This is a genomic window from Ochrobactrum sp. PL_is501 (genome assembly GCF_055816895.1).
In genome coordinates this window covers 170,958-228,397 of record NZ_JBVPGR010000034.1, presented here as the reverse complement: position 1 = coordinate 228,397, position 57,440 = coordinate 170,958, and the positions used below count along the sequence as shown (strand labels likewise).

The window sequence follows — 57,440 nt, the reverse complement described above, 5'->3', positions numbered from 1 at the left end:
ACCGTGAAGGTGCAGGACATTCTTTCGCCCACCGCGCCGGACGGCGCGTGGGACGGCACGATGATCGACTACAATATCCGGGCTGAGCGGATGGGCTGGCTGCCTTCCGCGCCGCAGCTCCAGACCAACCCGCTGGAGCTTGCCAAGCAAGCAGCCGCATCGGGCAAGGAGCCGAAGGACTTCATCGCGAATGCCTTGAAGAACGGCACCGTCACCATGTCCTGCGAGGACCCGGACCACGAGGCCAACTGGCCGCGCAACATGTTCGTCTGGCGCTCGAACCTGCTCGGCTCGTCGGGCAAGGGGCATGAATATTTCCTGAAGCATCTGCTTGGCACGTCCAACGGCCTGCTTGGCAAGGATCTGGGACAGGAAGGCGCGCAGGAAAGCCGCGAGGCCGTGTGGCACGACGAGGCCCCGGAAGGAAAGCTCGACCTTCTGGTCACGCTCGACTTCCGCATGTCCACGACCTGCGTCTATTCCGATATCGTTCTGCCGACTGCCACCTGGTACGAGAAGAACGACCTCAATACTTCCGACATGCATCCTTTCATCCATCCGCTGTCGAGCGCAGCCGACCCGGCTTGGGAAGCGCGCAGCGACTGGGAAATCTTCAAAGGCATCGCCAAGAAGTTCTCGGAAGTGGCGCCGGAAGTGCTGGGCGTCGAGAAGGATATCGTTCTTGTGCCGACCCTGCACGACACGGCGGGCGAACTGGCGCAGCCGAAGGACGTGCTGGACTGGAAGAAGGGCGAGGTCGAACCGATTCCCGGCAAGACCATGCCATCGGTCGTGGTTGTGGAGCGCGACTATCCGAACCTCTACAAGCGCTACACCTCCGTCGGGCCGCTTCTCGACAAGCTTGGCAATGGCGGCAAGGGCATCTCGTGGAACACCGAGCACGAGGTCGAGCTTCTCGGCAAGCTGAACGGCAAGGTTCATGAGCCGGGTGCAACCGAAGGGCGTCCGCGCATCTATACCGATGTCGACGCAACCGAGGTCATCCTGTCGCTTGCGCCGGAAACCAACGGCGAAGTGGCGGTGAAGGCATGGGAAGCGCTGTCGAAATTCACCGGACGCGACCACACCCATCTGGCTCTTCCCAAGGAAGACGAGAAGATCCGCTATCGCGATATCGTCGCGCAGCCGCGCAAGATCATCTCCTCGCCAACCTGGTCGGGGCTGGAATCCGAGCATGTCTGCTACAATGCAGGCTATACCAATGTGCATGAGCTGATCCCCTGGCGCACGCTGACCGGCCGTCAGCAGCTCTATCAGGATCATCTGTGGATGCGCGCCTTCGGCGAGGGCTTCTGCGTCTATCGCCCGCCGATCGACACCAAGACGGTCAACCCGGCAATCCGCGAAAAGGCGGACGGCCAGCCGCATCTGGTGCTGAACTTCATCACGCCGCACCAGAAATGGGGCATCCACTCCACCTATTCGGACAATCTGCTCATGCTGACGCTCAATCGCGGCGGGCCGGTTGTCTGGATTTCGGAGCCGGACGCGGCGAAGGCTGGCATTGTCGATAATGACTGGGTGGAAGTCTACAACGCCAACGGCGCCATCGTGGCCCGCGCGGTCGTCTCCCAGCGCATGAAGGATGGAACCATCTTCATGTATCACGCGCAGGAGAAGATCGTGAACACGCCCGGCTCGCCGCTCACCGGCCAGCGCGGCGGCATTCACAACTCCGTCACCCGCATCATCACCAAGCCGACGCATATGATCGGCGGCTACGCCCACCAGTCCTATGGTTTCAACTATTACGGAACGGTTGGCGCCAACCGCGACGAGTTCGTGGTCGTGCGCAAGCTCGACCATGTGGACTGGATGGAAGGGCCGCTTGAAGAAGGCAACCGCAACTCCGCCGTGAAGGAGGCAGCAGAATGAAAATCCGTGCGCAAATTGGAATGGTGCTTAATCTCGACAAGTGCATCGGCTGCCACACCTGCTCGGTGACGTGCAAGAACGTCTGGACCAACCGCGAAGGCGTGGAATATGCCTGGTTCAACAATGTCGAGACCAAGCCCGGCATCGGTTTCCCCAAGGATTGGGAAAACCAGAAGAAGTGGAACGGCGGCTGGGTCCGCAAGAAGAACGGCAAGATCGAGCCGAAGATGGGCGCGAAATGGCGCATCCTCGCCAAGATTTTCGCCAATCCCGACCTGCCGGAAATCGACGATTATTACGAGCCGTTCGACTTCGATTACGGCCATCTCCAGACGGCAGGCGAAAGCAAGACCATGCCGACCGCCCGCCCGCGCTCGCTGATTTCCGGCGAGCGGATGGAAAAGATCGAGTGGGGCCCGAACTGGGAAGAGATTCTCGGCGGCGAGTTCGCCAAGCGCTCGAAGGACTACAATTTCGAGGGCGTGGAGAAGGAAATCTACGGCCAGTTCGAAAACACCTTCATGATGTATCTGCCGCGCCTGTGCGAGCATTGCCTCAACCCGACCTGCGTTGCGGCCTGCCCGTCAGGGGCGATCTACAAGCGCGAGGATGACGGCATCGTCCTGATCGATCAGGAAAAGTGCCGTGGCTGGCGCATGTGCGTTTCCGGTTGCCCCTACAAGAAGATTTATTACAACTGGAGTTCGGGCAAGTCCGAGAAGTGCATCTTCTGCTATCCGCGCATCGAAGCCGGTCAGCCGACCGTCTGTTCGGAAACCTGCGTGGGCCGCATCCGTTATCTCGGCGTGATGCTCTATGATGCCGACCGCATTTCGGAAGCCGCGTCCACGGCCAATGAGCAGGATCTTTACGAAGAACAGCTCAATATCTTCCTTGATCCGAACGATCCTGCCGTGATCGAGCAGGCGCGCAAGGACGGCGTGCCGGAAGCATGGCTGGAAGCGGCAAAGCACTCGCCGGTCTACAAGATGGCGATGGACTGGAAGATCGCCTTCCCGCTGCATCCAGAATATCGCACCCTGCCGATGGTCTGGTATGTGCCGCCGCTCTCGCCGCTGCAATCGGCTGCCGCTGCTGGCAAGCTTGGCATGGACGGGCCGCTGCCGGATGTGCGCTCCATGCGCATCCCGGTCCGCTACCTCGCCAATCTGCTGACCGCAGGCAAGGAAGAGCCGGTCATCTCGGCGCTGGAACGCATGCTCGCCATGCGCGCCTATATGCGCGCCAAGACCGTCGATGGCGTCATCGACGAGGCGATTGCCGACCGTGTCGGCATGAGCGGCGCGATGATCGAGGAAATGTATCACATCATGGCGATCGCCAATTACGAAGACCGGTTCGTCATCCCGACGACGCATCGTGAAATCACCGAGGACGCCTATGACGTGCGCGGCTCCTGCGGCTTCACCTTCGGCAATGGCTGCTCGGGCGGCTCGTCGACGGAAGACCTGTTCGGCGCCAAGCGCCAGAAGGTGGTCCAGACGCCGACCGATATTTTCAGGGAGCAGGTGTAATGAACAAGACCCTGAAAATCATTTCGCTGCTTCTCTCCTATCCGAGCGCTGAGCTGCAATTGGGCGGAGAAGAACTGAAAGAAGCGCTGGCCGGGGAAAATCTTTCCCCCGGCATCCGCAGGCTTCTCGACAGCCTTGTCGACTATGTCTGCGACTGCGATCTCTATGAGGCGCAGGAGCGTTACGTGCATCTGTTCGACCGCACGCGGTCGCTGTCGCTGCATCTTTTCGAGCATGTGCATGGCGAAAGCCGCGACCGCGGACAGGCCATGGTCGATCTCATGAAGATGTACGACGACAACGGCTTTGTGGTGGATGCCAAGGAACTGCCGGACTATCTGCCGCTGTTCCTTGAATTCCTGTCGACGCGCTCAGCCGAAGAAATCCACGATCTTCTCACCCAGACCGGCCATATCACGGCGGCCATCGGCGAGCGCCTGCGCAAGCGGCAGTCGCCCTATGCCAATGCCTTCGCGACCTTGCTGCATGTCGCCAATGCCAAGCCGGACAAGAACCTCGTCGGAGAATTGCTTCGGCAGGAAGAAGACGACCCGAACGATCTCGCCGCGCTCGACCGCATCTGGGAAGAAGAAGCGGTGACGTTCGGCGGCAATGCGGGCGAAAACTCCTGCGGCCCGGACCGGTTGCGCATGCAGATGCGTGCGGCACAGCGCAAGCCCGACGCCCCGTCCAACCCTTCACATCTATAGGAGACGGAAAATGGCTTATCTCCATACGTTTCTTTTCGGCATCTATCCCTACATCGCATTGAGCGTGCTCGCGCTCGGCTCGATCTTCCGCTACGACCGCGAGCCTTACACATGGCGTTCGGGCTCAAGCCAGCTTTTGCGGCGCAGGCAGCTCATGTGGGGTTCGGTCCTGTTTCATCTTGGCGTGCTGTTCATCTTCGCCGGTCATTTCGTCGGCCTGCTGACGCCGATCTGGGTCTTCGACACGCTGGGCGTCAGCCACGAGGCAAAGCAGATTCTTGCCGTCGTCGCGGGCGGCATCGCCGGTGTGATGGCAATCATCGGCGCTTCCATGCTGGTGCATCGCCGCCTGTTCGATCCGCGCGTGCGCGCATCGTCAAGGCCGACCGACACGCTGATCATCATGCTGTTGTGGGTGCAGCTTCTGCTGGGCCTCGGCACCATTCCGGTCTCGCTGCAACATATCGATGGCGGTGAAATGGTGACATTCATGAACTGGGCGCAGGGCATCTTCACTTTCAACCCGGCTGCATCGAGCTACATCACCGATGCGTCGTTTGTCTTCAAGATGCACATCTTCCTTGGCCTGACGATCTTCCTGCTGTTCCCGTTCACGCGCCTTGTGCATATGCTGAGCGCGCCGGTGCGCTATATCTGGCGTCCGGGCTACCAGGTCGTGCGCGAACGCAACCATAGAGCGCCTGTGCGCGTCCCTGCGGAGTAAGGCTGATGGTGACGCTTTTCGACCGGAAACAACCCGCTGCCGGGCAGCACAATCACCCGACCGGCTACACCACCTATCAGGAGCCGGATACGCGGGTGCCGCCAAAGCCGCGTCCGGTTTTCGATGCGGTGTCCGTCAATGGCGTGGCGATCAACGAAACCGACATTCTGACGGAGGCGCAAAACCATCCGTCGGACAATCCGGGCGCGGCATTACTAGCCGCCGCCCGCGCGCTCGCGGTCCGCGAATTGCTTTTGCAGCGCGCAAGGGAAACGGGCATCGTCCCCGAGCGCGAGAAGGACGCCGAAGGACGCAGCGAAACCGACGAGGACGCGCTTGTCCGCATGGTGATCGAACGGGAAGTGGAGGTGCCTTCGGCAAGCCGCGAGGAAGCCTTGCGCTTCTACGAAAACAACCGCCACCGTTTCACCAGTGCGCCCATTCTGGAGGCGAGCCATATCTTGATCGCCGCCGACCCTGCCGACAGCCAGGCTCGCGAAAAGGCTCGCACGACCGCATCGCGCCTGGCTTCCGCGGTGATTGCCGATCCGGCCACTTTCGCCTCGGTCGCGCATGAATATTCGTCCTGTCCTTCAGGCGCGCAGGGCGGCAATCTGGGCCAACTCACGCGCGGCAGCACGGTGCCCGAATTTGAAAAGGCGCTGGAACGGATGACCCCCGGTGAAATCACCGCTGTCCCCATTGAAAGCCGCTTCGGTTTTCATATCGTGCGGCTTGACCGCCGCATCGAGGGCGAGGAACTGCCGTTCGACTATGTGGCCGATCGCATTGCCGGATGGCTGGAAGCCTCCACCTGGTCCAAGGCCGTGTCGCAATATATCGCGATCCTCGCAGCCGATGCCGACATTACCGGCATTGATCTCCTGTCGAACGAAGGAGCCGGGGCATGAGCCACGAACCGACCCTTGCGGCCATCCTCGCCGCAAAGGATGTGCCGGTGGACCAGCTTCTGGCGAGCGTGGCGCAGCAGGCAAGGCGGGCCGGCCTGCGCGTGGCGGGCTTTCTCCAGCATCGTGAAACCGGCGGCGAGGAATGCTGCCGCGATATCGAGATCGAGCATATCGGAACCGGCGTCACGCAGATTATTTCGCAGTCGCTCGGTTCGGGGTCTAGGGGATGCCGCCTCGATCCGGCGGCGCTTGCCGATGTGGCAGGCTCGCTTTTGGCCGAACTCGACGATGGCGCCGAGATGCTGATCCTCAACCGTTTCGGCAAGGGCGAGACGGAAGGGCACGGTTTCCGCTCCGTCATCGAAACGGCCTATGCGCGCCGGGTTCCCGTGCTGACCGTGGTGCGCGAGACCTATGTGGAGGGCTGGAACGACTTTGCCGGGGATTGCGGCGTTCTGCTGGCTCCGGACAGCAAGGCCGTGCTCGGATGGTGCGAGCGGGTGATGGAAGCGCGACGATTGCCGGAAGCCGTCTGACGGCGGCCCTCCTGCCGGGAATGTAGTTCTATAAATCGAGCTGGTCGCGGCGGTCTTCGGCAATCAGCTTGCGGATTTGATGAACGATCTGGTCGCCATGCGCCTTGCCAAGCAGGTCGGCGGTGTCGACGTCGCGCTCTTCGATGGCGCGGATCATGTCTTCATGCTCGGTGACGTAGCGCTCCGGCAGGCGGTCGGCAAAAGACTGGTAATAGAGGCGCAGCAGCCTGCGCCCTTCATCCAGAAGTCGCGAAAAGAAGGTGGTATAGAACGGGTTGCGGCCTGCTTCGGCAATGGCTGCATGAAAATCGCGGTTCGTCGCGATCATTTCCAGCGCGTTCTGTGAGCGAACGGCGCAGGCAAAAGCCTCCTGATGCGCCCGGATGGTCTCAAGGTCCTTGTCGGTCCGGTTGCGCGCGGCAAGCCGCGTCGTCACGCGATACATCAGCGTCACCGCGTCGAAGAAGGCGGGCAGGCTCAGGAAGTCGATATTGGAAACAACCGTCGAGCGGTTGGGAAGCGTGGTCACGAAGCCATCGCTTGCAAGCCGCACCAGCGCCTCGCGGATCGGCGTGCGCGACATGGAAAAGCGCTCTGCCAACTGATTTTCATCGATGGGACTGCCCGGCGCGAGCGAAAGATCGATGATCTCGTCGCGCAGCACGTCGTAAACCAGCTTGACGCCCGAACCCTTCTTCCGGTCGGCTGTCTGGCTTGCGTCGTCTTTGTCCATGATCTTTCTGTCCTCTTGCGGTGGGTGCGGCGCGGCATAACGGCATTCTAACAGCAGTTTAAGTCCCACCGGTCAAGCAATCCTAACACTACAGTTGCATTCCTCGTGATGACGGGCTGCAAAGAGCAATTTGTCTGCGTTCCGGTGCTCACGTACCTTTAAGTACGCTGCGCTCCGGTACTCGAAAATCACTCTTTTCGCCACGGCCGGACGAATTTGCAACTGCAGTGTTAACCCGAAACAAAATTTTGGTCGACAAGAAAAATACAAAGTGTATATTTGATTTCAATACAAGGTTTGGCAGACCGATTGTAGATCCAGCCCGCGTGAGAAACGCTCAAGGAAAAACGTCCAAGGAACGACGCTATGACCTCTAACATTTTCGCCGGTTGCATTCCGGCCCTCATGACCCCCTGCAAGCCCGACCGCACGCCGGATTTCGATGCGCTGGTCCGCAAGGGCAAGGAACTGATCGCGAAGGGCATGTCTGCGGTTGTCTATTGCGGTTCCATGGGCGACTGGCCGCTCCTCTCGGACGAGGACCGCATGGCAGGCGTCGAGGCGCTGGCCAAGGCTGGCGTGCCTGTCGTCGTCGGCACCGGCGCGGTCAACACGAAGATCGCCGCCGCCCATGCCGCTCACGCCCAGAAAGTCGGCGCCAAGGGCCTGATGGTCATCCCGCGCGTGCTTTCGCGCGGCTCGTCGATCACGGCGCAGAAGGCGCATTTCAAGGCGGTCCTGTCGGCTGCTCCAGATGTTCCGGCTGTCATCTACAACAGCCCCTATTACGGTTTCGCGACCCGCGCCGACCTGTTTTTCGCGCTGCGAGCCGAGCATCCGAACCTCATCGGCTTCAAGGAATTCGGCGGTGCGGAACCGATGCGCTATGCCGCTGAAAACATCACCAGCGCCGACGATGACGTGATCCTGATGGTTGGCGTCGATACCGGCGTTTTCCACGGCTTCGTCAATTGCGGCGCAGTCGGCGCGATCACCGGCATCGGCAATGTGCTGCCGAAGGAAGTGCAGCATCTGGTGGCGCTGTCCAAGGCGGCAGCGGCAGGCGATGTCGAGGCGCGCAAGCTGGCGCTGGAACTGGAAGCCGCGCTCAACGTCCTCTCGTCCTTCGATGAAGGCCCGGACCTCGTTCTCTTCTACAAGCACATGATGGTTCTGACCGGAAACCCGGAATATAAGCTGCATTTCAACGAGACGGACAAGCTTTCCGACAGCCAGCGCGGCTATTGCGAAGCGCAGCTCAAGCTGTTCCAGGACTGGTATGCCGGCTGGAACAGGCAGGGCGGTGCGGCTGCGAAATACGCCGCCTGAAACCTACACGGATACAGATAAAGAAAAGGCGCCGGGTTTCGGCGCCTTTTTGTTTGGTCAGGAAACTGCGTCCAGCCCTTTTTCCTTGAGCTTCTCCAGAAGCGCCATTTCGGCGGCGGTAAGCGTAATGCCTTTGGCGAGTGAATCGCGGCGGGCGGCAAAGCGGCGCTGCGAGGGCAGGCGCGCGCCCTGTCCGGCAATCGCTTCGATCAGCATCTCGCCGCGTTCCTGCGGGTTGCCGCGCCCGCCCGCCATGCGGGCCGGATCGAAGGCGATGATGAGTTCGCCATGGCGCGGCGCGAGCGTCGTCGTGCCGAGAAATTCGAGCGCTTCGGGGCTGGTGAAATCGCCGATCATCGCACCGGCCAGAAGTTCGATCATCGTGGAAATGGCCGATCCCTTGTGCCCGCCAAAGGGCAGCATCGCGCCCGCAAGGGCAGCTTCCGGATCGGTGGTCGGATTGCCATCGGCATCGATGGCCCAGCCTTCCGGCAATTGCTTGCCAGCGCGGCGGTAAAGCTCCAGTTCGCCGCGCGCGGCAACGCTGGTGGCAAAGTCGAACACGTAAGGGTAGTCGCCGGGGCGGGGCCAGCCGAAGGCGAAGGGATTGGTGCCGAGAAGCGGCTTGGTTCCGCCTGCGGGGGCGACGGTGGCATAGCTCGGGCACATGGCGATTGCTGCAAGACCCTGTTCGGCCAGCGCCTCGACTTCCGGCCACAGGGCGGCGAAATGGGTGCAATCATTGATGGCAAGCACGGCGACGCCAAGCTTGCGCGCCTTTTCAACGAGGGCAGGGGTGCCGCGCTCGAAGGCCAGATTGGCAAAACCGCCCTTGGCATCGACACGAACCACGGCGCTGTCATCCGTCGTGACGACCGGTTCGGCATCGGCGACGACCTTGCCGCTTTTCAGCGTGCGCAGGCAGCCCTCGATGCGATAGACACCATGGGATTTGCAGCCGTCGCGCTCGCCCGCCACAATGGTTCTGGCGATGGCTGCGGCATTATCGGCGCTGAAACCCGCCTTGTTCAGGATTTGCCCCACAAGCCCGGCAAGTTCTTCCGTCGAAATCGAAATGGTATCGCTCATTCTGTCGTTCCCTGGTTGTTCAAGGGCATGGTGCCTGATTTCATTTCTGAAATGCATACAAGATGCATGCAGGCTTGTCATGCCGGACGGCCGCGCCGGAGACTGCGGCAAAAGGGCATTCTATCCGATCCGGACGGGAAAACTCGGGTTCTTTGATCCTGATCAAAGTGGAGTGATCTAGCAGGGTTTAAATCTCTCGGCATGGCGCATCGAACGAAGACGGCGGATGCGCTGATTGACCGAGATGTCGGTGGAGAGAAGGACAGAATGCGTAAACCAGCAATCATACTTGCCGCAGCGGGCCTTGCCGCCCTTCTGGCGGCGCCTGCCTATGCGGAAAATATCGAAGTCCACATGCTCAACAAGGGCGCCGAGGGCGCCATGGTTTTCGAGCCTGCCTATATCAAGGCCAATCCCGGCGACACGATTACCTTCGTGCCGGTCGACAAGGGGCACAATGTCGAATCCATCAAGGATATGATCCCCGAAGGTGCGGAGAAATTCAAAAGCAAGATCAATGAGAATTACGTGCTGACGGTTACCACGCCCGGCGCATATCTGGTAAAGTGCACTCCGCATTATGCGATGGGCATGATCGCGCTGATCGCGGTGGGCGACAGCCCGGCCAATCTCGAACAGATCGTTTCGGCCAAAAAGCCGAAGGTCGTTCAGGAGCGGCTGGAAAAGGTTATCGCCAGCGCCAAATAAGATTATGCTCGAAATAGAAGAGGTTGGAGCGCCGATCTGATGCAATCAGATCGAAACGCGCTCTAACCGGAAACTCTCGATGAGCCGAACTTGAACCGGCTTCATGACGAGGACATCATGACCAGACAGCCAGGCCTGCAGGCAGTACCTGCTGCGATGCCATCCGATCAAAAAGGTATGCCGCGCGGACTGAAAATGACCGGTCCCGTCCTCCTCAGCTATGGCTTCCGCCCATTCTTTCTGGGCGGGGCCATATGGGCCGTTCTGGCCATGCTTTTGTGGATATTGTCGCTGACGCTTGGAATGCCGCTCGGCGGCTCCTATGGCGGGCTGAACTGGCACGCCCATGAAATGGTGTTCGGTTTTTCTTCCGCCGTTCTCGCAGGCTTTCTGCTGACGGCCATTCCGAACTGGACCGGAGGCTTGCCCGTGTCGGGAACGCCGCTCGCTATACTTGCCGGCGTATGGCTTGCCGGACGGCTCATCTTTCTGGAGCCTGACCTTATCGATGTGCGGTTCGCCGTCGCGGTCGAAAGCCTGTTTCTGCCGATGCTGCTTTTCATCTGCGCGCGCGAGATCATCGCCGGGCGCCAATGGAAGAACCTCAAGGTGCTGTCCGGCGTGGCGACGGTGATGGTTGCCAATCTCGTCTTTCATTATCTGATCCTGACCGACGGCGACGTGGCATTGGCCAACCGCATCGGGGTCAGTGCCTATGTGCTGCTGGTTATGGTGATCGGCGGGCGCATCGTGCCAAGCTTCACCCGCAATTGGCTGAACAAGATGGGAAAGACGCGTTTTCCAGTGCCGTTCAACCGTTATGACGCTTTCAGCATTCTCGTCGGCGTGGCTGCCTGCATCGGCTGGATCGCAGCGCCCGACCAGACGGTAACGGCGGTGCTGGCGTGGATTGCGGCGTTGTTTCATATTGTGCGGCTTTACCGCTGGCGGGGATGGTCTGTCGCGCGGGAAAAGCTCCTGCTTGTCCTTCACGTCGCCTATGCGTTCATCCCGCTCGGTTTCATCGCCATCGGCCTTTCGGCCATCGATCGCCTCAACCCTTATTCGGCCTTGCACGTGATTACGGTCGGCGCGATGGGCTGCATGATGCTGGCCGTCATGACGCGGGCGACGCGCGGCCATACCGGGCGCGAACTGGCGGCATCGCCCGTCACGCAGGCCGCATATGTCTGCCTCGTCGCGGCGGCGCTGATCCGGCCACTGGCCGAAGTCATGCCGAATTTCTTCCACACCATCCTCGCCGCATCGGCCTTGCTCTGGATGGGGGCTTTCGGGCTTTACGTTCTGGAATATGGCCCGATGCTTTTGCGGGAACGCCGCCAGCGCATGGCCAGCGCGTAACGCAACTCATTTCCACGCTCGATTACAAAGCAGTTCGTGGCCGCCCACGAACTGCTTTCTTGCGTTTTGACGGGTGAGTCGCGGCGCGGAAGCTGCAATTTGTGCCCTCCGGCACCGCCAAAACAGGGGTGTGAAAAGAAAAATCACACTCAATATCACATTTAAATCGTTATAATGTTATGGCCGTATTGTTATGGTTTTGAAACGGTGTTACCGGAATTGGTGCCTGGGAGGCTGGTCCTGAAAGGGTCGCCAAATCTCGGGCAGTGCGAGCGCAATGCGCCCGAACTTTGTTGTTTTTACGCATACGGCACCGGAACCGGGTTCCGCTTGCCGGAAATGCTCAAGGCTTTGCTTTTGGCAGGAGGTTGCCGCCGATGAACTTCGCCCCGCCCGTAACAGATATGCTGCAACTCGCCAACTGCATTCGCGCTCTCTCGATCGATGCCGTCGATGCCGCCAATTCCGGCCATCCGGGAATGCCGCTTGGCATGGCGGACGCCGCAGCCGTTCTGTTCTCGAAGCATCTGAAATTCGATGCTTCGGCACCCAACTGGGCGGACCGTGACCGTTTCGTGCTTTCCAACGGCCATGGCTCGATGCTGCTTTACAGCGCGCTTTATCTGGCAGGCTACAAGGACGTGTCCATCGACGAGCTGAAGAACTTCCGCCAATGGGGTTCCAAGACCGCCGGTCACCCGGAATATGGCCACACCGAAGGCGTCGAGCTGACCACCGGGCCGCTCGGTCAGGGGCTTGCAAGCTCGGTCGGCATGGCAATCGCCGAACGCGCGCTTGCCGACCAGTTCGGCAAGGATATTGTCGATCATCGCACCTATGTTTTCTGCGGCGATGGCTGCCTCATGGAAGGCGTGGGACAGGAAGCGATCTCGCTTGCCGGCCATCTTCGCCTCGGCAAGCTGATCGTGCTTTACGATGACAACGGCATCACCATCGACGGCAGCACGGAAATCGCCTTCACCGACGATATTCCGGCCAAGTTCAAGGCCTGCGGCTGGAATGTCGAAAAGGTCGACGGCCACGATCACGACGCCATTGATGCCGCGCTGACGCGCGCAAAGGCACAAGCAGACCGCCCGACACTGATCGCGCTCAAGACCGTCATCGGTTATGGCTCGCCCAACCGCGCCGGTACGAGCGGCGTTCATGGCGCGCCGCTCGGTGCCGCTGAAAATGCCGCCACCAAGGCCGCGCTCGGCTGGACGGCGGAAGCCTTTGAAATTCCTGCTCCCTTGCTCAATGCCTGGCGCGAAGCCGGTGCGCGCGGCGCGTCCGAACGCGAAGCCTGGCAGAAGCGCGTCGATACGCTGCCTGCAACCGAGCGCGCCGAATTCGACCGCCGTATTGCTGGCGTCCTGCCGGAAGGCTTTGCGGCGGTTGTCGCGGACGCCAAGCAGCGCCTTCTCGACAAGCCGCAGAATGTCGCGACCCGCAAGGCAAGCCAGATCGCGCTTGAAAGCCTGACGGCGGCGCTCCCGGAAATGATCGGCGGTTCGGCTGACCTTACCCACTCGAACCTCACCCGCGTTCCGGCTGTCGACAGCGATTTCACGCCGGAAAAGAGTGGCCGCTATGTCAGCTACGGCGTGCGTGAATTCGCAATGGGTGCGGCAATGAACGGCATTGCCGTCCATGGCGGTTTCATTCCTTACGGCGGCACCTTCATGGTGTTCTCCGATTATGCCCGCAACGCCATCCGCCTCTCGGCGCTGATGGGCGTGCGCGTCATCCATGTGCTGACGCATGACTCCATCGGCCTTGGTGAAGACGGCCCGACCCATCAGCCGGTCGAACATCTGGCCAGCCTGCGCGCCATGCCGAACCTGCATGTGTTCCGCCCGGCGGATACGATCGAAACGCTGGAATGCTGGGCTGTTGCGGTTTCCGATCCGCACACGCCTTCGGTGCTGGCCCTGTCGCGCCAGAATGTGCCGCAGCTTCGCACCGACAATGGCGAGAACCTTTCCGCACGCGGCGCCTATGTGCTGCGCGAGGCGAAGGGCGAGCGCCAGATCACATTGCTTGCCACGGGCACCGAAGTCTCGCTCGCTGTAAAGGCTGCCGAAAAGCTTGCCGAGGAAGGCATCCCAACCGCGGTCGTCTCCATGCCGAGCTGGGACCTGTTCGAAAAGCAGAGCAAGGAATACCGCAAGGGCGTTCTGGGCGATGCGCCGCGCATCGCCGTGGAAGCCGCAGGCAAGTTCGGCTGGACGCGTTATGTCGACAGCGAAGACGATGTTATCGGCATGAACGGCTTCGGCGCTTCGGCCCCTGCCGAAGTGCTCTATGAGAAATTCGGCATCACGGCAGAGGCGATTGTCGCCCGCGCAAAATTCTTGCTGGAGCAGGGTAAATGACGATGGCTGGCAATTTTTCTCCGCTGGTTCTGGTGGGCGATAGCGACCGCGTGGAAGCAGAAGCGGTCGGCGCCTATCTCGACAACTGGGCTGGCAAGGACGCTTTGCGCCTTGCGACCGCCGGTGCGATCAAGGCTATTCTGGCTGGCGCGACGCGGCTTGCCGGTCGCATCGCCCGTGGCTCGCTGCCCGGCGATCCGGGCAAGCTCGTCGGCGTCAACAGCGATCAGGACCAGCAGAAATGCATCGATGTCGGTTCGCACAACCTGTTCATCGAGCTGCTGATTGCGGCGGGCGCTGCCTCCGTTCTTTCGGAAGAAGCTGATCTTCCGGTCGCAGGCAAGGCCGATGGGCTGATTGCCGTCGCCATCGATCCGCTCGACGGTTCGGGCAATGTGGGCCTTGGCGCGCCGCTTGGCACGATCTTCTCGATCTTCCCCGCCGATGTGGAAGAGCCGTTTTTGCAGCCCGGCAACCGCCAGATTGCAGCGGGTTATGTGTCCTACGGCAATTCGGTCGATCTCGGCTTTTCGGTCGGCGAAGGCGTGATCGTCGCGACCTTCGATCCGGCAAGCGGGATTTTCCATATCACGCGCCGCAATGTGACGCTGCCGGAACGCACGTCCGATCTGGCGTTCAATGCGTCCGTTTATCGTCACCTGTCCCCCGGCATGAAGGCTTATGTGGACGATGCCTATAACGGCAAGGATGGTCCGCGCGGGCGCAATTTCAACATGCGCTGGCTTGGCGCGGCGGTGGGCGACATGCACCGCATCATGCAGCGCGGGGGCCTGTTCTTCTATGTGAATGACAGCCGCCCCGGTTACGAAAAGGGCCGCCTGCGGCTCGTCTACGAAGCCAATCCGATTGCCTTTCTCGCCCGTGAGGCGGGCGGGAAGGCAACCAATGGTGCAATGCCCATCCTCGATATCGTGCCGCAAACCTATCACGAGCGCAGCGCGCTGGTGTTCGGTGTGGCCGAAGAGGTGGATATCCTCGGCGAATATTTCGCGAAATAGTCTGATAGTGGGAATTCAAGGGAGTCTGGAAAATGGCGCGCATTACGCTGCGGCAATTGCTCGATCACGCCGCTGAAAAGGGTTACGGCGTACCGGCATTCAACATCAACAACATGGAACAGGCGCTGGCCATCATGGAAGCGGCGGATGCCGTCGATGCGCCGGTGATCCTGCAGGCTTCGCGCGGCGCGCGCGCCTATGCCAATGACATCATGCTCCGCCACATGATGGACGCGGTCACGGAAATCTATCCGCATATCCCGGTCTGCGTTCACCTCGACCATGGCAACGAAGCCGCCACCTGCATGACCGCCATTCAGGCAGGCTTCACCTCCGTCATGATGGACGGCTCGCTCAAGGCCGACGGCAAGACCCCCGCCGATTGGGACTATAACGTCTCGGTCACGCGTCAGGTCAGCGAGATGTCGCATCTGGGCGGCATTTCGGTGGAAGGCGAACTCGGCGTTCTGGGCTCGCTCGAAACCGGCATGGGCGATGCCGAAGACGGCCACGGTGCGGAAGGCGTGCTGTCGCACGACCAGCTTCTGACCGATCCGGACGAAGCCGTGAAGTTCGTGCGCGAAACCAAGGTCGATGCATTGGCAATCGCCATGGGCACCTCGCATGGCGCCTACAAGTTCAGCCGCAAGCCGGACGGTTCCGTGCTCGCCATGCATGTGATCGAGGAAATTCATCGCAAGCTGCCGAACACGCATCTTGTCATGCACGGCTCGTCTTCCGTGCCGGAAGAATTGCAGGAAATCATCAACAAATATGGCGGCCAGATGAAGCCGACCTGGGGGGTTCCGGTCGAGGAAATCCAGCGCGGCATCAAGCATGGTGTGCGCAAGATCAATATCGACACGGATAACCGCATGGCGCTGACCGGCCAGATCCGCCGCGTCCTGCAGGAAGACCCGAGCGAGTTCGATCCGCGCAAGTACCTCAAGCCTGCGATGGCTGCCATGACCAAGCTCTGCAAGGAGCGTTTCGAGCAGTTCGGCACCGCCGGCCATGCGGCTTCCATCCGCCCGATCCCGCTTTCCGACATGGCAAAGCGCTATCGCGATGGCTCGCTGGACCCGAAGTTCAGCTAAATCTTGCCGTTACGACAATAGAAAAGCGGAGGGGAAGTCCTCCGCTTTTTGCTTTTGAGGGGGGTGTTGATAATAGTTGATAATGGCCTTATCCTGCGATCACGCAACCAGTGGAGGCCAACCATGATTAGCGCAGACCTTGGCAAGCAGCTTGAAAGCTACGTCCAGGACCTTGTCGATACGGGGCGATACGGCTCGAAAAGCGAGGTTTTGCGAGAAGGCGTGCGTCTGGTTCAGGAGCGGGAAACCCGGCTTGCCGCGCTCGACGCCTCGATCATGCGCGGGATTGCCGACGCTGATGCGAACCGCACGTCCGGCTCGGAGGAAGTTTTCGGTGCCTTGCGTAAACGCTATCAGGCAATGCTGCCGGACACGACCGAATGAAGGTCCATTTCACGGACGAAGCGACGGATGACCTCCTGCGAATAGGCGACTATATCGCGAGGGACAATCCGCTGAGAGCTTTATCCTTTATTGATGAAATGGAACGGGAATGCTTGGCGCTTGCTGCCTCTCAAAAGGCTTTTCCCATAGTGCCCCGATATGAAAAGCAGGGCATTCGCCGAAAGATCCATGGCAATTATCTGATCTTTTACCGCGTGGATGCCGACCAGTTGGTTGTCGTCCATGTCCTGCACGGCGCAAGGGATTATGCCGCCATAATTCCTGAAAATTGAGGCGTTCAGTTCACACCGGCCCGAAAATCATTTTCGGGCCGGTGTGACAAATCCGGGTAATCAGGCCTTGTTGTACTTCGCGTCAACTTCGTTGATCGCGTTGACATTGCCAGCCGAACGGCCGTTTTCGTCAAAGGTCTGCGCGAGGAAGGCGTCGGCAATGGTCTTGGCCACTTCCGAACCGATGACGCGGGCGCCCATGGTGATGATCTGGGCATTGTTGGAAAGCGCTGCGCGCTCTGCCGAATAGGTGTCGTGCGTGAGTGCAGCGCGGATGCCCGGAACCTTGTTGGCGGCAATGCACACGCCGATGCCGGTGCCGCAAACGAGGATGGCGCGGTCATAGGTGCCGTCGAGAACGGCGGAAGCCACGCGGTCGGAAAGATTGGCGTAGAATGCATCCGCGCCAGCGTCCGTGCGCGAGATTTCCGAAACCTCGAAACGGTCCTTGAGATAGTCGGCGAGAACCTTGGCCAGACCTTCGCCGGCGCTGTCGCCTGCTACTGCTACTTTCATGATGTTACTCCTTAATTGGATGCGATTTTTCTGGCGCACTTGTCCAGAATGTCGAGATAGCCTTCCACGTTCCACGCCGAACGGCCGATGAACAGGCCGTCGATATGCGGGCAGGCAATGAGTTCCTCGCAATTGCCGGGATTGACCGAGCCGCCATAAAGGCAGGGCACGCGGCGTCCGAGCACGCTTTCAGCAACCGCGATGATTTCCGCCTGACGCGCATCGGCGTAATCGGCGGAAGCCGGGATGCCGTTCTCGCCAATGGCCCAGACCGGCTCATAGGCGAACAGGATTTCAGCCTTCTTCTGGTCGTCGGAAAGCTTGGAAAGGGCGCCGCGCACTTCTTCTTCCAGCACTTGCGCCGCACGTCCGCTTTCGCGGTCTTCCAGCGTTTCGCCGATGCAGATAAGCGGGATCAGGCCGTGGCGCACAGCGGCTTCGACCTTGAGGCCAACCGTTTCATTGGTTTCGCCGAAATGCTCGCGGCGCTCCGAGTGACCAAGCTCAACAATGTCGAGATTGCAGTCTTTCAGCATCAGCGGCGAAATTTCGCCGGTCCATGCGCCCCGATCGGCCCAGTGCATGTTCTGCGCGCCGACCTTGACCGAAGTGCCGGACAGGATTTCCTTCACTTCGCGAACGGCGGTGAACGGTGGAATGACAAAGCGCTGGATATCGGCGGAACGCCCGCCATCGGCAGCTTTCAGCGCTTCCGCGAAGACGCGGGCCTCGGCCAGCGTCTTGTTCATTTTCCAACTCGTTCCAACCCAGAATTTGGTCATGCGTAACTGTTCCTAGTCTGCTGCTATTGTCAGTCTGATCCCGGCCTGCTCAAGATCGGCCAGAACGGTCGCGCCGGGAGAGGCGTCGGTGATGATCGCGTCGAAATCCGACAGGTTGGCCATGACGTGGAGGGCAGGGCGCCCGAACCGCTGGTGATTGACCAGAAGGCAGGTGCGGGCGGCGGATGCCGTCATGGCGCGCTTGGTGCGCACCACGTTTTCGTCCATGTGATAGACAAGCTGCCCGTTGACGGCGGGCGACGAAATAAAGGCGATGTCTGCACTCAAATGCGACAGCGCCTCTTCCGTCAGGATGCCGAAAAAGGCGTTGAACTTGGCTGAATAGGTTCCGCCGAGCGCAATCAGATTGATCCCGTTCTCGCCCTTCAGCTCGTCGACGATGACGGCATTGTTGGTGATGACCGTCAGCGGGCGCTTTTCCAGCAGCATGCCGCCAAGAACCGCCGCCATGGAGCCGTCATTGACCATCACGGTCATGCCCGGCTCCACCAGTTCCAGCGCTGCGCGGGCCATCTTCTGCTTGGCTTCGCCATCCTGCCGCTCGCGGAAGCGAAAATCGCTCTCGAACTGGGTGCCGGTATCGATGGTGGCGCCGCCGCGCACCTTGCGCAGCACGCCTGAATGTTCCAGCGAATCCAGATCGCGGTGGATCGTCATCTTGGAAACGGCAAACCGATCCGCCAGGTCGTCGAGATCGACGGCCTGATTTTCGATGAGAAGGTTTATGATCGCCTGTCTTCTGTCGTCGCGCTTCACGCTGTTTCCGATCTGTTGGCGGAACATGTATCGCATGAAGTTAGATCACAAAATCACAAAAAAATCCATGATAAAAATGTGATTTTGTTATTTTCCATTCGGCTGTTGAACAAGGGTCCTGGCTGTGCGCTCATCGGTGATGAGGCCGTAGAGACGCCCGCTTTTCAGCACGGCGCGAATGGCTTCGGCTTTGGAAATTCCGCCGGCAAGCCCGATGATTCGGCTCATATCGGCGTTTTCCACTGAGGCGGCGATGGTGCGGGCGGTAAGCGCGGTTTCGAGGCGCTGGCCGTTTGCATCGAAGAAATGCCCGAGCATTTCGCCGACGCCGCCGAGGTGGGCGATCTCCTCGACTTCGCTCAATTCTATCATGCCGGATGTGACGAGCTGCGCCTGCGCATCCACCGTGCCAATGCCGACGATCTTCAGTTCGGCGCGGCAACCCATGTCGAAAACCGTGGTGACGCCGCGCTGGGCGAGCAGCACTTCACGGTCTTCCGCCGTGTTGGCGAAAAAGGGGACCGGCATCACATAAGCGGGCATGCCGGTCTTTTCCGCGATGCGGTGCATCACATCATGCGGATTGGCGGCGAAATTGCGTGTCAGGCCACCGAGCAGCGAAACGAAACGCACATTGCTGGCCGCGACGCGCGGCATATAGCTGACGGCTGCGGACAGGGTACGGCCATGGCCAATACCGATGACTTCATGATCGCCATGCTCGATCTCGCGGCGCAGAAAATCCGCGCCCGCATGGCCGAGGACCATCAGGGGCAGGCCTTCCTCGCCAATGTCCGGTGCGACCTCGCAATAGTCGAGGCCATACATGTCGGCGAGGCGATTTTCGAGGTCGATGCATTCGGTAATGTCGCCATCGATGCTCACCTTCACCGCGCCGTCGGCGACGGCCTTGGCAATCAGGCGATGCGCCTTCACCGATGGCAGGCCGAGCCGCTTGGCAACGGCTGACTGGGTCATGCCGCCCACGAAGTGAAGCCAGGCGGCGCGCAGCGCCAGTGAATCGTCAGCATCTGCCATTGAAAGCGGTCCGGTTCCTTAAATTGTCTATATCTTCAAGTCCTTAGCGCCGGTGTCAATGTGGGGAGCCCAGAAAGCCACACTTTCCGCAATCTGCGGGATGACTTCACGGTCGTTCGGCTCGCGTTCCTTGAAGGAAAGCTCAAGGCAGATTTCATTATCCGCCGCGCCGCCTTCGGCAAAGGCTTTCAGGAGCGGTTCCGGCTGGATGCGGCCCTTGGCATTGAACGCGGCGGTGAACGGGCGATGTCCGCCCTTATCCATCAGGCTCTGCTTGATATGGATGATCGGCGAGACTTTCGGCACGGCCCGCGCCCAGGCATAAGGGTCGTAGTCGTCCGGGTTGGACGAGGTGACGTCGCCATGGTCGATGTCGGCCATCATCCACATGGGGATCGCCATGTCGGCGGCGGTGAGACGGTCCTGAAGCTTCATGCATTCGGCAATCGTCTCGCCAAATTCGCGCCCGATGCTCATCGGCTCCCAGAACACATAGTCGAGACCGGCACGGCTCGCATGGTCGGCGACCTCCGCCCAGCAGTCGATGGCGATCTTGATCAGGTCTTCGCGGCGCGCCGGGTTGTCGAAATCCTTGTAGGTGAAGATCGCAAACTGCGTGCCGACCGACTTGCCGCCGAGATCGCCGATAATGTCGGCAAAGGTCTTGAACCAGTCCACATAATAGCGGCGCACGTCCGCATCCGGATGGCCGAAATGGTTGAGGCGGCCATAGGGTCCGGTCATGCCCGAAGTGACGCGAACGCCGGTGCGCTGCAAGGCCTTGTCCATGTCGCGGGTGAGGCGGCGGATGGTCGAGGCCTGCCAGCTCGGATTGATGAATTCATGCGTAAGCTGGAGGTCGCGCAGGCGCAGGTCGCGGGCAACCGTTTCGATCAGGTCGTCCGGCTCGGCAAAGCGGTTGACCAGCGGATTGGTGTTGAGCGAAAGCGTAAGGGCCATGTCGTCCTCAAGCAACTAGATTGGCGTTGTCGAACCATTCCACGAAAGCGGCGCGTTCGGCTTCGGTCAGGTGCAGGTAATGCTTGGTGCGGCGATAGAGAATGTCTTCCGCCGTCTTCGCCCATTCCTTGGCCACCAGATAGCGCACTTCGGCCTCATGGAAGTTGCCGCCGAAATGACGGCCAAGCCCTTCAAGGTTCTGCGCGCCTGCAACAACGTCCTTTGTGCGTGCGCCATAGAGACGGCCATAATGATGGACAAGCGTGCGCGGCATCCACGGATAGGTGTCGCGTAAGGTATTGGCGAAGGTTTCATAATCGGCATTGGCGATTTCGCCGCCCGGAAGGGGCACATCGTGGGTCCAGTCGCCGCCCATCTTCGGGAAGATATGCTTGAGGCGATGCATCCCGCGCTCCGCCAGCTCGCGGAACGTGGTGATCTTGCCGCCAAAGACGTTCAGCAGCGGCGCGTCGTTGGTTTCGTCGAGGTCGAAGACATAATCGCGGGTGACGGCGGAAGGATTGCCCTTGCCGTCATCGAACAGCGGGCGCACGCCGGAGAAGGAATGCAGCACATCCTCGCGGCGCAGCTTTTCCTTGAAATAGCGGTTCACGGCGGTCAGCAGATATTCGATTTCCTTCTCATCGGCTGCCACGTCTTCCGCGCGTCCTTCATAGGCAATGTCGGTGGTGCCGATCAGCGCCTTGTCGCCCTCATAAGGGTTGATGAAGATCACGCGCTTGTCGTGGTTCTGGACGAGATAGGCATTCGCGCCCGACCAGAATTTCGGAACGATGATGTGGCTGCCTTTGACGAGGCGCACATTGCGCGACGAGTTGGAACCGGCGACATTGTGGATGACGTCCGTGACCCAGGGGCCGGCGCAATTGACGATGCAGCGGGCGCGGAACGTGCGGGTCTCGCCGGTATCGCGGTTCTTCGTTTCCACGATCCAGCCGCCTTTTTCGCGACGGGCGGAGACGACAGGCGTGCGGGTGAGGATGGTCGCGCCCTTTTCGGCGGCGCCCACCGCATTGAGCGCTACAAGACGGGCATCATCTACCCAGCAGTCGGAATATTCGAAACCCTTGGTGTACTGGTCGAGGATCGGCGTGCCTTCCGGGTCGCGGCGCAGGTCGAGCGTGCGCGTGCCGGGCAGTTTCTTGCGGCCGCCGAGATGGTCGTAGAGGAACAGGCCGAGCCGCACCAACCAGGCCGGACGGTCCTGCGGGCTGTGCGGCAGCACAAAGCGCATCGGCCAGATGATGTGCGGAGCGGCATTGAGCAGCACTTCGCGCTCGATCAGCGCCTCGCGCACAAGGCGAAACTCGTAATATTCGAGGTAGCGCAGACCGCCATGCACCAGCTTGCCGGATCGCGACGATGTGCCTTGCGCCAGATCGTCCTTTTCGGCCAGCACGACCTTGAGGCCGCGCCCGGCAGCGTCGCGTGCCACGCCCGCGCCGTTGATGCCGCCGCCGATTACAAACAGGTCGCAGGTTTCCGGTTCAGCCATTTCAATGTTTCCTTATTTGCCGGAAGCGAGCTTGTCCCAGACCGGCGTCAGAGCCAGCCGCGCTTCCCGATAGGCAACGAAAAGTTCTTCATACTGATGCGCGCGCGCCGCATCCGGCGCTTCGCTCGCGCCGAGCAGAGGCTCCACCCATTCGGCAATGCAGTCATCCATGCTCGGATAGGCGCCGATGGCCACAGCGGCCATCATGGCGGCTCCTGCCGCGCCCGCTTCCTCGCGGGAAGAAACGCGCACCGGCGCATTGACCGCCGCCGAAAGCGTGCTGCGCAGCGCCTTCGAGCGCGCCGCGCCGCCGGTGATGCGCAGTTCGGAAGGCATTTCGCCCATGGCGGCGTAGCAATCGCGGGTCGCCATGCCGAGGCCTTCCACGACCGAACGCACCAGCTCCGGGAAACGGTCGCGGCTGGAAAGGCCGATGAAACCGGCCCGCGCATCGGCATTCACGAAGGGGCCGCGCTCGCCTGCTTCCGAAATATATGGATGGTAGAGGATCGCACCGGGACGGCTGGCGTTGAACCAGTCGTCGAGGCGGGGAATGAGATCGCCAAGCGAAACCGGCTTTTCCGGCGTCGACATAAGGTCGGCTGCAACCTGCAATATCCAGTCGATATTGATGGTCGCGCCCATATTGGTCTGCACCTGCGTGACGATGCCGGGAATGGGCAGCGCGATGACGTAGCCGGTGCCTTCCTTGTTCAGATGAATATCGGCGACCGGCTTGGCGCGCATATGCACGCCGGTCGAACCGATGGTCGAGCATCCGGCGCCTGCCGTGCCGCCGCGCACGCCAGCGCCAAGGGCCGTCATCGCCATGTCCACATAGGCAAGGCTCACCGGCGTTCCGGCGCGCAAACCGGTCGCAGCAGCCGCTTCGGGGGAAAGCGGATGCTGGACCTCTGTGCCGTCGATAATCTCGGGCAGCAGATTGCGGCGTTTCTGCAAGCCCAGCGCTTCGATGACCACATCGTCATACCGACGATCGCGGAAATTGCCGAAGGTGAAACTTGCTTCTGACGGATCGGTGGCGCGAACGCCGGTCAGGTTGAGATAGAGCCAGTCCTTGCAGTGAAGGGCTGCTTCCGCATTGTTCAGAAGCTCTGGCGCGGTAGCGTCCATATGCGCCATCTGCGAGCCCTGCTGGCAGGTGTTCAGTCCCGTGCCGGTCGCTTCAAAGCGCGCGCGGTTCATCGGGCCTGCGGCAAGCCGTTTCACTGTGGATGCGGCGCGGGCATCGAGCCACAGCCAGGCGTCGCCAACCGGCTGGTTGCCGCGCCCGACCAGCCAGGTGCCGTCGCCCTGCCCGGTGACGGCAATCGCCGCGGTGCGTTCGGCAAGGTCCGGCAGCTTGGCGCCAAGGTCGCGCAATGCGCGCGCGCAGTCCTGCCAGGTCTGGGAAAGCGACTGGGTAACCGCGCCATGATCGCCGGTATCATATCTGTTGCGGACCGCCGCAGAATCGATCTGCCGCCCGCTGAGGTCGAAAGCGACCGCCTTGAGTACGGACGTGCCCGCGTCGATCCCGATGATGATGTCACCTGTCTTACGCATGGCGGATATGTGCCTTCATTGACATTTGGATTCCTCCCGCGACTGAAAATACATCGCTCGCGGCCCCGTTTATAATGAAATCGGGCAATGGCGTAAGCTGGAGATAACATAACGCTACCACCTTGTCTGTAAAATTTTCGAGAGTGCGCATTTTTTTTCACTAAACAGTGAATGCGGAGAAAGTCCCTAGGCTGCCGCTTGCGATTTTCTTCCGGATTTTCCGCCGTTCTTCCGCTTCTTTTGCGCGGTGAAGACGAGTTAATATATTGAATATAAATCATAATAATTGAAGCGAGGGTTTTGGCTTCACTCAGATTTGTCGTGAGTGGCCGGGCAGGGAATGCCGCGTCAGGCAACGGATTATGTAGTGGATTTCGCTGGATCGTGATCGCGATTCAGCGCGAAATTATGCTAATTCACCGGCGTTTGGAAAACATCGGATTGACAGCTTTCGAGCTTTATAACATCATTATTGGAGTTAATAACACGCCGCTATCATAAGTTCCGATCGCGGCGCATCTGTTTCCAGGATGCACGGAGGAGCGGCCCTGGAATTCACGCGGAGGATATCATGCTCTCGTCTGTCGCATCTTGCACCGCTCCGGCGGAGGCTTTCGTCTACCCGGCGAGCGCGGAAGCGATGATCGGGGATGATCTCCGGGCGGTCTGATTTCAGCCGCATCTTCTGTTTCAATCACGACAATCCGGCAGAATTGCTGAAGGCGTTTGATAATGAGTGCACAAACCAGTCAAGTTTCACAAAAAACCGCCAAGCTGAGCCGCGCCATCGTCTGGAGCGTGATCGCTGCGGTGGTGGTTGTCGGTGCGATTGCTTTCGACACGAAGGTCGTGAAGATCGGGTCTGAATCCGATGTGCGCCAGCAGGCTTTCTCTCCCGATGCCTATGGCGCTTCCGAATTCCCCAAGGTGAAGGCCAGCGTCGAGCAGCGCGCCGTCGATGCCGTCGAAGTGGGAACGGCTCTCGCTGCCGATAAGGCCGCTGCCGGAAAGAAATATGGCGTTGGCGACGTCAACCCGGTTATTCCGGTCAAGTTCGCCGGCACGGTCGAAGAGCGCAAGTCCAACTACAATGTCGTGAAGGTCGACGGCCTGCCGGAAGGCGTGGTTATCCGCGTCCAGACCGGCCCGGCGGTCAACGGCACGGACCTGCGCGACGCCACCGGCGAGATCCAGTTCGGACAGTTCAAGAACCAGATCGAATATCAGAATGCCGGTTCGGCCCTGAACAACGAGATGAAGAAGCAGGTGCTTTCGGGCGTCGATGTCGAGAACCTCACGGGCAAGACCGTTTCCGTTGTCGGCGTGTTCAAGGTCGTCAATCCGAAGAACTGGCTCGTCACGCCGGTGGGGCTCGAAGTGAAATGAGCGCCGCTCCCAAAATTGAAGGTAAAAACGGCGATGTCGTTCTTGCCGCACATAACGTCGCCAAGTCCTACGGTCGCATTCATGCGCTGAAAGGCGTGAATTTCGAAATCCGCCGTGGCCAGGTCACGACGCTTTTCGGCGAAAACGGAGCCGGTAAATCGACGCTGATGAAAGTGCTGTCCGGTGTCATCCAGCCGACTTCCGGCACGATCATCCTTGACGGCGAGCCGGTGACGTTCAACTCGTCCACCGACGCGCGCGACCACGGCATTTCGATCATCCATCAGGAACTGAGCCTCGCGCCCAACATGAATGTGCGCGACAACATCTTCATGGGACGCGAAATCCGCACCGCCACCGGCGTCGATTTCGCGGAAGAAGAGCGGCTGACGCGTGAACTTCTGAAGGAACTGGAAGAAGATATCGATCCGCTGACGCCGGTCGAGGAACTGCGCCTCGGCCAGCAGCAGGTGGTGGAAATCGCCCGCGCGCTTTCGGTCAACTCGCGCATTCTCATCATGGATGAGCCGACTTCGGCGCTCAGCGCCTCGGAAGTCGAGGTTCTGTTCAAGGTGATCCGTGACCTGACGGCGCGCGGCGTCGCCATCGTCTATATTTCGCACCATCTGGAAGAAGCGCTGCAGATCACCAATCATGCGGTTGTGCTGCGCGACGGAACCATGACGGCCTATGCGCCGCGTGAGGAAATCGATCTGGAATGGATCGTGCGCAACATGGTCGGCGAGAATTTCGATCTCGGCTCGCCGCCCGAAGGCTATGAATGGGGCGATGTGGCGCTCTCCGTCGAAAACCTGACCGTTCCCGATCCGGGCGGCGCAGGCTTTTCGCTGGTCGACCGCATGTCGCTCAATGTTCGCGCCGGTGAAATCGTCTGCATTTACGGTCTCATGGGTGCCGGTCGCACGGAGCTTCTGGAAACCGTGGCCGGTCGTCTCAAGGCGAGCAGCGGGCGCGTTCTCCTGAAAGGGCAGGACGTTTCCGGCCTCACCATCGCGCAGCGTATCGAAAAGGGTCTTGTGCTGGTGCCAGAAGATCGCCAGCGCGACGGTCTCGTGCAGACGATGACGGTGGGCAAGAACCTGTCGCTCGCCAGCATTGCGGAAATGACCAAGGGTCTTTTCACATCGCGCAAGCGCGAGAAGCAGATCGTCGATCAGTCGATCAGGAATGTGCACATCAAGACCGATGGCGGCGAAGCGGCAATCGGCTCGCTTTCCGGCGGCAACCAGCAGAAGGTCGTGATCGGCAAGATGCTGGCGACCGAGCCGGAAGTCATCCTGCTTGATGAGCCGAGCCGCGGCATCGACATCGGCGCGAAGGCGGAAGTGTTCAAGCTTCTGGCCGAAAAGGCGAAGCAGGGTCTGGCCGTGGTCTATACGACTTCGGAAGTCGGCGAATGCCTCAGCATCGCGCACCGTATCATCGTCATGCACCGTGGGCGCATCTCCGCCGAATTCGGATCGGACGTGTCCAAGGAGAAGATCATGGCCGCCTCGGGCGAAGCCATGGTCGGTCACTAAAGCATTTCCAGCAAAAACGCGAAGCGGTTTTGCGTTGGATAATGCGTAAGAACAACAAAGCATTTCCGGCAAAAACGCGAAGCGGTTTTGCGTCGGATAAAGCGTAAAAACAAATAGATAGAGCGGTTCCAGCGCCCCCCTTTTACTGGAAACGCTCTAGAATAGTTATGGAGCACTGATAGAATGTCAGTCACAAGCACCAACAAGGAAACAGCGGCTCCGAACGGCGCGAAGCGGAAGCCCAGCCTCGTGCATCTTCTGCTCGAAGGTCGCGCGTTTTTTTCGCTGATTGCGATCATTGCAGTTTTCTCGTTCCTTTCGCCGAATTATTTCACGGTCGACAACTTCCTCACCATGTCGTCGCACGTGGCGATATTCGGCCTGCTTGCCATTGGCATGCTGCTTGTCATTCTCAATGGCGGCATCGACCTTTCGGTCGGTTCCACGCTGGGGCTGGCCGGTGTCGTCGCCGGTTTCCTGATGCAGGGCGTTACCTTGCAGCAATTCGGCGTCATCCTCTATTTCCCGGTCTGGGCGGTGGTTATCATCACCTGTGCGCTTGGCGCGTTCGTCGGCGCGGTCAATGGCGTGCTGATCGCCTATCTGCGCGTTCCGGCCTTCGTCGCGACACTTGGCGTTCTCTATTGCGCCCGCGGCGTAGCGCTTCTGATGACCAATGGCCTGACCTACAATAATCTCGGCGGACGCCCGGAGCTTGGCAATACCGGCTTCGACTGGCTCGGCTTCAACAAGCTGTTCGGCGTGCAGATCGGTGTTCTGGTTCTGGTCGTTCTCGCCATCATCTGCGCCATCGTTCTCAACCGCACTGCATTCGGCCGCTGGCTCTATGCATCGGGCGGCAATGAACGCGCGGCTGAACTGTCCGGCGTTCCGGTCAAGCGCGTGAAGGTGTCGGTCTATGTCATTTCCGGCATCTGCGCTGCTATCGCGGGTCTGATCCTTGCGTCGCAGCTCACCTCCGCTGGCCCGACGGCAGGCACCACCTACGAACTGACGGCAATCGCTGCCGTGGTTATCGGTGGCGCTGCGCTCACTGGGGGGCGCGGTACTATCCAGGGCACACTTCTCGGCGCTTTCGTGATCGGTTTCCTTTCCGACGGCCTCGTGATCATCGGCGTGTCCTCCTACTGGCAGACCGTCTTTACCGGCGCGGTTATCGTGCTCGCGGTTCTGCTCAACAGCATTCAATATTCCCGGCGATGATCGGTAGCGGCTCTGCCCACCGTTCCGGGCGGGGCCGCAGAATTCCGGGCGTATCGAAAGGTTTCCAGAAAGGCGCAAGATCTCGAAAACGGCTTGATGGAAATAAGTACCGCCGGGGAACCGGCACAACGCAAACGAAAAATGTTAAGGGAGTGAGACCATGTTCAAGAAGGGAATGCGCGTTCTGTTCGCCGCGGCGGCAGCGTTGCCTCTCATCGCCAGCACGGCCTGGGCCGAAGGATTGATGACGATCATCGTCAACGATCCATCCAACCCGTACTGGTTCACCGAAGGTGAAATCGCCAAGAAGACCGCCGAAGGTCTCGGCTACAAGGCTGTTGTCGGTGGCCATAAGGGCGACACCAACACCGAAAGCAACCTGATCGACACGGCTATCACCAACAAGTCGGTTGCCATCATTCTCGATCCGGCCAATGCGGACGGCTCGGTCGGCGCGGTCAAGCGCGCAATCGCTGCCAATATTCCGGTTTTCCTCGTCAATGCGGAAATCAACCAGGAAGGTCTGGCCAAGGCGCAGCTCGTTTCCAACAACGCGCAGGGCGCAGCCATCGGTGCCACCCAGTGGGTCGAAAGCGTTGGCGAAAAGGGCAAATATGTCGAACTGTTCGGCGCGCCTTCCGACAACAATGCCGCAACGCGCTCGAACGGCTATGAAACCGTTCTGTCGCAGTATCCCGATCTGGTAAAGGCCGGCAAGGACGTCGCCAACTGGGACCGTACCCAGGGTCACGACAAGATGCAGGCCCTGCTTCAGGCAAATCCGGACATTATCGGCGTTATCTCCGGTAACGACGAAATGGCTCTGGGCGCAATTGCCGCTCTGAAGAAGGCGGGCAAGCTGGACCAGGTCAAGGTTGGCGGTTTCGACGGTTCGCCGGATGCGGTTGCAGCCATCAAGGCCGGTGAATTGCAGTACACCGTTCTGCAGCCGGTTGCCGTGTTCTCGGAAGCTGCCGTCAAGCAGGCCGACAACTTTATCAAGACCGGCAAGACCGGCGTGGATCACGAAAAGCAGCTCTTCGACTGCATCCTGATCACCAAGGACAATGTCGACAAGTACACCTCGCCGTTCGTTCTCGAACAGTAAGGTTTGAACAAGGCGCATCCCGACAGCCAAAGCGCTTTCGGGGTGCGCATTTCCAGAAGTCCCTCTCCGCAGACAAGTCCCATGCAATCACTCGCTGGATTTTGGGGCTGAAGACCGCGCAATATGAAGCCTATCAGGCGATTCCGAAGCTTTCGGAACGCGCAAGCAAGGGCACAAGTGGCAGGCATGGCAGTGAGCAACAAAGCAAGCATTGACAAGCTGATGACGGATCAGGTGCCGAACGACAGTCGGCATGCGCGTCAGCTCGTCCGGCGCCAGCAGATTGCTGAAACTGTAATGGCCGAAGGCTCGATGCGTATCGAGGACCTGACCGAACGGTTCGGCATCAGCCTGATGACGGCGCATCGCGACGTCGATGAACTGGTAAGCCGCGGCCTGTTTCGCAAGTCGCGCGGCATCGTGTCGGCTGCGCCGACCAGCCTGATCGAAGCAAGCGATCTTTATCGCGTGACCCGCCAGTCGGAAGAAAAGAAGCTGATCGCCGAAGCGGCGATGCAGTTCGTCGAACCCGGCCAGGCGATTTTCTTCGACGATTCAACCACCGTCCTCCAGATGGTGCCGCATTTGCAGGACAAGGGTCCGCTGACCGTCATCACCAATTCACTGATCCTGATGAACGAGGTGCGCGACATCAAGGATGTGACGCTGCTCGGTCTCGGCGGTCAGCTCTATAACTGGTGCAATGCCTTTGTCGGCGGCATGACCATCCATGAAATCCGCCGTCTTCGCGCCGATGTGGCCTTCATATCGATTGCCGCGATCACCGATGATCTTCTGTTTCATCAGTCACCGGAAATGGTGGAGACCAAGCGCGCCATGCTGGATTGCGCCGCCAAGCGCATCCTGCTGGCCGACCATACGAAGTTCGAGCGCCGCGCCCTGCACAATTTCGGGGCGCTGACCGATTTTGATGTCGTCATCGTAGATGAGAACACGCCCTTTGCGCATATCGAGCGCATGGAGGCGCAAGGCATCAACGTGGTGGTTGCCCGCGCCGGAACAGGCGGAAAGCAAGAATAGCCCGCGCTTATTTATCAGGAATACGATACATGCCTTCTCTGCTCGGAATCGATAGCGGCCTCACCGTCACCAAAGCCGTATTGTTCGACGTTGACGGAACCACCCTTGCCGTTGCGCGCCGCCGTGTGGCGCAATCGTTCCCGCGCCCGCGCCATGTCGAACGCGACATGGCCGAATTCTGGAATGCGACAGCCGATGCGATTGCGGAAGCCATCGCCAAAAGCGGGCGGCCCGCTTCCGACATTCTGGCCATCGCCACCACCGCGCATGGCGACGGCATCTATATGCTGGACAAGGACCGCCAGCCGCTCGGCGCGGGCATCCTCTCGCTCGATAGCCGCGCCGTCGATGTGGCGGAGCGCTGGGTCAACAGCCCCGTCGCCGACCGCGCCATCACTATCACCGGCCAGTTGCCCCATGCGTCGGCACCATCGGCCATTCTGGCATGGGTGAAGGAAAACGAACCGGAACGCTATCACCGCATCGCCCATGTGATCGCCTGCAAGGACTGGCTACGCTTTTGTCTCACGGGTGACGTGGGCACGGATCGCACCGAAGCCTCCACCTCGTTCACCGATGTGAACACGCAGGAATATTCGAAGGAAGCGCTCGCTCTGTTCGGGCTTGAGGCGCTTTGGGATGCGCTGCCGCCCATGTCGCGTTCCGATGAGATTGTCGGCAAGGTCTCGGCTGAATGCGCGAAGCGCACCGGCCTTGTCGCCGGTACGCCGGTTGTCGGCGGGCTGCATGACGTGACGGCCTCCGCACTCGGCGTCGGCGGGCTTGGCATCGGAACCGTTGCCGTGGTTGCGGGGACTTATTCGATCAACGAAACGCTGTCGTCCGAACCGCGCGTCGATAAAAGCTGGTTCTGCCGCAACGGCATTGCGCCGGGCGAATGGAACAACATGTCGATCTCGCCTGCATCGACCGCTAATTACGACTGGTTCCTCGACAAGCTTTGCCCGACAGAACGGCGCGAGGCAGAGGAAACGGGACGCTCTATCCACGACATGTTGCGCCCGGAAATCGATGCGGCATTGGCCAAGCCTTCGACGGCGATGTTCCATCCTTATCTGTTCGGCTCGCCCTATGGGGCGATGGCGAGCGGCGCATTCTTCGGTCTGCGCGGCTGGCAGGATCGGGGCGACATGCTGCTTGCAGTCTGGGAAGGCATTGCCTTCAACCACCGCATCCATGTCGACCACCTGAAGAACGGTTTCGAGATTTCTGCCGCGCGGCTTACCGGTGGCGTGTCGCGCAGCCCGGCTTTCGCGCAGATGTTCGCCAATGTGCTGGGCATGCCCGTGACCGTGACGGATACGGACGAAGCGGCAGCTTGGGGCGCCGCCCTTTGTGCTGGCAAGGGTGCCGGTGTTTTTGCCGATGTCTACAGCGACCCGCGCGACCTCGGTGCCATAGGCCGCACCTATCAGCCGGATGCGGAGCGGAGCGCGCTTTATGAAAAGCGCTATCAGCTGTTCAAGGAAATCGCATCGGCGCTCGGACCGATCTGGCCGAAGATTGAAGCCCTCACAGATTGAAATAAACGGCGTGTCCGCGCCCAGAGAGACAGTGACATGAATGATTTCGTAAGTCTGGCCCAGATGAAGAACCGCATCGGACAGCTTGAGGCCGAAGGCGTGGATGTGCTCATTCTCGGCGCGGGCGTCAATGGCGCGGGGCTTTATCGCGATCTTTGCGAGCAGGGTGTGAACTGCCTGATCGTGGACAAGGCGGATTTCGGTTCGGGCACGAGCGCCGCCCCGTCGCGGCTTATCCATGGCGGACTGAAATATCTGGAAACCGGCGAGTTCGGCCTTGTGGCCCAATCCACGCTGGAGCGCAATCTGCTGCTGAAGAACGCGCCGCACAATGTCGAGCCGCTGCCGACCTTCATTCCGGTTTTCTCGTGGACCAAGGGCATCACGGCGGCGCTGCGCACCCTGTTCGGCTCGACGACCGCGCCGCGCAGCCGTGGCGCCGTGCTGATCAAGATCGGTCTGGCGCTCTACGACTATTTCGGCGCGCGCGAACGCGTCATGCCGCGTCACCGTTTTCTGCTCAAGGAAACGGCGACGAAGGAAATGCCCTATATCACGCCTGCGATCGTGGCAGGCGGCATCTATCACGACGCGAAGGTCAGCCAGCCGGAACGTCTGGTCTATGAATTGGTGAGCGACGGGTTGCGCGCCAATCCGAAAAGCGCCGCCGCCAATTTCACCACGCTCATCTCCGCCGAAAACGGCGTGGTCGGCTTCGAGGGGCCGGACGGTACGAAATTCGCCGTCAGGCCGAAACTGGTCATCAATGCCGCCGGGCCATGGATCGACCGGGTCAATGCCGCGCTTGGCAAGCCGACCAAGATGATCGGCGGCACCAAGGGGTCGCATATTCTCATCGACCACCCCGAACTGGTGAAGAGCCTGAACGGGCGGATGATCTATTTCGAGGCGGATGACGGGCGCATCTGCCTTGTCTACGACTATCATGGCCTGGCGCTGGTGGGTTCCACCGACATTCCGTCTGATGATCCGGACAATGTGCGCTGCGACGATCCTGAAACCGACTATTTCATCGACAGCCTGCGTTCGCTGCTGCCCAAGCTCAAATTCGACCGCAGCCAGATCGTCTATACCTATAGCGGCATCCGCCCGCTTCCGGCGTCCACCGCGTCCGAACCGGGGCTGATCAGCCGCGATCATTCCGCTCCGGTGATCGAGCCGGATAGCGACCGCCCGTTTCCAATCATTGCGCTGGTCGGCGGCAAGTGGACAACGTTCCGGGGCTTTGCCGAGGAAGTGGCCGACAAGGTGCTGACCCGGTTTGGCAAGACGCGGCAGGTGTCCACGCGCAACCTCGCTATCGGCGGCGGCAGGGACTATCCGTCCGATGATCGCGCCCGCAAGGCCTGGGTGACGAAATATGCCACCGAAACACGGCTGCCTGCGGCGCGGGTCGAGACCCTGTTGAAGCGCTATGGCACAACGGCCTTGCCGATCCTCCGCGAGGAAGCGGGCGCATCGGTGACGATGTTGCCGGAAACCGAAACGATCAGCGCGACGGAAATCGCATGGATCGCCCGCAACGAGCTTGTCGTGCATTTGGCGGACGTTGTTTTACGGCGCACCACGCTTGCCATCGACGGGGCGCTGACGACCGGCAATCTTGCTGCAATTGCTGACATTCTGGCGCGGGAACTGGGCTGGGATGTTGCGCGCAAGGCGCAGGAAATCGAGGCGGTCAACGTCGAGCTTGAAAAGCGGCATAACGTTATTTTGCAGGCGCACCCCGCCAAAAGGCGCTGATCTCGCCGCAAACTTGATCTATCCATTTGCCTTGACGCGCATCTTGTTTCGAAAACCGTTTCACACTTTTCGGGATGCGCTATGGTGCGTCTCTCATCTTCGAAAGGAAACGCGCCATGGATATCAAGCGAAACGGAACCGATCCTTCCGGCAAAGGCCCAGCCGACTGGTTTACGGGCAATGTCCGTATCGATCCGCTGTTTTCTCCCAACAATGCCAGGCGCGCGGCGGCTGCGACCGTGACCTTCGAGCCGGGCGCACGCACGGCCTGGCACACGCATCCGCTTGGTCAAACCCTGATCGTGACCGCCGGACTTGGTCTCGTGCAGCGTGAGGGCGGGCCGATCGAGGAAATCCGGCCCGGTGATGTCGTGTGGTTCGAGCCGGGCGAGAAGCACTGGCACGGCGCATCGGCCAGCAACGCGATGACCCATATCGCCATTCAGGAACAGCTCGACGGCAAGGTCGTGGACTGGATGGAGCATGTCAGTGATGCGCAATATGGTGCGGGCAAGTGAATTTTGCCCCGGTTTTGCGCAGCTTTCTAAAACCAACCCAGCCAGTTGAGGGCCAAAGGTTGCGCAAAACGCAAAGATGATTGCGTATATTGCGAAGAGGTATTTCCTGTTTCCCCTATCATGTTGTTCTCAATAAAAACAAAGGGGAGAAGATAATGAAACACCTGCTTCTTTTGCTTGCAGCAAGCGTCGCCAGCCTTGCCAGCGTGCAGGCGCATGCCGCCGAAGGCGAGGCCTGCAAGTCACCCAAATTCTCCGATGTCGGCTGGACCGACATTACCGCAACCACGGCACTTGCCTCCCTGCTGCTGGAAAAGGCCGGATATCAGCCTCAGACCACTATTCTTTCCGTGCCTGTCACCTTCCAGTCGCTGGAAAACGGTCAGATCGATATTTTCCTCGGCAACTGGATGCCGCTTCAGGAGGAAGCGCGCAAGCCCTATATTGAGGGAAAGAAGGTCGAGCAGGCCGGTGTGAACCTTCAAGGCGCGAAGATCGGTCTTGCCGCCACGGGCAAGGATCTCGGCATCAGGAACTACGCCGATATAGCCAAATTCAAGGACCAGCTTGGCGGCAAGATCTATGGCATCGAGGCAGGCAGCAGCGCCAATGCCACCATCCAGTCGATGATCGAGAAGGACAAGTTCGGCCTGAAGGATTTCCAGCTTGCAGAGTCCAGCGAGCAGGCCATGCTTTCGCAGGTTCAAAATGCGGTGCGCAAGGATGAGCCGGTGGTGTTCTTCGCCTGGACGCCGCATCCGATGAACATTCGCTACAAGCTGACCTATCTGCAAAATGGCGAAAACCTGTTCGGGCCGGAAGATGGTGCGGCGACCGTCGAGACCCTGACCCGCAAGGGTTATGCAGCCGACTGCCCCAATGTCTCGCGCTTCCTGTCGAACCTGAAGTTCAACACGGAAATGGAAAGCACGATGATGAACATGATCCTCAATGACGGCCTGGAAGCCAAGGACGCCGTTGCGAAATGGATCAAGGAGAACCCGGCGCAGCTCGACGCATGGCTCGACGGCGTGACCACTGTCGACGGCAAGCCGGCGCTTGCTGCGGTGAAGTCCGGTCTGGGCTTGTAGCTTTTACTGGCGCAGCTTGCTCGGCGACTGACCGAAATGCCGCTTGAAGGCGCGCGACAGCGAACTGATCGACGAAAAGCCGGTCTGTTCCGCTGTGTCGGCCATGGAAAGACGGGTGTCGAGGATCAGCCGCCGGGCCGCTTTCAGCCGGAGCGACAGGTAATAGTTGCCCGGTGACTGGCCGATCACATTGGCAAACAACAACTCAAGACTGCGCGTCGAAAGGCCAAGCCTGCGCGCCACGCTCGACACAGGGATCGGCCGGTCGATGTGCGTCTCCATGATCTTGATGGCGTCGGCCAGTCGCGGCTCGCGATTGAGCAGGCGGCCAAGGGAGACCAGCGGCTGCGCATCCGAAGCCTGCTTCACCTCGTCATAGACGTAGAGGCTCGCCACATCGAGCGCGATGGAATAGCCGTGTCGGGCGCGAATGAGCGCCAGCATCATGTCGAGCGCCGGGGCCGCGCCTCCGGTCGTCAGAAGTGCCCCGTCCCGCACCCAGCGATCCGACTGCATTTCAACTTCCGGAAAGCGTTGCGAAAATGCCTCCAGGTCTTCCCAGTGGGTGGTTGCCTTGCGACCGTTGAGCAATCCGGCTTTTGCCAGCACCCACGATCCGGCCTCCACGCCAACGATGAGCTTCGATTGCGCGGCGGCCTGGCGCAGCATGGCGAGAAGCTTCGGCGTTGCGTGTTCCAAGGCATGAAAGGCGCTGACGATGATGAGAATATCCTGCGCGCCAACCTCGAATTTTCCGTCCGCCGAAACCTTAAGGCCGCTGGATGTGACCGGGTCGCTGCCGTCCGGCGACACCACGCGCCAGCGATAGAGCGAGCGTCCCGTCACACGGTTGGCGCCGCGCATCGGGTCCAGCGTCGCGGCCAGCGACATCAGCGAACAATCCGGCAGGACAAGCAGCGTAACGCTCAGTTCTTCGTCGGACGGTTCAAAGATCATGCTCTTCGCTCTTCGCCAAATAGATTTCGTAAAATGATAATCCCAGCATTTCGCGACCTGTCAAGCTCGGCGAAAATTGAGGGAAACGAAGATGCCTTTAAAACCTGCCCGCGAAATATTCATCACGGCTGCCGTCACCGGGGCCGGAGCAACCACGCATCGCTCGAACAAGGTGCCAATCACGCCGCGCCAGATCGCCGATGCGGCAATCGAAAGCGCCGAGGCAGGCGCCGCAATCGCCCATATTCATGTGCGCGATCCGCAAACGGGCGAACCATCGCGCAAGCTGGAACTTTTCCGCGAGGTGGTGGATCATATCCGGGCGTCCGGCGTCGATATCGTGCTGAACCTGACGGCAGGCGTTGGCGGCGATCTGGTCTTTGGGTCGGCAGAAGCTCCGCTGCCGCCCGATGCATCGAAAACCGATATGGCTGGCGCGACGGAACGGCTCGCCCATGTCGCGGAACTCCTGCCGGAAATCTGCACGCTCGACTGCGGCACGATGAATTTCGGCGAGGGCGATTATGTGATGACCAACACGCCCGCCATGCTCAAGGAGATGGCCGCTCAGATACAGCGGCTTGGCGTGCGCCCGGAAATCGAGATTTTCGATACGGGTCATCTGCCGCTTGCCCAATGGCTGCAGCAGCAGGGCCTGCTCGACGATCCGGTTCTGGTGCAGTTGTGCATGGGTATCCCGTGGGGCGCGCCCGACGACTTGGCGACGCTGGTATCCATCCTCCACAACCTGCCGGAAAACTGGATTTTCTCGGCCTTTTCCATCGGCCGCAACCAGTTGCCCTATGCGGCGCTGGCGGTGCTTGCTGGCGGCAATATCCGCGTGGGACTGGAAGACAATATCTGGCTCGACAAGGGCGTTCTGGCGTCGAATGGCGATCTGGTTGAACGGGCCAAGACCATTGCCGTCAATATGGGAACGAAGGTTCTGACGCCCGCCGAAGTCCGCGAGAAACTCAAGCTCACGAAGCGCTGGTGATAGTCATGAACAGCAATCCTCCCAAGATCGCCTGCATAGGCAGCGGTGTCATCGGCAGCGGTTGGGCCGCACGCTTTCTGCTCAATGGCTTCGATGTTGCCGTTTACGATCCGTCGCCGGATGCCAAGGCGACGACCGAACATATTCTCGACAATGCGCGCCGGGCCTTGGCGGCGCTGACCACCGTGCGCCTTCCGCAGGAAGGGCGGCTTTCCTTTTCCGCGTCGCTGGCCGAAGCGGTTGAAGGCGCGGTGCTCATTCAGGAAAGCGTGCCCGAGCGCCTCGACCTGAAACTTGCGGTGATGGCGGATATCGAAGCGGCCTGCGCGGACGATGCGTTGATCGCATCCTCCACTTCCGGCTTCCTGCCGAGCAAGTTGCAGGCCGGGTTGCGGCATCCAGAGCGGCTGCTGATCGCCCACCCTTACAACCCCGTCTACCTGCTGCCGCTGGTGGAACTCGTTCCCGGCGAAAAGACCGCAGCCGCAACGATTGAGGTCGCTTCCGCGCTCTATCGCCAGACCGGCATGGAGCCGGTCGTGCTTGAAAAGGAGATCGACGCTTTTGTCGGCGACCGCCTTCTGGAAGCGCTGTGGCGGGAGGCTCTGTGGCTCGTGCGCGACGGCATCGCAACGGTCGAGCAGATCGACGATATCATCCGCTATTCCTTCGGGCTTCGCTGGGCGCAGATGGGCCTGTTCCAGACCTATCGCATTGCAGGCGGTCCGGCAGGCATGCGGCACTTTCTTGCGCAATTCGGACCCGCGCTGCAATGGCCATGGACCAAGCTGACAGATGTGCCAGACCTTGATGACAGCCTGATCAACCGCATCGCCGACCAGTCGGATGCGCAGAATGAAGGGCTTTCCATCCGCGATCTGGAGCGGATTCGCGATGAAAATCTGGTCGCGATCATCCGTGCCCTGTCGCAACAGCAGCAGGGCAAGGGCTGGGGCGCGGGCGCGCTGCTCAACGGCTATACCGCGCGGCTTACTGCGGCGGCGAACCGCCCCGCCACAGGTTCCGGCCCGTTGCGGCTTCTGGATGTGCGGGTGATCCCCGAATGGATCGACTATAACGGACACATGACCGAGCATCGCTATCTGGATGTGTTCGGGCAGGCGACGGACAGGTTTCTGGCCCATATCGGCATGGACGAGGCTTACCTGCAATCCGGTCACAGCTACTACACGGTTGAAACCCATATCATGCATCGCGGCGAGGCGAAGGCAGGCGATGCGCTGCATGTCGAAACGCAATTGCTCTCCTTCGACGAAAAGCGCGCGCATGTCTTTCACAGCCTCCGGCGTGGCGATACGGAAATTGCCAGCGCCGAGCAGATGCTGCTGCATGTCGACAGCAAGGCAGGCAAGGCTGTGGCGGCAAAGCCAGCCATAAGGGAAGCCCTTGAGCAGTTGTTCCATTCCCATCAGGAAATGCCGACACCGATTGCCGTCGGTCGGCATGTAGGCAGGCGCGGCTGACACGTCTGCGTTTGGCCTCCATCCCCATCACCACATGGTCGCGGCGTACACTCCGCCGCAGACCATAGCGAACAACGGAACCGTAGCCCCCGAACGGCCTCCGTTGTTCGCATTGCTTGACATTTAATCAATCGATTGATTAAATCATTCTATGAGCACATCGAAAAATACCACGCAGGCTCAAGCGCGCCCGTCGGCGGACCAGACGCGCGCCGCGCTTATCCATGCGGCATTGCAGCTTTTCGGGTCGAAGGGTTTTGACGCCACATCGACGCGGGAGATCGCGGGTCTTGCCAAGGCGAATATTGGCTCTATCGCTTATCACTTCGGCAACAAGGAAGGTCTCCGACTGGCGGCGGCGGACTATATCGTCGAGACAATACAGGGCGTGGCCGGTCAGGCGCTCGGCCATTATGCGGTGATCGGCGTATCCGCCAAGACGAGAGACGAGGCGCGTCAGCAGCTTGTCATGGCGATCGAGCGAATGACGCAGTTTATCGTGGTGCAGCCGCAATCCGGCGAAATCGTGCAGTTTCTTCAACGCGAACTGGCGCATCCGACGGCGGCGCTCGACCGGATCTATTCAGGCGTTTTCGAGCCGACGCACAAAAGGCTTTGCGCCATATGGGAGGTCGCGACGGGCGAGCCTGCCGAGAGTGAAGCCACAAGGCTTATCATCTTCACCCTGCTTGGGCAGGTTGTCTATTTCCGCATTGGCCGCGAGGCGGTGAAACGGCGCATGGGCTGGGCGACGATGGGCGAGGACGAGGCGGCGGCAGTGGCGGCAATAGTGCGCCAGAATCTGATGGCCATCCTTGCGGCCAAAGACGCCGCTCGAAACGCCGGGGTGTCGATATGAGTGTCCTGTGCATTCTCCCTTTCGCTTCCTATCTTTTTGCAGCGTGCAGCACGCAGCCCCTTGCAGTTGGCTATGTGGAAGGGGAGTTTGTGCAGCTCGCGCCGTTGGAAGTCGCGCAGGTTCAGTCCGTGGCCGTCAGGCGTGGTGATCGTGTCGAACCGGGCAAGCCGATTGCGCAGACGGAGGATGCAGACGCAAGGATTGCGGTCGCGCAGGCCGAGGCCGCGCTGGCGCAGGCGCGCGCCCAACTGGCGGATTTGCAGGTCGGCAAGCGCCCCGATGAGATTGCCGTTCTCGAAGCGGCGGTCAGGACGGCGAGGGCGCAGGCCGACGATGCGCGGCGCACGCTTTTGCGCACGCGGGACCTGACGAAGCGCGGGGTAATGACGCAGGCGCAGCTTGACGATGCGGCGACCAAGGTGGAGGTGGCGGAAGCTGCCATCAATCAGGCGACGTCCAATCTGGCGGTGGGGCGGCTTCCCGCCCGACCTGAAACCATCAAGGCGGCGGAAAATGCCGTCAAAACCGCCGAAGCACAGCTCGACTCCGCCCGCTGGCATCTCGCCAAGCGAACGATTGAAGCGCCTGCCGCCGGGCACGTCACCGACGTCATCCGCAATCCCGGCGATATTGCCGGTCCCACCGCGCCGGTGCTGACAATGCTGCCGGACGGTGCGGTGAAGTTGAAAGTCTATATACCGGAAGACAAGTTCGCGGCGGTGCGGACGGGCGATGTGCTGTCGGTGCGATGCGACGGTTGCGCGCCCGGACTACAGGCCCGTGTGAGCTATGTCTCGCCCGACCCGGAATTCACGCCGCCGGTGATCTACTCGCTCGAAACGCGCCAGAAGCTGGTTTATCTCGTTGAGGCGCATCCCGTCGATCCCGCATCGCCTCTCCAGCCCGGCCAGATCGTCGATGTCGATCTGGCTTCGCAATAGGCGGAGGCGGCAATGGCGAACGCCATCGATGTCAAAGGTCTCGTCAAGCGTTTCGGCGATGCCACTGTCGTCGATCAGGTCAGCATGTCGGTGGCAGAGGGCGAAATTGTCGGCTTTCTGGGGCCGAATGGCTCCGGCAAGACCACCACCATCCGCATGATGTGCGGATTGCTGACGCCCGATGAGGGCGAGGGCGAAGTGCTGGGGTATGATCTTCGCACGGAAGGGCTGAAGATCAAGCGCGAGGTCGGCTATATGACGCAGCGCTTTTCCTTCTATGAAGACCTGACCATTGCCGAAAATCTCGAATTTGTCGCCCGGCTCTACCGGTTGAAGCCAGTGAAGGAGCATGTGGCGCGCACGCTTGAGGAACTGGGATTGACCTCGCGTGGCAACCAGCTGGCGGGAACGCTGTCCGGCGGCTGGAAACAGCGGCTGGCGCTTGCCGCCTGCATCATGCACAAGCCGAAACTTCTGTTGCTGGACGAACCGACCGCAGGCGTTGATCCCAAGGCGCGACGCGATTTCTGGGACGAGATTCATCGTCTCGCCGATGGCGGTCTGACCGTGCTGGTTTCGACCCATTACATGGATGAAGCCGAACGCTGTCATCGCATCAGCTATATTTCCTATGGCAAGCTTCTGGCCACTGGCACTGTGCAGGAAGTGATCGACAAGGCCGGGCTTTCAACCTTCATCGTCAATGGTCCGCGCCTTGGCGAAATTGCGCGCATACTGGAAGGCGAACCGGGCGTGGAGCAAGTGGCTCCTTTTGGTGCGACGCTACATGTGGTGGGCTCCGACCGGGCGACGCTTGAGGCGGCTCTGGAAAAAATCAGGCAGCGCGACGGGATCAGAGTCGAGCCGGGCGAAACCAGCCTTGAGGATGTCTTCATTCAGTTCATGGCCAGTGCCGAGGACAATATGGCGAAGGACGGCCCATCATGAGCGGCGGCTGGTTCTCGTTCGAGCGCCTTGGCGCGATGCTGATGAAGGAATTCATCCAGATGCGGCGCGACCGCATAACCTTCGCCATGATGCTGATCGTGCCGCTGATGCAGCTTTTGCTGTTTGGTTTCGCCATCAACAACGACCCGAAAAGCCTGCCAAGCGCGCTGGTTGTGACCAGCCAGGATCACTATACGCGCGCGATGATTTCGGCTTTGGAAACAACCGGCTATTATCGGTTCGACCATGTGGTGCAAAGTGCGGCGGAAGCTGAGGCGCTGATCGCCAGTGGCGCCGTTTCCTTCGTGGTGACGATCCCGTCCGATTTTGCAAGGCGTGTCGATGCTGGTGAGCAGCCGCAGATCCTGATCGAAGCCGACGCGACCGATCCATCGGTTGCCAGTGGCGCGATCTCGACGCTTGGCACCGTTGCAAGTCAGGCGCTTTTGCGCGAGCAGGGCAGACAGGCGGAGGCCGCTGATGCGGCGCGCAGTCAGTTGCAGGTCGTTGTGCACCGGCGTTACAACCCGGAAGGCGTGTCGCAATATAATATCGTTCCGGGCCTTCTGGGCGTGATCCTGCAAATGACCATGGTGATGATGACGGCCATGGCGCTGACCCGCGAGACGGAACGCGGCACCATGGAAAATCTGCTCGCCATGCCTGCCACGCCTGCCGAAATCATGCTGGGCAAGGTGCTGCCGTTTCTGGCGGTGGGTGCTGTGCAGGTGGTGGTGGTGCTGGCGGCGGCAAAACTTCTGTTCGGGGTGCCGTTCGTCGGATCGCTGGCGCTGCTTCTGGCCTGTGTTCTGATCTTTGTGCTGTCGCTGGTGCTGCTCGGCTATACGATCTCGACCGTATCGCGCACGCAGATGCAGGCCATGCAGCTAACCTTCTTTTTCTTCCTGCCCTCGCTGATGCTATCGGGCTTCATGTTTCCGTTCCGGGGCATGCCGGATTGGGCGCAGACGCTGGGGGAGATTTTCCCGCTGACTCATTTCCTGCGCATTGTGCGGGCGGTCATGCTGAAGGGCGCCCACCTTTCCGACATTGCCGGAGAGGTGAACGCCCTCATATTCTTCGTGTTCCTGTTTGCGTCGCTGGCGCTTCTGCGCTTCAGGCGAACGTTGGATTAGCAGGCTGAAGGAGCCAGCGCTGTTTTCGGACGGCGGGACAGCGTGAACAGCAGGCCCGCTGCGGCCAGAAGGCCACCGGCTACCGGTATCGCGGCATAGCCAAAACCAAGGCTGATAACGCCGCTGCCCAGTGCCGCGCCGACGGCATTGCCGAGATTGAACGCGCCGATATTGATCGACGATGCCAGTCCCGGTGCTTCGGAAGCGGCCTGCATGACGCGGGTCTGAACCGGCGGCACGATGGCGAAGGCTGCCGCGCCCCATGCGACGAGACCAATGGCGGCACCGATATGGCTGGTAAGCACCAGCGGCAGTGCGAGGCTGATGATCGCAAGCGCAACAAGGAAGATGCGCGTCGCACCATCAAGCGACCAGTCGGCGAGACGTCCGCCAAGCGCATTGCCGATGGTGAAGCCAAGGCCAATGAGAACAAGCGCCAGCGTCACGAAGCTTTCCGATGCGTGGGTCAGTTCGGTCAGAACTGGCGCGACAAAGGTGTAGAGCGTGAACATGGCGCCCGCGCCCATGACGGTTGTTGCCAGCGACATGAGCACTGTCGGGCGCACGAGAACGCGAAGTTCCTGGCCGACATTTGGCATCTTGCCTGCTTCGCCGCGTGGCAGGGCGAGCCAAAGCGCGGTGATCGTGACGAGGCCCAGAACGGCAGTGCCGGCAAAGGACATGCGCCAGCCGATCTGCTGGCCGACCCAGGTTGCCGCCGGAACGCCGCCAATATTGGCGATCGTCAGGCCCATGAACATGGTGGCAACGGCGCTAGCGCGCTTTTCAGGCGGCACGACGCTGGCCGCGACGACGGAGCCAAGGCCGAAGAATGCGCCGTGATTGAGGCTGGTCACGAGGCGCGCAGCCAGAAGCGTCCAGTAATCCGGCGAGAGCGCGGACAGGATGTTGCCGAGCGTGAATATGGCCATGAGCAGCATCAGCGCGGTGCGCTTGCCGAAGCGCCCGAAGGCGAGTGTCATGACCGGCGCGCCGACCATCACGCCGACCGCATAAGCGCTGACGAGCAGGCCAGCTGTCGGGATGGAGACGTCAACGCCGTCCGCAATGACGGGCAAAAGGCCCATGGGTGAAAATTCGGTGGTGCCGATGCCAAAGGCACCGATTGCAAGCGCGAGCAGCGGCCAGTTGAAACCGGCCGCCTTCGTCGCGCTGTCGTGAGACTGTGTAGCGCTCATGATAAAATTCCTATTTGTCCCAGACGGGCGCCAGACCTTCGGGGCTGACGATGCGACCATTGGGGCGTGCAAGCTTTGCGATGGCGGCCATGTCTTCAGCATTCAGTTCAAAGTCGAAGACATTGAAATTCTCTGCAACGCGCTCAGGCTTGGCTGTCTTGGAAAGAGCGACAAAGCCCTGTTCGATCAACCAGCGAAGACCGACCTGAGCGGCGGACTTGCCGTATTTTGCGCCAATGGCCTGAAGTACCGCATCGCGCGGCACTGCGCCATCGGCCATGCCGTAATAGGCGGAGATGGCAACGCCCGCAGCTTTCGCGGCCTGTGCGACCGTGCTCTGGTCGAGATAGGGATGAACCTCGATCTGGTTGGTCACGATAGGCGCGCGGCTCTTCTGGACGGATTCCTTCATCTGCGCGACGTTCTGGTTGCTGACGCCGATGAAGCGCGTCTTGCCTGCTGCATGCACGGCATTGAGCATCTCAACCTGGTCGGCAATCGCCACCTTGTCGGCGGGCCAGTGCAGAAGCAGGAGATCGACCTGATCGACCTTCAGCTTGTCGAGGCTTTCATCAACGGAAGCTGCAAATTTTCCCGGGCTGTAATTATCGACCCAGACCTTTGTGGTCAGGAACAGCTCGTCGCGCTTGGCGCCGGCCTTTTGCAAGGCGCGCCCGAGGGCGGCTTCGTTCTGATAGATCTGCGCGGTGTCGAAATGGCGGAAGCCGGCTTCCAGCGCCGCCGGGACAACGCTTTCCACTTCGGCGTCCGTCATGCGGAAAACACCAAAGCCGAGCGCTGGTATGGCCGCGCCATGTGCGTTTACGATTTTCATAGTATCTCCTGTCGATTGGCCTTCGGCGTATCGCGTCAATTGCGCGAGCTTGGGAGGCTTATGCTTCGGGCTCTCAATTGCAGATGCCGATTCTGTCCGGACGATCCGGTCAGCCTTGATCTCGTGCAGCACAAATAGGATAGTCGCGCGGACTTGAAAATCCGCTCGAAATCCACATTATCTGTGAAACGATTTCACAGATGGAGCGGGCGATGGACAATCGCATCGGCGAAATGCAGGTTTTTATGCGGGTTGTGGAAGCGGGCAGCTTCTCGGAGGCCGCCCGCCTTCTGCGCATGAATCCTTCGACCATCAGCAAGCTCATATCGCGCATCGAGGCGAGGCTCGGCGTGCGGCTTCTGGAGCGCTCCTCCCGACGCCTGTCGCTGACGAGCGAGGGGCAGATTTATTACGAACGCAGCCAGGGATTGCTGCGCGATTTCGAGGAGGTTGAACGCGAGCTTTCGCAAGGTTCCGCAAGCACCGGGGGCACAGTGCGCGTCAATGCTTCCGTCGCATTGGGAACGCTGGCGCTGGAGCCGCTTTTGCCGGAATTCTTCGCCGCCTATCCGAATATCGTGATCGACCTGTCGCTCTCTGACGAACTGGTTGACCTTTATCTCGACCGTACCGATGTGGCGTTTCGCATCGGAACCCTCCCCAATTCCAGCATGACGGCGCGCAAGCTCGGGGTCGCCCGGCGCAAGATTCTGGCGGCGCCGTCCTATCTGGCGCGTCACGGCACGCCGATGACGGTTGATGATCTCGCGGATCACAATTGCATCGGTTTCAATTTCCGCCGCGCCGCGCCGGTCTGGCCGCTGAAGGAAAGCGGGCGGATCGTAGACCGCGCCGTTTACGGCTCGCTTCTGGCCAATAATGGCGAAACCGTCCGCCGCATGGCGGTTGCCGGGCTGGGACTTGCACGGATCGCTGATTTTCACGCGCGCAACGACCTTGCTTCCGGCGCATTGGTGGAGGTTCTCGCCGACGCTGTCGAGAATGATCTGGAAGACGTGCATGCCGTGTTTCTGGGCGGCGCTCGTCTGCCGCAGCGGGTCCGCGTTTTCCTTGATTATGTGGTGCCGCCGCTCCAGTCCTATCTGGCGGCACAATAGGTCCTTCGCCCGGAATCAGGCGACATGTGCGGTGCTACCCCGGCATTTTCCGCGTGAAACAGTCTGTTCAGCAAAAAAATACGTTAGTCGATAGGCAAGCGATTTCAAATCGTTGTGCTTGAACCGCTCTCGGTTCACGGGCTGCCGCTCCGGTTTTGTGTTGACTATTAACATTGTGTTAACCACAGTTTGTTGCAATATGTAACACAGCGTTACATTTCTTGATGACGAACGAGGTGTGGATTGGACACAAACCGGCAGACCAGACAGCAATCCTTGCAGGCAAGGGGAAGGTCTGCCGTGGCTGACATGACGTCGTTCTGGGGGCTGATGCGCGCCTATTGGGTTTCCGACCGCTGGAAGGAAGCCTGGGGACTTACCCTCGCAATTTTTCTGATGACGGCTTTCGTAAGCAAGACCACCGTTTGGGTGGCCGAGGCTTCCGGCTTGCTCATGAACTCCATCGTCAATGTCAACACCGCGCCTGTTCAGCACCCTCTCATGACGATAGCGGCGAATGCGGGCATTCTTGTTCTGCTGATGCTGGCAAAGGATGTGATGCTGGTCGGTTCCCGCCATTTCCTGTCCACCACGCTGCATCGCAAATGGCGCAAATGGCTGAACGACCAGTTCTCCACCGCGCTGCTGAACGGCAGGCACACGCATTTCCATTTGCAGCAGGGCAGGGGCAAGGACCAGCCCGACAATATCGATCAGCGCCTGCAGGAATCGATCAAGGGGATGACCGGCGGCGCTATTGGCCTCGTCATGGGCATTGTCGGCGTGTTCCTGTCCGCTTTCTTCATTGGTCAGAAGCTGATTGAGATGTCCACCCATGTGGACGGGCTGGATTTCCTCGGCAGCTATGGCAGCGCCGTTCTGGCCTTTGCGGCAATCGTGGTCTATGTCCCGCTCGGCACGCTGGTCGCCATCAAGATCGGCAAGCGTCTGGAGCGGCTCAATCTCGGCATCCAGAAGGCCGAAGGCTCCTATCGTGGCGAATGGACGACGCTTTTGCGCCGCAGCTTCCAGATTTCCGCCTCTGGCGGTGAGGCCGTGCAGCGCTCGGTCAACGACCGTCTCTACAAGGATGTCGACGGCACCTGGAACCGGCTCAACCGTTTCGATGCCGCCTATCTCGCCTTCTCGCAGGCCTATGGCTTTCTCTCGAACCGTATCGTTGCCTATGTTCCGGGACTTCTGCCCTATATGAGCGGCTCGGTCAGCTTCCGTAGTTATGTGACGGGCGCGGAACTGGTCGCGGCAATGATCAACGATTGCTCATGGTTCATTCAGGTCATGCCTGCGATTGCCAATCTGCGCGCCAATGCGGGCCGCGTGACGGGGCTGGCGCAAGCCATCGAAAATGTTCAGGAACCGGCAGAATTCTACAGCCGGTCCGGCATCAATCGCTTCGCTTTCGCCGAGCAGCATCCGCGCTTTGGCCTGTCGGTGCGCAATCTCACCCTTATGCAGGGACCGGACAGTGAAGCGCCCTTCTTGCGCTCCGGCGTGATCAACATTCGCGCCGGCGACTGGGTTTACATGCGCGGCGAATCCGGCTCGGGCAAAACTTCATTCATGAAGGCACTCAACGGCCTATGGCCCTATGGCACCGGTGATATCATCTATCCGCAGAACGCCACCTCCCTTTATGCGACGCAGGAGGCCAAGTTTCCTTCCGTCACACTGAAACAGCTTATCGCCCTGCCTGCCGATGAAAGCCTGTTCAGCGATCTTGCCGTCGCCGCCGTACTGCATGAAGCGGGGTTGGGCGAGTTCATCGAGCGCATGAACGACCCGGATGCGGGCGGCGCGCCGTGGGACATGATCCTGTCCGGCGGACAGAAGCAGAAGATCGTGCTGGCGCGCATTCTCCTGCATAAGCCGTCCATCATCTTCCTTGATGAAGCGACCGGCGCACTCGATCCGGTTTCGAAAATGCGTTTCCATGAGGCGCTGAAGACGCGCTGCCCGCAGGCCATCGTCATCAGCATCATGCATGAGGAAAAGCTGCCGCTGCTCGAAGACGGCGAAGAGGTCTATTCCCATGTGCTGGATATTCGAAACGGCTATGTTTCGCTGCGTCCGGTCCATTTCGATACCATGCCGGATGCGGTTGTGGAAACGCCTCTCATCGCCGCGGAATAAAGCACTACAGCCTAGGATCACACGGCCCACTCCACATCCGTGGTAAAGGCGATGGTCAGCCATCGGTCCGGTCCTTCGCCGCCGAGCGCATCGCCGATCTCGTCGCGCAATGCGTCCCATTCCTCAAGCTTTCGCGGCGGAAGATCGGGGGGAACGATGAAATAAAGCTCGATCTGCTTGCCGCGGCCAACTTTGGCGACATAAGCGCGGTAGGACAGGAAACCGTGGCGCTTGACGAACTCTTCGGCAATCTTGTCGACATGCTGTTTGAGGTCCGCAGGGGTGACTAGGAAAATGTCGGCCAACGCCTGTTTGATCGTGCCGATCGGCATGGGAATGATGACAAGGCAAACAACCGCCAGAACTGCGGGATCAATATACGGCGTCAGCCAGCCAAGCTCCGTATTCTCAATGGCATAACCAATCGAGAAGGCGATCAAAAGCGCTGCGGTAATTCCGCCCGACATGATCCAGGCTTTGGCGTCGAGCGCCACGAAATCCGACTTCAATGTGCGGTTTGCGCGCATTTCGAACCACGCCATGCCGAGGCAGGCGATGAGCGCGACGACCGCATAGAAAATCGCATAGCTGAATTCAAGATCGCGCCCGCCATCCATCAGGCTGCCGATTGCATTGATAAGCGCGTAGATCGCAACGCCGGTCAGCATCATGCCATTGAGGCCAAGCACCATGGGTTCCAGATGCCAGAAGCCCATCGTGAATCGATCACGCAATCTTCCGCGTGGCTGCTCCGGCAAGGCAGAGAGCGCGATGAGGCGTGAAACGAGAAGTGCTAACCCGCTCATGGCCGCATCGGCAAGCATGTAAACGCCATCGAATACGATAGAAAATGAGCCGGATAACAGGCCGAACACAACGCCGAACCCAGCAACGAATATAGTAACCGCTATTGAGAGCTGAAGAATAGATTGTTCACTGCGCAATTTGTACTCCGATTTAAACCAAACACAACGCGGTTTGGTTCCGGGTGCGCCCTTGGGCCGTCGATACCAATTCCGCGTTGCACGGCAAATCTACACCGGCGGCGCTAAACTGGCAAATCGGGTTGGTTCTTCGGCGTCTTCAGGCCCATTCCGGCACGCGGGTCGCGGATTCACGCAGGATGAGTTCGACGGGCCACAACTCGTGAATATCGGCGGCTGCATGTCCGTCGAGTATATCCATCAGCAGGTCGGCGCAGCGTTTACCCGCCGCGCGCATGGATGAGCGGGTTGCAGTCAGCGACGGCACCATATTGTCGGCGCTGAGGAATGAAATCACGTCATCATGAGCGATGACCGAAATATCCTTGCCAATGGTCAGGCCGAAGGAGCGGGCGGCACGGTAGATGCCAAGCGCGGTCATCATGGAACCGGCAACGAATGCCGTCGGGCGCGGATCGCGTTCCAGAAGCTTGCGCGCGAGGCGATAACCGATCTCGTCCGTGAAGTCGCCATGTTCAACCAGATCGGGGTCGAAGGCGATGCCTCTGCTTTCAAGCGCTTTCCGGTAGCCTTCGTCGCGGTGCAGCGAGAAGGTGAAGCCATAACGGCCATTGATCATCGCGATACGGCTATGGCCGAGATCCAAAAGATGGGCAGTGGAGCGGTAGACCGCGCCCTCATTGTCGATGTCGAGCCATGCATGCGGAATGTCCGTCTCGGAACGCCCATGGACGAGAAAGGGTATGCCCAGCTCGTGCAGCATGCGGATACGTTCGTCATTGGGCTTTGGCGAGGTGACGATGATTGCATCGACGCGGCGGCTGGTAGCCAGACGCCGGCAGAGCTGCACTTCATCCTCGGTTCCGTTGTTGGCAATCGGGCTGACGAGAATATCGACTTCATCCTGACCAAGCCGTTCCGCCATGCCGCGCATGAATTCGGCGAAGTGGAACTCGCTGTTGCGGCCCATCACGACACCGATGGCGCCGGCGCGCCCGGTCACCAGCCTGACCGCGTTGACGTTTGGCCGATAGCCGAGGCGCACAGCCTCATCCATGACCCGCTTGCGCGTGCTTTCCGCCACTTCGGGATAGCCGCTCAACGCCCGGCTGACGGTCGTTGCAGAAAGGCCCAGATGTTTGGCGAATTCACGGAGCTTCATTTGGCTTTCGAATGATACAGGCAGGCAAGGCGACGGATTATAGCCGCTTCCCTGCGATTAACAATTGCGGCACTTAGGTCCTGGCCCTAGTGTGCAACGAAACCAAACCGATTTCAAGTTTGTTTGAATTTTCATTCAGGGAGGCTTCAGAAAATATGCGCCGAAAGCATTCTTCAACAGCTGGATCAGCTTCTAAGGTATTGGATTATATATTGATATAAGTCGTAGGTGAACGAAATCGAACGGGGCAATAATCTGCGGCTTGACAGAAATGCGGTCCTCTGCAACCTTTCCGCCATCCAAACCGTTTTCGATTTTAGTAAACCGCTTGCAGGATGGATGGGAGGAGGGAACTATGAAGGCTTTTCAAGGTGTGCTTGCGGCGTGCGTGGCGCTTGGTCTGGCGACGGTGAGTGCCCATGCGGTGGAAATTTCCATCGCGGCCAATTCGACAGGCAACAACATCAAGTTTCTGCAGGAGCAGATCGTCAAGTTCGAGAAAGATACCGGCAACAAGGTCAATATCGTCTCGATGCCGCCGTCGAGCAGCGAGCAGTTCAGCCAGTATCGTCTCTGGCTCGCAGCCGGCAATGCCGATATCGACGTATACCAGACCGATGTGGTCTGGGCGCCGCAACTATCCGACCAGTTCGTTGACCTCAAGGAAGCGACGAAGGATGTGACGGGCGCACATTTCCCCTCCATCATCGCGTCGCAGACCGTGAACGGCAAGCTGATTGCGCTGCCATTCTATACGGATGCTCCCGCGCTTTTCTATCGCAAGGATCTGCTGGAAAAATATAACAAGCAGGTTCCGAAGACCTGGGACGAGATGACGGCCACCGCCAAGGAAATCATGGACAAGGAGCGAGCCGAAGGAAAGTCCGATCTCTGGGGCTTCGTGTTTCAGGGCAATGCCTATGAAGGCCTGACCTGCAACGCGCTGGAGTGGATCAAGTCTTCCGGCGGCGGTCAGATCGTTGAAGCCGACGGTACGATTTCGATCAACAATGAAAAAGCGGCGGCGGCTATCGACCGCGCCAAGGGCTGGATCGGTACGATTTCGCCGCAGGGCGCGCTTGCCTATCAGGAGGAAGAATCGCGCGGTGTCTGGCAGACAGGCAATGCAGTCTTCATGCGCAACTGGCCCTATGCTTATGCGCTCGGTAACAGCGCGGATAGCGGCGTGAAGGGCAAGTTCGACGTTGCGCCATTGCCCGCCGGTGCGGAAGGCGATGCACCGTCCTCGACACTTGGCGGCTGGAACCTTGCCGTCTCGAAATATTCCACCAAGCAGGATGCGGCCATCGCGCTGGTGAAATATCTGGCGTCGCCGGAAGTGCAGAAGGTGCAGGCGGTCGAGATTTCTCGCCTGCCGACCATTGCGGCGCTTTATGATGACAAGGATGTCATTGCAGCGCAGCCTTTCATGGCCAACTGGAAGCCGATCTTCCAGAATGCCGTGCCGCGGCCGTCGGCTGCGACAAAGGTGAAGTATAATGAAGTGTCGTCGAAATTCTGGACCGCCGTGCACAAGACGCTCTCGGGCAACGGCACGGCAGCGGAGAACCTCGAAATGCTTGAGGTCGAGCTGACTGAGCTGGAAGGCTCTGGCTGGTAGGGACCGATCAAGCCGCGTTCGGGTTGTCCTCCCAAGCCCCTATCGGGCAACCCGAACGCCTTTCTCATCCGATGACCCGGAGCAGGATCATGACGGAGACTTCTCTTGATGCGCCGAGGAACCTGCGGAGGCGGGTTCATTCCGATCTTGGCGCACAGCGAAAACGGTCGGCATCGGTGTTTCTCGCACCGACGCTGGTCGTGCTGGCGCTGGTGGCGGGCTGGCCATTGCTTCGCACCATTTATTTCAGCTTTACCAACGCGTCCCTGACGAGCCTTGGTACGGCGGAATTCGTAGGCTTCAACAATTATCTGTCATGGGTGACGCTCAAGAGCGGACGCACCGTCTATCGCGGTCTTCTGGCCGATCCGGCCTGGTGGGGCGCGGTCTGGAACACGATCCGGTTCACGCTGCTTTCGGTCAGCCTTGAAACGATCTTTGGCATGATTGTCGCGCTGGTGCTGAATGCGAATTTCCGGGGGCGCGGGCTGGTGCGCGCGGCGATCCTGATCCCGTGGGCGATCCCGACCATCGTTTCGGCCAAGATGTGGGGCTGGATGCTCAACGATCAGTTCGGCATCCTCAATCATATCTTGCTCAATCTGGGTCTTATCAGCCAGAAGATCGCCTGGACGGCCAATCCCGATACGGCCATGATCGCAATCCTGATCGTCGATGTCTGGAAGACGACGCCTTTCATGGCGCTGCTCATTCTGGCGGGGCTGCAAATGGTGCCGTCCGATATTTATGAGGCCGCGAAGATCGATGGCGTGCATCCGCTGAAAGTGTTCTGGCGCGTGACACTGCCCCTGATCCGCCCGGCGCTGATGGTCGCGATCATCTTTCGCATGCTGGATGCGCTGCGCATTTTCGATCTCATCTATGTGCTGACGCCCAACAATGCGCAGACCAAGACCATGTCGGTTTTCGCCCGCGAAAATCTCTTCGATTTCGACAAGTTCGCCTATGGCGCGGCGGCATCCACGATGCTGTTCCTCATTATCGCGGCCATCACCGTGCTCTACATGTTCTTCGGGCGCGTGAATATTGGCGGCAGGGGGGAATAGTCATGATGCGCACTGTAAAAATGCTCGGCTTCTACCTGCTTGTGGCGCTCATCATTCTGATTGCGGTGTTCCCATTCTATTATGCGATCATCACAAGTTTAAAATCGGGAACGGCGCTGTTTCAGGTCGATTATTGGCCCAGCAGCTTTTCGCTCGACAATTATACCGGCGTGCTGACGCAGGGAAGTTTTGTGCGCAGCCTCGGCAATTCGCTTCTGGTGGCGACCGTGGTGGTGGCAATCTCGCTGCTGCTTGCGGTGACGGCTGCCTATGCGCTGGCGCGGGTGCGCTTCCGGGGGCGGGGGCTCTTGCTTCTCACCATCCTGTCGGTGTCCATGTTCCCGCAGATTGCGGTGCTGGCGGGCCTGTTCGAGCTGATCCGCTTCCTTGGCATCTTCAATACGCCGCTGGCGCTGATCTTTTCCTATATGATCTTCACGCTGCCGTTCACCGTCTGGGTGCTCACCACTTTCATGCGTGACCTGCCGGTGGAAATCGAAGAGGCGGCAATTGTCGATGGCGCGTCGCCATGGGTGATCATTACGCGGGTTTTCATGCCGCTCATGTGGCCCGCTCTGGTGACGACGGGATTGCTCGCCTTCATATCTGCGTGGAACGAGTTTCTGTTCGCGCTCACCTTCACATCGTCCGGCAGCCAGCGCACCGTGCCTGTGGCTATCGCGCTTCTGTCCGGCAGTAGTCAGTTTGAAATCCCATGGGGAAACATCATGGCGGCTTCCGTCATCGTCACGGTTCCGCTCGTCATCCTCGTGCTCATCTTCCAGCGGCGGATCGTGTCCGGTCTGACGGCAGGCGGCGTAAAGGGTTAGGTACAACCATGGCAGAACTTCAATTGCGCGATGTGCGCAAGTCATTCGGGAATTTCGAGGTTATCAGGGGCGTGGATATGGATATCCGCCCCGGCGAGTTCATGGTTTTCGTCGGCCCCTCCGGCTGCGGAAAATCTACGCTGCTGCGCCTCATTGCCGGGCTTGAGGAAATCACCTCGGGCAGCCTTTCCATCGATGGAACGGTGGTCAACAGCTTCGCGCCATCGAAGCGCGGCATTGCCATGGTGTTCCAGTCCTATGCGCTCTATCCGCATATGACGGTCTATGAGAACATGGCTTTCGGCATGCAGCTTGCAGGCAAGAGCAAGGATGAATGCCAGGACCGCATTCATCAGGCCGCAGAAATGCTGCAGCTGACGCCTTACCTGGAGCGCCTGCCGCGCCAGCTTTCCGGCGGGCAGCGCCAGCGTGTCGCGATTGGCCGCGCCATCGTGCGTGATCCGAAAGTCTTCCTCTTCGATGAACCCTTGTCCAATCTCGATGCGGCGCTACGTGTGGCTACAAGGCTTGAGATCGCCAGGCTCCACCAGAGCATGGAAGACACCACCATGATCTACGTGACGCACGATCAGGTGGAGGCGATGACATTGGCCGACCGCATCTGTGTGTTGCGCGATGGGCGCGTGGAGCAGATCGGTACGCCGCTTGAGCTTTACGAAAAGCCCAATTCGCTTTTCGTCGCCGGGTTCATCGGATCGCCGAAGATGAATTTCCTGACCGGCAGCCACGCCGAGCCTTTCGGCGCCCATACGGTGGGACTGCGCTCCGAGCATCTGGCCATCGTACCCGAAGGCGGCCATTGGTCGGGTCAGGTTATCCATACCGAAATCCTCGGTTCCGATACCTATGTCTATATCGATCTCGGTCTGGAAGAGCCGCTGGTGGTCCGCGAAAGCGGTGTGTCGGCACGCAAGCCCGGCGAGACACTCTCGGTTTCCCCAACAGGGAACCACGTTCATCGTTTCGATGAAAAAGGCCGCGCCGTCTGACGCCGACCTCCCAAGCTCAAAATGGATCGCGGGCTGAAATGCCCACAACAAGGAGAATATTCGTGCCTATTCGTACCATCGTCTGGGGTGAAAACATCCACGAGCAGATCAATGAAACCGTGCGCTCGGTCTATCCCGAAGGCATGCACAACACCATCGCCAAGGCGCTGAACGAGGATAGCGCCATTCAGGCTACCACCGCCACGCTTCAGGAGCCAGAACACGGTTTGCCGGAAGAACGCCTTGCCGAAACGGACGTGCTGGTCTGGTGGGGGCACAAGGATCACGGTGGCGTCAGCGACGAAGTCGTCGAGCGTGTGGCAAAGCGCGTCTTCGAGGGCATGGGCCTGATCGTGCTTCATTCCGGCCATTTCTCAAAAATCTTCAAGCGCCTGATGGGCACGCCCTGCGCGCTGAAATGGCGCGAGGCGGGCGAGCGCGAGCGCGTCTGGGTCGTCAATCGCGGCCATCCGATTGCTCAGGGGCTGGACGAGAATTTCGTGCTCGAAAATGAGGAAATGTACGGCGAGCAGTTTTCGGTGCCGGAACCGCTGGAAACCGTTTTCATCTCGTGGTTTGCTGGCGGCGAAGTGTTCCGCTCTGGCATGACCTGGCGGCGCGGCGCGGGCAATGTATTCTATTTCCGGCCCGGCCATGAAACCTATCCGACCTATCACGATGCGAATGTGCGCACGGTTCTGCGCAATTCGGTCAAATGGGCCTATAATCCGCAACCGGCCTGGACCGGCATTCACACCGCGCCCAATGTTCCGGTTGAGAAGGCATTGGAGCCGATCGTGGAGCGCGGGCCGAAATTGCACAAAGCCGGTGAAGCCGGTTATCGCTGAGGTGCATCATGCGTCTTCTTATTCTTGGTACAGGCGGCATGGCGAAGAACCATGTCGAAGCCTTCAAGGTCATCGAGGGCGTCGAGGTCGTGGCGGCGTGCGATGTTTCGGCAGTGCGCGTCGATGCGTTTTCGGAAAACCACGGTATTCACAACCGCTTCACGCGGCTTGAGGATGCGCTGGAGTGGAACCGTTTCGACGCGGTTGCCAATGTGACGCCGGATGCCATCCACCACCCGACCACAATCGCGCTGGTTGGCGCTGGCAAGCATGTCTTCTGCGAAAAGCCGCTGGCTGAAAGCTACGAGAAGGCCGCTGAAATGGCCGATGCCGCCGAGCAGGCGGGCGTCGTCAATATGGTCAACCTCACCTATCGCAATGTCGCGCCGCTACAAAAGGCGCGCGAAATGGTGCTGGCGGGCGAGATCGGGCAGGTGCGTCACTTCGAGGCGTCCTATTTGCAAAGCTGGCTGGTCTCCAAGGCGTGGGGTGACTGGAAGACGGAGAGCAAATGGCTCTGGCGTCTTTCGACCCGGCATGGCTCGAATGGTGTTCTGGGTGACGTCGGTATTCATATTCTCGACTTCGCGACCTATGCCATCGGCAGCGATGTGGAGCGGGCTTCGGCGCGGCTCAAAACTTTCGAGAAAGCCGATAACAACCATATTGGCGAGTATGTGCTGGATGCCAATGACAGCTTCGTCATGATGGCGGAATATGCCAATGGCGCGCTGGGCGTCATTCACGCCAGCCGCTGGGCCACGGGTCATCTGAACGAGCTGCGGCTGCGTATTCATGGCGACAAGGGCGCGCTCGAAATTCTCCATACGCCAACCGGTTCCAGCCTGCGCGGTTCCATTGGGGAGGATATCGAAACGCCGGTCTGGCGCGATATCGATGCAGGAACGGTCGAAACCAACTATCAGCGGTTTGCCCGTGCAGTCGCCGATGGCGCGCAAATGGAACCGAGCTTCCGTCATGCGGCCAACCTGCAACGGGTTCTCGATCATGCGATGATCGTGGACAGGCCGTTGCCTGAAGTCGTCAGCGGATAGAATGGGCGGAAGCCCTCCCGGTCTTGCCGGGAGGGCAATTTGTCAGTTGTCCTTGGTAAAGGTGTTATCTGTCTCGCCACGGAAGAAGTCGCGGCCATAGATCAGCAGGCACAGGACAACACCCGTTGCAAACGCCCAGGCTGCGCCGCGTGTAGCGAGAACCGCACCCACAACGCCAGCAATGCCGAGATCACGTTGCGAGCGAGCTTCGAGAATGCCGACGCGAACCGAAACATAACCTTGAATAAGCAAGGTTAGCGCAAGCGCCACGCCGAGGATCGGCTGAACGAGCGTTACGATCGGCATCAGGAACAAGCCGGTATTGGTGCCCCAGCGGAACGAGCCCGCCCCGCCGAAGATCGAATGCATGGCCTTCTTGCCCTGCGAAAAACGCTCGGTGATGACCACATGCATGGCCGACCAGAGCGGTCCGCACATGCAAACATCCGGCCCCAGAACACTCATTGCCGCGTTGCGCCCGCCAAAAATCAGGTGCGCGCGATCGGGATTGTAGTCCACTTTTTCGTCGGGGCGCGCCTCGTCGGCTTCCTTCAGGATGGCGCGGCTTTGCAGTACGTCGCCGAATACGACGATATAGGCCGCAAGCATGGTCGGGATAGCACTGAGAAACATCGAAAGCGGCGGCAAGCCGAGGCCGAAAACCGTGTATTCACGCCACAGCGTTGCGAAATCCGGGCTGGTGAGCGACCATTCGAGCTTCGGCCACTGCGCTTCCCCGAAAAGGGGAGCGATAATGACAGCAAGCAGAATGATCGGAAACACGCCAAGCTTTCCAATGATGGCGAGTATCGGATTGCTGTTCTTGATACGCGCAAAATGGCGGGAAAAGATGACGTAGAAGCCAAGGCCGACGGCAATGGTGATCGTGAAGGGGAACGTATCGAAACGCCCGCCAAGTTGGAAAACCGATATGACAGCGGCAAATCCCGCACCGACGATGATGCCCGCCTTGATGGCGGCTGGAATGAGCTGCACCACGCGATGCGCCATGCCCGTCGCGCCGATGAAAATGGAGAATATGCCCAACATCATCTGGAATGCGACCAGCGCGTGAACGCGTTCCGGTCCTTCAGGGAATGTGGCGCAATAGGCCATCAGCAGCGGAATGGCAGGGGTGATCCAGCCCGGAACGACAGGATCGCCCAGAAGATGGTGGGCAAGATAGAAAAGCCCATTGAGAA

Annotated in this window: 52 protein-coding genes and 1 pseudogene (2 of these 53 cut by a window edge); 37 read left to right on the top strand and 16 right to left on the bottom strand. The window is 59.9% G+C overall.

The window, feature by feature from the left end:
* The 6 genes in view from AC0TOF_RS11125 to AC0TOF_RS11100 are tightly spaced (at most 10 nt apart) and all read left to right on the top strand, a layout consistent with a single transcriptional unit that may run on beyond the window.
* Positions 1-1,896, top strand: the 3' portion of a protein-coding gene (locus AC0TOF_RS11125; RefSeq protein WP_473768276.1) for a nitrate reductase subunit alpha. It extends 1,869 nt beyond the left edge of the window; 1,896 of the gene's 3,765 nt are visible here — the last part of the coding sequence; its start codon lies off the left edge, out of view; it ends in the stop codon at positions 1,894-1,896.
* Complete coding sequence (gene narH / locus AC0TOF_RS11120; protein WP_473768275.1) at positions 1,893-3,431, top strand: nitrate reductase subunit beta; 1,539 nt, start codon at positions 1,893-1,895, stop codon at positions 3,429-3,431. Before AC0TOF_RS11125 ends, narH begins: the two co-directional genes overlap by 4 nt.
* Complete coding sequence (narJ, locus tag AC0TOF_RS11115) at positions 3,431-4,141, top strand: nitrate reductase molybdenum cofactor assembly chaperone (protein ID WP_473768274.1); 711 nt, start codon at positions 3,431-3,433, stop codon at positions 4,139-4,141. The genes narH and narJ overlap by 1 nt, the downstream gene beginning before the upstream one ends.
* Before the next feature lie 10 nt (positions 4,142-4,151).
* Positions 4,152-4,865: a respiratory nitrate reductase subunit gamma gene (narI, locus tag AC0TOF_RS11110; RefSeq protein ID WP_473768273.1), complete on the top strand. Its 714-nt coding sequence runs from the start codon at positions 4,152-4,154 to the stop codon at positions 4,863-4,865.
* Positions 4,866-4,870: 5 nt separating this feature from the next.
* Positions 4,871-5,776: a peptidylprolyl isomerase gene (locus AC0TOF_RS11105; protein WP_473768272.1), complete on the top strand. Its 906-nt coding sequence runs from the start codon at positions 4,871-4,873 to the stop codon at positions 5,774-5,776.
* Positions 5,773-6,312, top strand: coding sequence for a DUF2478 domain-containing protein (locus tag AC0TOF_RS11100; protein WP_473768271.1), 540 nt, complete (start codon positions 5,773-5,775; stop codon positions 6,310-6,312). Before AC0TOF_RS11105 ends, AC0TOF_RS11100 begins: the two co-directional genes overlap by 4 nt.
* 28 nt (positions 6,313-6,340) lie before the next feature.
* Here the strand turns inward: AC0TOF_RS11100 and AC0TOF_RS11095 are convergent, their stop codons facing one another.
* Positions 6,341-7,045 (bottom strand): GntR family transcriptional regulator, encoded by a 705-nt coding sequence (locus AC0TOF_RS11095; protein ID WP_473768270.1) that lies wholly within the window; start codon positions 7,043-7,045, stop codon positions 6,341-6,343.
* A 366-nt stretch (positions 7,046-7,411) separates the two neighbouring features.
* On the opposite strand from AC0TOF_RS11095, the gene AC0TOF_RS11090 reads away from it, so the two are divergent.
* Entirely contained in the window at positions 7,412-8,374 is a 963-nt protein-coding gene (locus AC0TOF_RS11090; RefSeq protein ID WP_473768269.1) for a dihydrodipicolinate synthase family protein, read from the top strand.
* Positions 8,375-8,431: 57 nt separating this feature from the next.
* Here AC0TOF_RS11090 and AC0TOF_RS11085 read toward each other — a convergent pair whose 3' ends face one another.
* On the bottom strand, positions 8,432-9,463 hold the full coding sequence (locus AC0TOF_RS11085; protein ID WP_473768268.1) for an Ldh family oxidoreductase: 1,032 nt from the start codon (positions 9,461-9,463) through the stop codon (positions 8,432-8,434).
* 267 nt (positions 9,464-9,730) lie between these two features.
* Here AC0TOF_RS11085 and AC0TOF_RS11080 point away from each other — a divergent pair, with 267 nt between their 5' ends.
* The 7 genes from AC0TOF_RS11080 (at position 9,731) to AC0TOF_RS11050 (ending at position 16,704) form a co-directional block, all read left to right on the top strand.
* Positions 9,731-10,171: a pseudoazurin gene (locus AC0TOF_RS11080; protein ID WP_473768267.1), complete on the top strand. Its 441-nt coding sequence runs from the start codon at positions 9,731-9,733 to the stop codon at positions 10,169-10,171.
* A 117-nt stretch (positions 10,172-10,288) separates the two neighbouring features.
* On the top strand, positions 10,289-11,533 hold the full coding sequence (locus AC0TOF_RS11075; RefSeq protein WP_473768266.1) for an NnrS family protein: 1,245 nt from the start codon (positions 10,289-10,291) through the stop codon (positions 11,531-11,533).
* Between the two features lie 377 nt (positions 11,534-11,910).
* Positions 11,911-13,911, top strand: a complete 2,001-nt coding sequence (gene tkt / locus AC0TOF_RS11070) for a transketolase (RefSeq protein WP_473768265.1) — start codon at positions 11,911-11,913, stop codon at positions 13,909-13,911.
* Positions 13,908-14,930, top strand: coding sequence for a class 1 fructose-bisphosphatase (locus AC0TOF_RS11065; protein WP_473768264.1), 1,023 nt, complete (start codon positions 13,908-13,910; stop codon positions 14,928-14,930). Before tkt ends, AC0TOF_RS11065 begins: the two co-directional genes overlap by 4 nt.
* A 32-nt stretch (positions 14,931-14,962) precedes the next feature.
* Entirely contained in the window at positions 14,963-16,027 is a 1,065-nt protein-coding gene (fba, locus tag AC0TOF_RS11060) for a class II fructose-bisphosphate aldolase (RefSeq protein ID WP_006472452.1), read from the top strand.
* A gap of 123 nt (positions 16,028-16,150) precedes the next feature.
* Positions 16,151-16,411, top strand: a complete 261-nt coding sequence (locus AC0TOF_RS11055; RefSeq protein WP_122001167.1) for a type II toxin-antitoxin system ParD family antitoxin — start codon at positions 16,151-16,153, stop codon at positions 16,409-16,411.
* Positions 16,408-16,704, top strand: coding sequence for a type II toxin-antitoxin system RelE/ParE family toxin (locus AC0TOF_RS11050; protein ID WP_473768263.1), 297 nt, complete (start codon positions 16,408-16,410; stop codon positions 16,702-16,704). Before AC0TOF_RS11055 ends, AC0TOF_RS11050 begins: the two co-directional genes overlap by 4 nt.
* A gap of 60 nt (positions 16,705-16,764) precedes the next feature.
* Here the strand turns inward: AC0TOF_RS11050 and derI are convergent, their stop codons facing one another.
* From derI to AC0TOF_RS11010, 8 genes and pseudogenes are all read right to left on the bottom strand, one after another.
* Positions 16,765-17,220 (bottom strand): D-erythrulose-4-phosphate isomerase, encoded by a 456-nt coding sequence (gene derI / locus AC0TOF_RS11045; RefSeq protein ID WP_176023832.1) that lies wholly within the window; start codon positions 17,218-17,220, stop codon positions 16,765-16,767.
* 11 nt (positions 17,221-17,231) lie between these two features.
* Complete coding sequence (locus AC0TOF_RS11040; RefSeq protein WP_473768262.1) at positions 17,232-18,002, bottom strand: triose-phosphate isomerase; 771 nt, start codon at positions 18,000-18,002, stop codon at positions 17,232-17,234.
* Positions 18,003-18,014: 12 nt separating this feature from the next.
* The gene (locus AC0TOF_RS11035; protein ID WP_122001165.1) at positions 18,015-18,779 is read right to left on the bottom strand and encodes a DeoR/GlpR family DNA-binding transcription regulator; all 765 of its coding nucleotides are present in this window, start codon (positions 18,777-18,779) and stop codon (positions 18,015-18,017) included.
* A gap of 87 nt (positions 18,780-18,866) precedes the next feature.
* Positions 18,867-19,817, bottom strand: coding sequence for a sugar-binding transcriptional regulator (locus tag AC0TOF_RS11030; protein WP_473768261.1), 951 nt, complete (start codon positions 19,815-19,817; stop codon positions 18,867-18,869).
* Between the two features lie 27 nt (positions 19,818-19,844).
* Positions 19,845-20,777: a TIM barrel protein gene (locus AC0TOF_RS11025; RefSeq protein ID WP_473768260.1), complete on the bottom strand. Its 933-nt coding sequence runs from the start codon at positions 20,775-20,777 to the stop codon at positions 19,845-19,847.
* Positions 20,778-20,784: 7 nt separating this feature from the next.
* Positions 20,785-22,293 (bottom strand): glycerol-3-phosphate dehydrogenase, encoded by a 1,509-nt coding sequence (locus tag AC0TOF_RS11020; RefSeq protein ID WP_473768259.1) that lies wholly within the window; start codon positions 22,291-22,293, stop codon positions 20,785-20,787.
* Between the two features lie 12 nt (positions 22,294-22,305).
* Positions 22,306-23,859 carry an FGGY family carbohydrate kinase gene (locus AC0TOF_RS11015; protein ID WP_473768258.1) on the bottom strand — a complete coding sequence of 518 codons (1,554 nt, stop codon included), beginning with the start codon at positions 23,857-23,859 and terminating at the stop codon, positions 22,306-22,308.
* 641 nt (positions 23,860-24,500) lie between these two features.
* Positions 24,501-24,612, bottom strand: a pseudogene (locus AC0TOF_RS11010) (ATP-binding protein); the annotation flags it as partial.
* Here AC0TOF_RS11010 and AC0TOF_RS11005 point away from each other — a divergent pair.
* From AC0TOF_RS11005 to choX, 9 genes are all read left to right on the top strand, one after another.
* On the top strand, positions 24,592-25,245 hold the full coding sequence (locus AC0TOF_RS11005; RefSeq protein ID WP_473768257.1) for a DUF2291 domain-containing protein: 654 nt from the start codon (positions 24,592-24,594) through the stop codon (positions 25,243-25,245). The pseudogene AC0TOF_RS11010 and the gene AC0TOF_RS11005 sit on opposite strands and share 21 nt — an antisense overlap.
* Positions 25,242-26,786 (top strand): sugar ABC transporter ATP-binding protein, encoded by a 1,545-nt coding sequence (locus tag AC0TOF_RS11000; protein ID WP_122001159.1) that lies wholly within the window; start codon positions 25,242-25,244, stop codon positions 26,784-26,786. Before AC0TOF_RS11005 ends, AC0TOF_RS11000 begins: the two co-directional genes overlap by 4 nt.
* A 183-nt stretch (positions 26,787-26,969) precedes the next feature.
* Positions 26,970-28,010 (top strand): ABC transporter permease, encoded by a 1,041-nt coding sequence (locus AC0TOF_RS10995; RefSeq protein ID WP_473768256.1) that lies wholly within the window; start codon positions 26,970-26,972, stop codon positions 28,008-28,010.
* Positions 28,011-28,170: 160 nt separating this feature from the next.
* The gene (locus AC0TOF_RS10990; protein WP_122001157.1) at positions 28,171-29,118 is read left to right on the top strand and encodes a D-ribose ABC transporter substrate-binding protein; all 948 of its coding nucleotides are present in this window, start codon (positions 28,171-28,173) and stop codon (positions 29,116-29,118) included.
* 186 nt (positions 29,119-29,304) lie between these two features.
* Entirely contained in the window at positions 29,305-30,159 is an 855-nt protein-coding gene (locus AC0TOF_RS10985; protein WP_122001156.1) for a DeoR/GlpR family DNA-binding transcription regulator, read from the top strand.
* 29 nt (positions 30,160-30,188) lie between these two features.
* Complete coding sequence (locus tag AC0TOF_RS10980) at positions 30,189-31,703, top strand: FGGY-family carbohydrate kinase (protein ID WP_473768255.1); 1,515 nt, start codon at positions 30,189-30,191, stop codon at positions 31,701-31,703.
* Between the two features lie 36 nt (positions 31,704-31,739).
* Positions 31,740-33,467 carry a glycerol-3-phosphate dehydrogenase/oxidase gene (locus tag AC0TOF_RS10975; protein WP_473768254.1) on the top strand — a complete coding sequence of 576 codons (1,728 nt, stop codon included), beginning with the start codon at positions 31,740-31,742 and terminating at the stop codon, positions 33,465-33,467.
* 116 nt (positions 33,468-33,583) lie between these two features.
* On the top strand, positions 33,584-33,985 hold the full coding sequence (locus tag AC0TOF_RS10970) for a (R)-mandelonitrile lyase (RefSeq protein ID WP_114215983.1): 402 nt from the start codon (positions 33,584-33,586) through the stop codon (positions 33,983-33,985).
* Between the two features lie 155 nt (positions 33,986-34,140).
* Positions 34,141-35,076 (top strand): choline ABC transporter substrate-binding protein, encoded by a 936-nt coding sequence (gene choX / locus AC0TOF_RS10965; protein ID WP_473768253.1) that lies wholly within the window; start codon positions 34,141-34,143, stop codon positions 35,074-35,076.
* A gap of 3 nt (positions 35,077-35,079) precedes the next feature.
* On the opposite strand, the gene AC0TOF_RS10960 is transcribed toward choX, so the two are convergent.
* Entirely contained in the window at positions 35,080-36,033 is a 954-nt protein-coding gene (locus tag AC0TOF_RS10960; protein WP_122001152.1) for a GlxA family transcriptional regulator, read from the bottom strand.
* 91 nt (positions 36,034-36,124) lie between these two features.
* On the opposite strand from AC0TOF_RS10960, the gene AC0TOF_RS10955 reads away from it, so the two are divergent.
* From AC0TOF_RS10955 to AC0TOF_RS10930, 6 genes are all read left to right on the top strand, one after another.
* A complete protein-coding gene (locus tag AC0TOF_RS10955; protein ID WP_122001151.1) occupies positions 36,125-37,030 on the top strand; it encodes a beta-keto acid cleavage family enzyme in 906 nt (301 codons plus the stop codon).
* 5 nt (positions 37,031-37,035) lie between these two features.
* On the top strand, positions 37,036-38,514 hold the full coding sequence (locus AC0TOF_RS10950) for a carnitine 3-dehydrogenase (protein WP_473768252.1): 1,479 nt from the start codon (positions 37,036-37,038) through the stop codon (positions 38,512-38,514).
* A gap of 151 nt (positions 38,515-38,665) precedes the next feature.
* Positions 38,666-39,373, top strand: coding sequence for a DUF1956 domain-containing protein (locus AC0TOF_RS10945; RefSeq protein ID WP_473768251.1), 708 nt, complete (start codon positions 38,666-38,668; stop codon positions 39,371-39,373).
* Positions 39,370-40,314, top strand: a complete 945-nt coding sequence (locus tag AC0TOF_RS10940; protein ID WP_473768250.1) for an HlyD family secretion protein — start codon at positions 39,370-39,372, stop codon at positions 40,312-40,314. The genes AC0TOF_RS10945 and AC0TOF_RS10940 overlap by 4 nt, the downstream gene beginning before the upstream one ends.
* Positions 40,315-40,326: 12 nt before the next feature.
* On the top strand, positions 40,327-41,262 hold the full coding sequence (locus AC0TOF_RS10935) for an ABC transporter ATP-binding protein (protein WP_473768249.1): 936 nt from the start codon (positions 40,327-40,329) through the stop codon (positions 41,260-41,262).
* A complete protein-coding gene (locus AC0TOF_RS10930) occupies positions 41,259-42,398 on the top strand; it encodes an ABC transporter permease (protein WP_473768248.1) in 1,140 nt (379 codons plus the stop codon). The genes AC0TOF_RS10935 and AC0TOF_RS10930 overlap by 4 nt, the downstream gene beginning before the upstream one ends.
* On the opposite strand, the gene AC0TOF_RS10925 is transcribed toward AC0TOF_RS10930, so the two are convergent.
* On the bottom strand, positions 42,395-43,597 hold the full coding sequence (locus tag AC0TOF_RS10925; protein WP_122001145.1) for an MFS transporter: 1,203 nt from the start codon (positions 43,595-43,597) through the stop codon (positions 42,395-42,397). The two genes, AC0TOF_RS10930 and AC0TOF_RS10925, sit on opposite strands and share 4 nt — an antisense overlap.
* A 10-nt stretch (positions 43,598-43,607) precedes the next feature.
* Entirely contained in the window at positions 43,608-44,432 is an 825-nt protein-coding gene (locus tag AC0TOF_RS10920; RefSeq protein ID WP_473768247.1) for an aldo/keto reductase, read from the bottom strand.
* Between the two features lie 212 nt (positions 44,433-44,644).
* Between AC0TOF_RS10920 and AC0TOF_RS10915 the strand changes: the two genes are divergently transcribed.
* Positions 44,645-45,550 (top strand): LysR substrate-binding domain-containing protein, encoded by a 906-nt coding sequence (locus AC0TOF_RS10915; protein WP_473768246.1) that lies wholly within the window; start codon positions 44,645-44,647, stop codon positions 45,548-45,550.
* Between the two features lie 300 nt (positions 45,551-45,850).
* Positions 45,851-47,701, top strand: coding sequence for an ABC transporter ATP-binding protein/permease (locus AC0TOF_RS10910; RefSeq protein WP_473768245.1), 1,851 nt, complete (start codon positions 45,851-45,853; stop codon positions 47,699-47,701).
* Positions 47,702-47,718: 17 nt separating this feature from the next.
* Here AC0TOF_RS10910 and AC0TOF_RS10905 read toward each other — a convergent pair whose 3' ends face one another.
* The gene (locus AC0TOF_RS10905) at positions 47,719-48,645 is read right to left on the bottom strand and encodes a cation diffusion facilitator family transporter (protein WP_473768244.1); all 927 of its coding nucleotides are present in this window, start codon (positions 48,643-48,645) and stop codon (positions 47,719-47,721) included.
* Between the two features lie 139 nt (positions 48,646-48,784).
* Positions 48,785-49,807 carry a substrate-binding domain-containing protein gene (locus AC0TOF_RS10900; RefSeq protein WP_473768243.1) on the bottom strand — a complete coding sequence of 341 codons (1,023 nt, stop codon included), beginning with the start codon at positions 49,805-49,807 and terminating at the stop codon, positions 48,785-48,787.
* Positions 49,808-50,162: 355 nt separating this feature from the next.
* Between AC0TOF_RS10900 and AC0TOF_RS10895 the strand changes: the two genes are divergently transcribed.
* From AC0TOF_RS10895 to AC0TOF_RS10870, 6 genes are all read left to right on the top strand, one after another.
* Positions 50,163-51,428, top strand: a complete 1,266-nt coding sequence (locus AC0TOF_RS10895; protein WP_122001139.1) for an ABC transporter substrate-binding protein — start codon at positions 50,163-50,165, stop codon at positions 51,426-51,428.
* 89 nt (positions 51,429-51,517) lie between these two features.
* Positions 51,518-52,495: a carbohydrate ABC transporter permease gene (locus AC0TOF_RS10890; protein ID WP_473768242.1), complete on the top strand. Its 978-nt coding sequence runs from the start codon at positions 51,518-51,520 to the stop codon at positions 52,493-52,495.
* Positions 52,496-52,497: 2 nt separating this feature from the next.
* Positions 52,498-53,325, top strand: a complete 828-nt coding sequence (locus AC0TOF_RS10885) for a carbohydrate ABC transporter permease (protein WP_162997309.1) — start codon at positions 52,498-52,500, stop codon at positions 53,323-53,325.
* A gap of 8 nt (positions 53,326-53,333) precedes the next feature.
* Entirely contained in the window at positions 53,334-54,335 is a 1,002-nt protein-coding gene (locus AC0TOF_RS10880; protein WP_122001136.1) for an ABC transporter ATP-binding protein, read from the top strand.
* 62 nt (positions 54,336-54,397) lie between these two features.
* On the top strand, positions 54,398-55,183 hold the full coding sequence (locus AC0TOF_RS10875; protein WP_473768241.1) for a ThuA domain-containing protein: 786 nt from the start codon (positions 54,398-54,400) through the stop codon (positions 55,181-55,183).
* Between the two features lie 8 nt (positions 55,184-55,191).
* Positions 55,192-56,238 carry a Gfo/Idh/MocA family protein gene (locus AC0TOF_RS10870; protein ID WP_473768240.1) on the top strand — a complete coding sequence of 349 codons (1,047 nt, stop codon included), beginning with the start codon at positions 55,192-55,194 and terminating at the stop codon, positions 56,236-56,238.
* Between the two features lie 42 nt (positions 56,239-56,280).
* On the opposite strand, the gene AC0TOF_RS10865 is transcribed toward AC0TOF_RS10870, so the two are convergent.
* Positions 56,281-57,440: the 3' portion of a hypothetical protein gene (locus AC0TOF_RS10865; protein ID WP_208851915.1), read on the bottom strand. 202 nt of this gene lie beyond the right edge of the window; only the last 1,160 of its 1,362 coding nucleotides appear in the window; the start codon falls outside the window, past its right edge; the stop codon is at positions 56,281-56,283.

Excerpts from the sequence above, each read along its gene's own strand:
- narH (WP_473768275.1), top strand. The coding sequence starts at position 1,893 with ATGAAAATCCGTGCGCAAATTGGAATGGTGCTTAATCTCGACAAGTGC.
- narJ (WP_473768274.1), top strand. The coding sequence starts at position 3,431 with ATGAACAAGACCCTGAAAATCATTTCGCTGCTTCTCTCCTATCCGAGC.
- narI (WP_473768273.1), top strand. The coding sequence starts at position 4,152 with ATGGCTTATCTCCATACGTTTCTTTTCGGCATCTATCCCTACATCGCA.
- AC0TOF_RS11105 (WP_473768272.1), top strand. The coding sequence starts at position 4,871 with ATGGTGACGCTTTTCGACCGGAAACAACCCGCTGCCGGGCAGCACAAT.
- AC0TOF_RS11100 (WP_473768271.1), top strand. The coding sequence starts at position 5,773 with ATGAGCCACGAACCGACCCTTGCGGCCATCCTCGCCGCAAAGGATGTG.
- AC0TOF_RS11095 (WP_473768270.1), bottom strand. The coding sequence starts at position 7,045 with ATGGACAAAGACGACGCAAGCCAGACAGCCGACCGGAAGAAGGGTTCG.
- AC0TOF_RS11090 (WP_473768269.1), top strand. The coding sequence starts at position 7,412 with ATGACCTCTAACATTTTCGCCGGTTGCATTCCGGCCCTCATGACCCCC.
- AC0TOF_RS11085 (WP_473768268.1), bottom strand. The coding sequence starts at position 9,463 with ATGAGCGATACCATTTCGATTTCGACGGAAGAACTTGCCGGGCTTGTG.
- AC0TOF_RS11080 (WP_473768267.1), top strand. The coding sequence starts at position 9,731 with ATGCGTAAACCAGCAATCATACTTGCCGCAGCGGGCCTTGCCGCCCTT.
- AC0TOF_RS11075 (WP_473768266.1), top strand. The coding sequence starts at position 10,289 with ATGACCAGACAGCCAGGCCTGCAGGCAGTACCTGCTGCGATGCCATCC.
- tkt (WP_473768265.1), top strand. The coding sequence starts at position 11,911 with ATGAACTTCGCCCCGCCCGTAACAGATATGCTGCAACTCGCCAACTGC.
- AC0TOF_RS11065 (WP_473768264.1), top strand. The coding sequence starts at position 13,908 with ATGACGATGGCTGGCAATTTTTCTCCGCTGGTTCTGGTGGGCGATAGC.
- fba (WP_006472452.1), top strand. The coding sequence starts at position 14,963 with ATGGCGCGCATTACGCTGCGGCAATTGCTCGATCACGCCGCTGAAAAG.
- AC0TOF_RS11055 (WP_122001167.1), top strand. The coding sequence starts at position 16,151 with ATGATTAGCGCAGACCTTGGCAAGCAGCTTGAAAGCTACGTCCAGGAC.
- AC0TOF_RS11050 (WP_473768263.1), top strand. The coding sequence starts at position 16,408 with ATGAAGGTCCATTTCACGGACGAAGCGACGGATGACCTCCTGCGAATA.
- derI (WP_176023832.1), bottom strand. The coding sequence starts at position 17,220 with ATGAAAGTAGCAGTAGCAGGCGACAGCGCCGGCGAAGGTCTGGCCAAG.
- AC0TOF_RS11040 (WP_473768262.1), bottom strand. The coding sequence starts at position 18,002 with ATGACCAAATTCTGGGTTGGAACGAGTTGGAAAATGAACAAGACGCTG.
- AC0TOF_RS11030 (WP_473768261.1), bottom strand. The coding sequence starts at position 19,817 with ATGGCAGATGCTGACGATTCACTGGCGCTGCGCGCCGCCTGGCTTCAC.
- AC0TOF_RS11025 (WP_473768260.1), bottom strand. The coding sequence starts at position 20,777 with ATGGCCCTTACGCTTTCGCTCAACACCAATCCGCTGGTCAACCGCTTT.
- AC0TOF_RS11020 (WP_473768259.1), bottom strand. The coding sequence starts at position 22,293 with ATGGCTGAACCGGAAACCTGCGACCTGTTTGTAATCGGCGGCGGCATC.
- AC0TOF_RS11015 (WP_473768258.1), bottom strand. The coding sequence starts at position 23,859 with ATGCGTAAGACAGGTGACATCATCATCGGGATCGACGCGGGCACGTCC.
- AC0TOF_RS11005 (WP_473768257.1), top strand. The coding sequence starts at position 24,592 with ATGAGTGCACAAACCAGTCAAGTTTCACAAAAAACCGCCAAGCTGAGC.
- AC0TOF_RS11000 (WP_122001159.1), top strand. The coding sequence starts at position 25,242 with ATGAGCGCCGCTCCCAAAATTGAAGGTAAAAACGGCGATGTCGTTCTT.
- AC0TOF_RS10995 (WP_473768256.1), top strand. The coding sequence starts at position 26,970 with ATGTCAGTCACAAGCACCAACAAGGAAACAGCGGCTCCGAACGGCGCG.
- AC0TOF_RS10990 (WP_122001157.1), top strand. The coding sequence starts at position 28,171 with ATGTTCAAGAAGGGAATGCGCGTTCTGTTCGCCGCGGCGGCAGCGTTG.
- AC0TOF_RS10985 (WP_122001156.1), top strand. The coding sequence starts at position 29,305 with ATGGCAGTGAGCAACAAAGCAAGCATTGACAAGCTGATGACGGATCAG.
- AC0TOF_RS10980 (WP_473768255.1), top strand. The coding sequence starts at position 30,189 with ATGCCTTCTCTGCTCGGAATCGATAGCGGCCTCACCGTCACCAAAGCC.
- AC0TOF_RS10975 (WP_473768254.1), top strand. The coding sequence starts at position 31,740 with ATGAATGATTTCGTAAGTCTGGCCCAGATGAAGAACCGCATCGGACAG.
- AC0TOF_RS10970 (WP_114215983.1), top strand. The coding sequence starts at position 33,584 with ATGGATATCAAGCGAAACGGAACCGATCCTTCCGGCAAAGGCCCAGCC.
- choX (WP_473768253.1), top strand. The coding sequence starts at position 34,141 with ATGAAACACCTGCTTCTTTTGCTTGCAGCAAGCGTCGCCAGCCTTGCC.
- AC0TOF_RS10960 (WP_122001152.1), bottom strand. The coding sequence starts at position 36,033 with ATGATCTTTGAACCGTCCGACGAAGAACTGAGCGTTACGCTGCTTGTC.
- AC0TOF_RS10955 (WP_122001151.1), top strand. The coding sequence starts at position 36,125 with ATGCCTTTAAAACCTGCCCGCGAAATATTCATCACGGCTGCCGTCACC.
- AC0TOF_RS10950 (WP_473768252.1), top strand. The coding sequence starts at position 37,036 with ATGAACAGCAATCCTCCCAAGATCGCCTGCATAGGCAGCGGTGTCATC.
- AC0TOF_RS10945 (WP_473768251.1), top strand. The coding sequence starts at position 38,666 with ATGAGCACATCGAAAAATACCACGCAGGCTCAAGCGCGCCCGTCGGCG.
- AC0TOF_RS10940 (WP_473768250.1), top strand. The coding sequence starts at position 39,370 with ATGAGTGTCCTGTGCATTCTCCCTTTCGCTTCCTATCTTTTTGCAGCG.
- AC0TOF_RS10935 (WP_473768249.1), top strand. The coding sequence starts at position 40,327 with ATGGCGAACGCCATCGATGTCAAAGGTCTCGTCAAGCGTTTCGGCGAT.
- AC0TOF_RS10930 (WP_473768248.1), top strand. The coding sequence starts at position 41,259 with ATGAGCGGCGGCTGGTTCTCGTTCGAGCGCCTTGGCGCGATGCTGATG.
- AC0TOF_RS10925 (WP_122001145.1), bottom strand. The coding sequence starts at position 43,597 with ATGAGCGCTACACAGTCTCACGACAGCGCGACGAAGGCGGCCGGTTTC.
- AC0TOF_RS10920 (WP_473768247.1), bottom strand. The coding sequence starts at position 44,432 with ATGAAAATCGTAAACGCACATGGCGCGGCCATACCAGCGCTCGGCTTT.
- AC0TOF_RS10915 (WP_473768246.1), top strand. The coding sequence starts at position 44,645 with ATGGACAATCGCATCGGCGAAATGCAGGTTTTTATGCGGGTTGTGGAA.
- AC0TOF_RS10900 (WP_473768243.1), bottom strand. The coding sequence starts at position 49,807 with ATGAAGCTCCGTGAATTCGCCAAACATCTGGGCCTTTCTGCAACGACC.
- AC0TOF_RS10895 (WP_122001139.1), top strand. The coding sequence starts at position 50,163 with ATGAAGGCTTTTCAAGGTGTGCTTGCGGCGTGCGTGGCGCTTGGTCTG.
- AC0TOF_RS10890 (WP_473768242.1), top strand. The coding sequence starts at position 51,518 with ATGACGGAGACTTCTCTTGATGCGCCGAGGAACCTGCGGAGGCGGGTT.
- AC0TOF_RS10885 (WP_162997309.1), top strand. The coding sequence starts at position 52,498 with ATGATGCGCACTGTAAAAATGCTCGGCTTCTACCTGCTTGTGGCGCTC.
- AC0TOF_RS10880 (WP_122001136.1), top strand. The coding sequence starts at position 53,334 with ATGGCAGAACTTCAATTGCGCGATGTGCGCAAGTCATTCGGGAATTTC.
- AC0TOF_RS10870 (WP_473768240.1), top strand. The coding sequence starts at position 55,192 with ATGCGTCTTCTTATTCTTGGTACAGGCGGCATGGCGAAGAACCATGTC.